This window comes from Pseudomonas sp. AGC41 (genome assembly GCF_057334555.1).
Window position 1 is genome coordinate 34,373 of sequence record NZ_JBHFJB010000022.1, and the last position, 55,535, is coordinate 89,907.

The following is a 55,535-nucleotide window of genomic DNA, read 5'->3' on the forward strand; positions in this document are numbered from 1 at the left end:
TCGGCCGCCGGCGCACCGTTGGGCTGGTAGACCGCCACTGGCGCGCCGTTGAGGCCGTTCTTGAAGCGCTCGTAGCACTCGATGCCTTTTTCCGCCGTCCATTCGGTCTCGCACTCCTGCCAGACCAGCTTGACGCCGTTGATCCCGCCTTCTACCTCGTTGATGTAGCGCAGATAGTCGATCATTCCGGCCCACACCGGAATGCCGCTGGAGGCATAGGCGCCGACCCGGTAGGTGGCCAGGGGGAAGAACTGTTCGTTGGCCGCCTGGGCAACCGGTATCAGCGTTGCGCAGGCGCCGAGTGCCAGGCCGACGGCAGCGAGGCTGCGTTTTAAAGTTGCATGCATGTTTGTCTTCTCGATTGGGTCTTGTGCAGTGTTGGAAACCTCCTTTCCCTCGGTAGGGTCAAGGTTCGTTGGGTTGTGGGGCGCGCTCAGAACCGCAGCGGCCAGACCTTGATGCGTTCACGCAGGTCGCCAAGCAGGCGTGCCAGCCCTTCCGGCTCCTTGATCAGGAACCAGATGATCAGGCCACCGAAGAGCACCTTCTGCAGATTCTGCAGTTGCCCTGCGTCGACGTTGCCGTTGAACAGCCATAGGCCGGCATGGCTGAGCAGGATCGGCACGAGGCTGATGAAGGCCGCGCCGATGAAGCTGCCGGCAATGCTGCCCATGCCACCGATGATGATGATGAACAGAATCTGGAACGAACGATTGATGTCGAAGCTGCCTGCACTGGCCGTCCCCAGGTACGCGAACGCCCAGAGCGCCCCGGCGATTCCGAGGTAGAACGAACTGACGGCGAAGGCCATGCGCTTGTCACGCTCCACGGCGATCCCGATGACAGCGGCAGCGGTGTCCATGTCCCGGATGGCCATCCAGTTGCGCCCAATCTGGCTGCGCACCAGGTTGACCGCCACCCAGGTCAACAGCACCACGCAACTGAGGGTCAACAGGTAGCGCCCGACCGGGGTGCCGAGGTTATGGCCGAACAGCTCCAGGCGTGGCGCGCTGATGGTGCCGGACGAGGCGTAGTTGTAAAACCAGGGAAACTTGGCAAACACCCACTCCAGGAAAAACTGCGCGGCCAGCGTGGTGACCATCAGGTAGAAGCCCTTGATCCGGGAGCTGGGGATGCCAAACAGCAGCCCGACCAACCCGGCAATCACCCCACCGCCAAGCAGCGCCAGTGGCAACGGCAGCCCGGGCACGCGCAGCAGCAGGCCGTATGTGGCGAACGCGCCCACGGCCATGAAGCCGGCGGCACCGACCGACGTCTGGCCGGTGTAGCCGGTCAACAGGTTCAACCCCACGCCTGCCAGCGAGAGCACCAGGAAGGGAATCAGGATCGCGTTGAGCCAATAGTCATTACCCAGCCACGGCAACCCGATAAAAGCCACCAGTAGCAGCAACAAGAGGCCCGGCCGCCAACGCCGGCGCACCAGGGTCAGGGGGGCGTCGTCGAAGTTGGCAGTGAGGCGCGCAACAGTAGCGGTCATGGCGTCATACCCGTTCAATAATCCGGTCGCCGAACAGGCCGGACGGACGGATGTAGAGGAAGATCAAGGCGAGGAAATAGGCGAACCAGGGCGTGATGCCTCCGCCGATCAGCGGACCGATATAAGCCTCGGCAAGATTCTCCGCCGCACCGACGATCAGCCCGCCGACGATGGCCCCGCCGATCGAGGTGAAGCCGCCGATGATCAGCACCGGCAGCGCCTTGAGCACCACCAGCGAAAGCGAGAACTGCACGCCCTGCCGCGCGCCCCAGAGCAACCCGGCGACCAGGCCTACCACCCCGGCCACGGCCCAGACAATCTGCCAGATGCGATTGAGGTTGATGCCCAGCGACAACGCCGCACGGGTATCATCGGCCACGGCGCGCAGGGCGATCCCGATGCGGGTCTGGTTGAACAGCAAGGCCAGCACCGCCACCGTCAGTCCGGACACTGCGGCGGCCATCAAGTCGAACTGGCTGACCATGATCTCCCCCACGAACAGCGGGACGTCCTCGATGCCCAGGTCCAGCGCGCGCACCTGGGCGCCCATCAGTCCTTGGGCCAGGCCCTCGATGATGAACGACAGGCCGAGGGTGGCCATGAACAGGGTGATCTGCGATCGGTTGACCAACGGCCGCAGCACCAGGCGCTCGATCAACAATGCGCCGACGATCATCACCAGCACCGTCAGGACCAACGCGAGGGCAAAAGACAGGCCCTGCTCACGCAAGCTGACGAAGGTCAGCGCGGCGAACAGCAGCATCGCGCCCTGAGCAAAATTGAACACGCCGCTGGCCTTGTAGATCAGCACGAAACCGATGGCCACCAGCGAATACAGGGTGCCGGCCAGGAGACCGCCAACCAGGGTTTCCAGAAAGAAGTTCATGAGTGCGAGGCCCCCAGGTAAGCGGCGATCACATCGGGGTTGGCCTGCACCTGCGCGGGCGTGCCGTCACCGACCTTGCGTCCGTAGTCCAGCACCACCACATGGCTGGACAGCCCCATGACCACCGGAATGTCGTGTTCGATGAGAATCACCGTGGTGCCAAGGTCACGATTGATATCGACGATGAAGCGGCTCATCTCCTGTTTTTCTTCAGCGTTCATGCCAGCCATCGGTTCGTCGAGCAACAGCAGAGTTGGCTGCGCGATCAGTGCCCGGCCCAGCTCAACGCGTTTCTGCAAACCGTAGGCGAGGCTGCCTACCGCGACGTCACGCCAGGCCTGCAGTTCGAGAAACTCCAGCACCTGCTCGGCCCGCTCGGCGAACGCCCGCGCCTCGCGCCGGGCTCGCGGCAAGCCCAAGGCCTGCTCGAGAAAAAACGTACGCTGCAAGCGCGACAGGCCAGTAAGCAGGTTGTCCACCACGCTCATTTTCTTGAACAGCGCGTTGTTCTGGAACGTCCGGCCGATACCAAGCCGCGCCGCTTTCAGTGGATGCGGACGGCGCAACGGTTCGGCAGCGAAGAACACCTGGCCGGCATCGGCCCGGTAGACCCCGTTGAGGATGTTCAGCAGCGAACTCTTGCCCGCACCGTTCGGCCCGATCAACGCGCAGATCTCGCCAAGCCTGACGCTGAACGAGAGGTCGGAAATCGCTTTCACGCCCCTGAACGACAGCGACACATTACGCACCTCCAACAGCGCATTCATGCTGCTCGCTCCAGATATTCCTGCAACCAGGCCTGGCGCGCCGAGCCTTGCAACAAGGCGTCTGCGGGCGCGCTTGGCACCTCGATCCGGCGCAGCCGCTGGAACCCGAGCAGGCGCCGCACCCGCGCCTTGAGCCAGCGGCGCAGGCCACGTCGCGGATCATCCAGGGTCCATTCGCAGAGGCGTCGCCGCCAACTGCCCGCAATCGGCAGCCGGGCTTCGATTTCCGCCGCCAGCGATTCGACTCGCGCAGCGGACAACAGCAAGGCCGTCGGGGCAATCTCGCGGCGATCGCGGCTGGCTGACTCGCGCGCTTCCGGAAAGGCCAGGCCTTCGCCGCCCTCCAGCCAGCGACGGAACAGATGAGTCAGCCCATCACGCCATTCAGTGCCTTCATCGATCCATACCACCGCGTCCTTGGCGACCTGGGCCCAGCCCTGGCGCTGCGCTGCCGGCGCCTCGGTGACGAACAGCACCGACAGTGATTGCACCTGCCACAGGCCACGACGCGTCGCACTGGCCTGGGCCGAATACAGCCGCAGCGGCCACTCTTCATCCAGTCCGCACTGCAGCCAGTGCGAGACGCTTTCGCGGCGCTGGACAAAGGCGAACGCCGGGCGGATCAGACGTAACTGGCGTTGCAGATCCTCGCCCTGACTGTCGCGGTCGACGACCACGCTGTGTCCACCCAACTGGCGCGCCGCCAACGTCAGGATCAGCAGGCTCGGCTCGAAGGCACCGCTCAGTGCCAACCGCGCGCCTGGAACGAAGCCTTGCTGGCGCAAGCCATCGCAAACCCGCTCGACCTCACGTTGCACATCGATCCACCGCCAGGCCTTCCAGGCGCCGAGGCGTCGATGACGCAAGGCGATCTGCGTCGGACGCTCCCTGGCCCAGCGCTGCAACGCCACGAGGGCGCTGTCCGTCACGCTTTCGGGCAATGGAGCATTGAGTTCGAAAACACTCATGCGCTCACTCCTCAACCAGGTCTGGCTCAGCGACACGAGCGCGCTGGGCCAGGCGATTCAAGTCCCGATAACCAGCGCCCGGGTGGCTGGCGGGCAGGCGCGGGCCGTCGCCGAACAGCTTCTCGCGCAGGGTGCCAGGGCTATAGTCAGTCTTGTACACGCCGCGTTGTTGGAGTTCGGGCACCAGCAGTTCGACCACGTCGCGAAAGGTCTCATGGGCCAGGGCGTAGGCCAGGTTGAAGCCGTCCACATCGGTTTCCTCGACCCAGGCCTGCAACTCGTCGGCGACGGTTTGCGCGCCGCCGACGATCAACGGACCAAAGCCGCCGATGCCGACCCAATCGGCCAGTTCCTGGACTGTCCATTGTTTGTCGGGGTCGGCGGTCGAGAAGGTTTCCACGGCCGATTGAATGGCGTTGGTATGGATGTGCTTGAGCACCTGGTCGGGTCGGTACTGGCTGAAATCGATGCCAGTCCAGCCGGAAACCAACGCCAGCGCGCCCTCATAGCTGCTGTAGGATTTCAGCTCCCGCCACTTGGCCTGTGCCTTGGCATCGGTCTCGTCGACGATCACCGTTTGCAGGTTGAAGATCAGCACCTTGCGCGGATCACGCCCGGCCTCGGCGGCACGTCGACGGATATCGGCCACGGTCTTCTTCAGGATTACCTTCGACGGCGCCGCGACGAATACACATTCCGCATGGCCGGCGGCGAAATCCTTGCCACGGCTCGATGCCCCCGCCTGGTAGAGTACCGGCGTGCGCTGCGGCGACGGCTCGCAAAGGTGGATACCCGGGACCTGGAAGTGCTTGCCCTGGTGACGGATCTCATGGACTTTGCCCGGGTCGCTGAAGATGCCGCGCTCACGGTCGCGCACCACCGCGCCCTCCTCCCAACTGCCTTCGAACAGTTTGTAGAGCACCTCAAGGTATTCGTCGGCGTAGTCGTAGCGTGCATCGTGATCACTCAGCGCCTTCTGGCCGAGGTTACGCGCACCGCTGTCGAGGTAAGATGTGACGATGTTCCAACCGATGCGCCCCTTGGTCAGGTGATCCAATGTCGACAGGCGGCGGGCAAAGGGATAGGGATGCTCGAAGGTCAACGAGGCGGTCAGACCGAAACCCAGGTGGTCGGTCACCAATGCCATCGGCGTGATCAGCGCCAGCGGATCATTGACCGGGACTTGGGTCGCCTGGCGGATCGCGGCGTCACCATTGCCGCCGAGCACATCGTAGATACCGATCACATCGGCAATGAAGATGCCGTCGAACTTGCCGCGCTCCAGCAATTTGGCCAGGTCGGTCCAGTAATCCAGGTCTTTATACTGCCAGGCACGATCCAGGGGATGTCGCCAGAGCCCTGGAGACTGGTGGCCGACGCAGTTCATCTCGAAGGCATTGAAACGAATTTCACGTGGCATGGGAACTCCTGCTCGATGGGTTCAGCACCCCATCCGGGCGCTTTCTCGTTGCTGTCTCAACATGATTCATGCCAGTTGGAAAATCCCTTTATTTACAGTGAGTTACTCACGAAACCGCGCAATCAGGGTGACTGCCTCCCAACACCGGTGTTGATCAATTGTTCGATAACAAACAGTACGAACGTTCGCTCGGGACCGTTTGCCAACACCCAGCCGACGGCTTGGTCCGGAACCGGCCATCGCTCATCAATGTTCAATGGCTGAAGGCTTGGTTGAAGGACGTGTCGATAACGCCAGCAGTGGCCAGCGGAGCCGGCAGCGCCTTGACCTTGAACAGGAAGTCCGCCGTTCTCTGCAGGTCGGCGGCGGACTGCTGGTCCACCGGACCGACGCTCATGTGGGCCTGGCGCAACCAATGGCGCGAGACGTCCTGGTCAAGATTGGCCTTCTTTGCCCAGAGGTCGGCGTATTGGTCGGTGTGGTTGTCGACCCAGGCGCGGGCTTGTTTCACGCGGCCGAGGAAGTCGGCGATGGCTTCACGCTTGCTGTCGATGGCCGGCGTCGAGGCGGCAATGGCGCTGAGGCCGGGCATGAGGTCCTTCGCTGTCAGGATCGGCCGGGCGCCGGAGAAGAGGATCTGTTGCGAGATGTAGGGCTCCCACACCGGAAAGGCATCGATGCTGCCCTGGGGCAAGGCAGCGGCTGCATCAATGGGCATCAGCTTGATGAAGTCGACGTGGTCTTCCGGCAAGCCGGCCCGTTCCAGGGCGCGCAGTGTCAGTTGCTGACTCCAGGCTCCGGGCCAATAGGCGACCTTCTTGCCCTTGAGGTCGGCGATGGTCTTGACCGGCGAGTCCTTGGGCACGAGCAGCGCGATGGTGTCAGGGTTCTGCCGCGAGACGCCGATCAACTTCACCGGTGCCTGTTTGGCGGCCAGGAACAGAAAGCCCGAATCGCCGAGGAAACCCAGGTCCAGGTCACCGGTACTCAGCGCCTCGGCCAGTGGGGCGGCCGCTTGGAAGTGCTTCCAGTCGACGCGATAGGGGGCGCCTTCCAGCACACCCGAAGCCTCCACCGAAGCCCGCACGTTGTAATAGTTCTGGTCGCCAACATGCAGTACCAATGGCTCGGCGGCCTGGGCCAACGGTGCGGCAAATAACGTGCTGAGCAGTAGACGTTGCAAGAATTGGCGGGGCTTCATGAAAAGACTCCTGAATGAATTTCTTAGAACTTAACGCTCTTGTAATTCAACTCAGAAATTCTTTTAAGGCATAAGCTCATAAGTCACTTGCGACCGCTGTCTGCAGTCCAACAGTGCCGCAGCAGACTGTTGACTGGGCAACATCGCCCTCCAAACGTCCACCCCCTCGCGCCCCCGCCAGCCGCCCTTTCTCCGGCTGTGGCACAGAGCCTGCAATATTCCATTCCAGCGGGATTTCCTCCTGCTTGCCGATCTTTCGGAAATAAGAATATTGCCTTCTTGCCGCCTTGTCTGGAGCCGCTCGATGAAACCCGCCCTCCGCTTCTCCCTGGCCCGCGCCAGATACCTGTTCAGCGCCTGCGCTCTGGTGCTGGGCCTGCCGTCCATGACCCTGGCCGCAGAAAGTCCACCGGCTGAAGTGCATCTGGACTACGCCTATTACTCGCCGGTGAGCCTGGTGCTCAAGCATTTCGGCTATCTGGAAAAGGCCCTGCCCCAGACCAAGGTGAGCTGGGTTTTGAGCCAGGGCAGCAACCGCTCCCTGGAATACCTCAACAGCGGCGGCGTCGACTTCGCTTCGTCCGCCAGCCTCGCCGCCGTGCTGAGCCGGGCAAACGGCAGCCCGATCAAGTCGGTCTACGTCTACAGCCGCGCCGAATGGACCGCCCTGGTGGTGCGCAAGGATTCGCCGTACCAGACAATCGCCGACCTCAAGGGCAAAAAAATCGCCGCCACCAAAGGCACCGATCCCTACCTGTTCACCTTGCGCAGTCTTCAACAGGCCGGGCTGGACAAAGACGACGTAGAACTCGTCCACCTGCAGCACCCGGACGGGCGCACCGCCCTGGAAAAAGGTGACGTCGACGCCTGGGCCGGCCTCGACCCGCACATGGCCGCCAGTGAAGTCCAGGCCGGATCGCGCCTGCTCTATCGCAACCCCGACTTCAACAGCTACGGGGTGGTCAGCGTCACCGAAAAGTATGCAAAGGAGCATCCGCAGACCATCAACACCGTGCTCGCTGCCTACGAACAGGCCCGTGAGTGGGCGGTAGGCCATCCGCAAGAGCTGGCCAAATTGCTGGCCGACGAATCGGGGCTGCCGCTGGAAGTGGCCAGGTTGCAGCTGTCACGCACTGACCTGGGCAACCCACAACTGAGCGCCAAGGACGTGCTGGCCTCGAAGGCCGCCGCGCCGATTCTGGTTTCCGAGGAACTGGTGCGTCGCGGGGTGAATGTGGACCAGGTCATCGAGCAACTGCTCGACACCGGCCGCCAGCAGGCCGTGGCCCTTAAATAACCATTGCCCAGGCGACAACCGATCCGCGCCTGGCGCGGATTCGGCGTTGCCGGAGAACCGCCATGAGCAGTAACAGCAAAGACCTTTCCAGCCCGCGCCTGGCCTTGCCCACAACAAGCAAGGCGCCCTTGTTCAATGCCGACTGGCGACTGCGTCTCAAGGGGCTGGCCCTGCCGGTGCTGATCATCGTATTCCTGGAGATCATCGTGCGCAGCGGTTGGCTGCCCTCCTACCAGATGCCAGCCCCCAGCGAGATCGCCCTGACCCTCGGCGACCTCGCCGAAGGGGCGCTGTGGAAACACATCAGCGCCAGCCTGTTGCGGGTATTGCTGGGCTTCGCCATCGGCGCCGGCCTGGCCTTGGTATTCGCCGCCTGGGTTGGCTTGAGCCGGGAAGCCGAAGCCTATCTGGAACCGACCTTCGCCGGCCTGCGCTCGATTCCCAGCCTGGCCTGGGTGCCGTTGCTCCTGCTGTGGCTGGGCATCGACGAAACCTCGAAAGTGGTGCTGATCGCCATCGGCGCGTTTTTTCCCGTCTACCTCAATGGCGTGGCAGCGATTCGCAACATCGACCGCAAGCTGGTGGAAGTCGGCCATATGTATGGTTTCAACCGCCGCCGCCTGGTGCGGCGGATTCTCCTGCCGGCCGCCCTGCCCGGCCTGTTCACCGGGTTGCGCAGCGGCATGAGCCTGGCCTGGATGTTCCTGGTGGCCGCTGAACTGATTGCCGCCACCAAAGGCTTGGGCTATCTGCTCAGCGATGGACGCGAAACCTCACGGCCGGACATCGTCCTGGCGGCCATCATCGCGCTCGCCGTGCTCGGCAAGCTCAGCGACGGCATCCTAGCCGGCCTGGAAAAACGCTTCCTGGCCTGGCGCGACACCTTCACTGGCACCGAGGACTGAGCCATGACCCAAGCCCTGCTGGATATCCACGTCGAGCGCAAGACCTTCGCCGCCACCACCGTGCTCAATAATATCCACCTGCAGCTGCAGCCCCGGGAAACCGTGAGCCTGCTGGGCCCCAGCGGCTGTGGCAAAAGCACCTTGCTGCGCATCGTCGCCGGCCTGGAAAAAGACTTCGAAGGGCAACTGCTCAGCCACACCGAACAGCTCGCCTTTGTGTTTCAGGAAGCACGGCTGATGCCGTGGCTGACGGTGCAACAGAACATCGGCTTCAGTGATGACGATGATTACGACCAGGCCTGGGTCGCGCAGTTGATCGACGAAGTTGGCCTCAACGGTTTTGCCGACGCCTTGCCCAAGGCGTTGTCCGGCGGCATGGCGCAACGCGTGGCGATTGCCCGCGGCCTGTACTCGCGACCGCGGGTGCTGTTGCTGGACGAACCCTTCAGTGCCGTGGACGCCTTTACCCGGATGAAACTGCAGGACCTCTTGCTGCAACTGGCCGAGCGGCACGCCATCGCCCTGTTGTTGGTGACCCACGATGTCGACGAGGCGTTGTACCTGAGTGACCGGGTCTTGGTGATGGACAACCGCCCCAGCAGCATTCGCCAGGAGCTGACGGTGCAACTGGACCATCCGCGGGATCGACGCGACCCGTTGCTGGCCCAGCTCAAGGCGCTGGCCCTGACTGAATTGCAGCGTGCACAGGTGATTTGACAGCGGCTTCATTAATAACTTTAAAGAATTAATAAATAAACAATCAGTATTTATGGTTATAACCATAACCACGTACTCTCAGTTCATTCCGCCATTGGTCATGACAGCGAAGGCCCTATGAAACCGACTTGCAACGTTATCGACTTCGTCCAGTTCCGCAAACGCAAGCAGGCCCAGGCACTGGCGCGGGCCATGTGGGAAATGTACGCACGTAACGCCGGTTACCAGGCGTTCCAGTGGGTCCAAGCCTCCCAGCCGACCAGGACCTATCACGCGTGAGCGCCCAGGAACCCTCGCGTTTTCTGGCGAGCGCCGAAGAACCAGAAGTGGATTTGAATCAGTTGGAGGCGCTGGACGAAGATCCGATCAGCGAGCGGGTTGCGCAGAACCTGCAACGCCTGCGCAGCAAGCGGCATCTGTCCCTGGATGCCCTCGCTCGCCAATGCGGGGTGAGCCGGGCCATGCTCGCGCAGATCGAATCCGGGCGCAGCGTGCCCTCGATCAAGGTGCTGTGCAAAATTGCCAAGGGTCTGAAAGTCTCGGTGGCGGCGTTCCTCGAGCACCGGGCTTTCGAAGGGGTCGCAGTGCTGTCGGCCAGCCAGAGCAAACGCCTGGTCAGCGCCAATGGCGCCTTCGTCAGCCGTTCCCTGTTCCCTTTCGATGTCGCACGTCAGTCGGAATTCTACGAGCTGCGCCTGAGCCCGCTGGGAGAAGAACAATCCGAAGGTCACGGCCCCGGTGTCCAGGAAAACCTGGTGGTGTCCCAAGGCGTATTGGAGATCAGCGTCAACGAGGAGCGCTACCTGCTCTCCACCGGCGACTCGATCCTGTTCTATGCCGACCAGCCACACCGTTATCGCAACCCGGCAGACAGCGAAGCGGTGGCCTACCTGGTGGTCACCTACCCGGAACGCCTGGACTGAAAAAAACAGCCGAACAAAAGCCCGGCCGCGTCTCACTTGAAGCTGGCACGATCCATCGTGGCAAGGGAGCAAGCTCTCTCGCCACATGAAATCAGCAGGTGCAGCACATCATCGGCATGCCATTGCAGCTCATCATCATCGGCATACCGCAGTCGTTCATCATTTTCATCATCAACGCGCAGCAGTTTTTCATCATGTCCATGTTCATGCCGGCCATCGGCATGATTTTGCACATCATGCAATCAGCCATCACCGTACATTCCATCACGCACTTCATCGATGGCATCGGCATACCCATCATCGGCACAGGCATCATCATGCTTGCCATCGGCATGGCCATGCTCGCCTGGGACATGCACATCATGCTCATGTTGCCGCAATGCATCATCATCGGCATGCCGCAGTTCATCATCATCTGCATCATGTCGGCACTGTTCTTGAACATGGCCATGTCCATGCCGGCGGCGGGCATCATTTTGCACATCATGCCGTCATCCATCATTTCGCAGGTCATGGTCGCCATCATCATCGGCATGCCCATCATCGGCATCATCGGCATGTTGGCGTTCATCGGCATTTGCATCTGCATGGCATTCATCATGGTGTGTTCCTTTCGAGTATCGAGAGTTGGACGAAGCTGATGGGGCGGATTCTAAGGCTTGAGCCGAACACGACAAGATGACTATCCAACAGCGGGAATGCATGCTCGAACAGAGCTGACGGGGCGAAAAGCGTCAGCTTTGCGGCTGTTACGTCGATTGCGCTTTCATAGCGGAAATAACGTGGGCCATAGCGCCGCTTTGATGGTCGCGGATATGCGAACCGGACCTATATAAATAACTGTAAGAAATAATCGGTCTAGATTGGCAGGCCACGGTTCGCATTTTCATGAGTAGAAGGAACCCGCACCCGCAACGCAATCAGCAACGCAGCCAGCAGCATCAGCACAGCCGCCGCGACGAATACGCCGGCGCTGCCACCGAGGCTGAACATCGCACCGCCACCGGCAGCGCCCGTTGCGATGGCCGACTGCACGGACGCCACCACCATGCCTCCGGCGCTTTCCGCCTGATCAGGCACCGCGCTGGCGACCCAGTTCGACCACGCCACCGGCACACCGCCAAAGGCCAGGCCCCAGATCGCCAGCAGCACCGCCTGCCCCGGCACCGAAGCCGGCAACAGTACCAGCGCCAGTGCAGCAAAACCCACCAGCGCCGGCATCAACACCAGGGTGGCCAGCGGATGGCGCTCAAGCAGCCACCCGGCCAGGAGCGTGCCGGCGAAATTCGCCACACCGAAACCCAGCAGCATCAGCGACAGCCCTTGCGGGCCGATGCCGGTAGTCCCTTCGAGAAATGGGCGGATATAAGTGAACATCGCGAAATGCCCGCTGTGCACCAGCACGCAAGCGAACATGCCCATGGCGATGCCCGGGCGTCGCAACACCTCCAGTACGCTGCGCAGGCGTGCCGGCCTGCGTGGCGCAAGGCGCGGCAGCGTGAACGACTGGAAAGCCAGCGTCACCACACCTACCGCCGCCGCGGCAAAGAATGCGCTGCGCCAGCCATACAGCCCGCCCAGGTAGCTACCCAGCGGGACCGCAACCACCGTTCCGATGGCGATGCCGCTGAAAATGATCGACAGCGCTCGGGGCAACGAAGCCGCCGGTACCAGGCGCATCGCCACCGCTGCCGCCATGCTCCAGAACCCGCCAAGGGCGATGCCCAGCAAGATCCGCATCAGCAACAACACCGCGAGGCTGGAGGACACGGCGACCAGCAGATTGGATGCGATCATCAACATGGAAAACCCCAGCAGCACCCAGCGGCGATCGATGCCGCGGGTCAGGCCTGGCACCAGCAGGCCAGCGAACAACGCAACCACTGCGGTCACCGTGACCGCCTGGCCAGCCAGCGCTTCGGACACGCCCAGGTCGCTCGCCATCGGCGTCAACAGGCTGGCCGGAAGGTACTCGGCGGTCAGCAATCCGAACACGCCCATTGCCAACGAGAACACGGCCATCCATGCGGGGGTTGTCGGCTCCACATCCGGCCCGACGCCGGAACGGCTGCCGGGTACGGCATTACATACACACTCAGTCATTGCACGGATCTCCGAATTTCATTGCGACCCGCAGTCTAGGCGCGCGAAACCGGATGATCTATGATCGAAAACCTCAACTTTTTGATCAAAACACCTGAACCATGCACACCGATCAGTTTGCCCTCTCCTCGGATCTCATCAACGAGCTGTTGCGCGGCATGCGCCTGCGCGGCGTCGAGTACCGGCGTATCCAGGCCGGTCCAGCCTTCGGCCTGGGCTTCGCTGCCAAACCCGGACACGCCTGGTTCCATTTCCTGGCGGTCGGCAATGCACTGCTGCGGATGGAGGACGGAACCATCTATGCGCTGTCGGCCGGCAATGCCGTGTTCATTTCCCATGGGGCGGCCCACCAACTACTGTCCCATGTGGACGCGCCGGTTCAGGACATCGATCGCCTGGACCGCGCTCCCCTCGGCGATGCCGTCAGCGCGGTGGATACCGGAAACGATGCCAGCCCCACGCCGACGACCATTCTGTTCAGCGGCTGCATGGAGTTCGAACTGGGCAGCCTCCATGGCCTGGGCAGGCTGATGCCGGGCCTGATGCTGATTGATGCGGGCGGACAGCGTTACCCCGGACTGATGCCTATCCTGACCACCATGGAACGCGAAGCCAGCGCCGCACGTGTCGGTTTCGCCGGCATCCTCGCGCGATTGGCCGACGTGGTGGCGGCCATGGTCGTGCGCGGTTGGGTGGAGTGCGCGTGCGGTAATGCCTCTGGCCTGGTCGCCGCATTGCGCGATCCACGCCTGGCCAATGCCCTTCTCGCGCTTCATCAACAACCGGGCCGCGACTGGACCGTTGCGCAGCTGGCGGAGCAATGCAATACCTCACGCTCGGTCTTCGCCGACCGTTTCCAGGCGACGATCGGCATGGCCCCGCTGCGCTACGTCACCGAACTGCGGATGCGGCTCGCGAGCCAGTGGCTGACGCTCGAAAGGCTGCCAATCGAAGAAGTGGCGCAGCGCCTGGGCTACACCTCTCAGGCCGCTTTCAGCCGCGCTTTCAAGCGCGTCACGGGCAAGACGCCTGGGTTGAGTCGCCAGTCGAGGCAGTCGGCTCTCCAGCCTTGACAGGCGGATAGGACGACGTATTTGATTTTTCACGTCGGCAGTAACGAAAGTGATATGCAGGGCAAACGCGTAGTTGTCATTGGCACGGGCATCGTGGGCGTATCAGTTGGCGAGGAAAGGCGCGAATGTGCTGGTGATCGAGGCTGGAGATATAGCATCAGGAGTAACCGCAAGCGCATTCGCCTGGATCAATACCTCGTGCCGCTCAAGAAGGCGCACTCGACCCAGTGGCAGCTACGCATGCGTTGGTCGCCGGGGCACAGAACTATGGGACGAAGATTCTCACTCATACGCGAGCTCTGGGTTTTGTGACCCAGAGCGCGAAGCTAACTGGAGTTGAAACAACGAAGGGCGTCTTCAATGCTGATATTGTCGTGTCGGCGGCAGGGACAGGCAAAGTAAAAGACCGCTCCGGCTCGATCGCTGCCGGTCGTGTATGACCGCTATCGACCCGAAGCGCACATTGCCTGTAGCTGAAGTTGACCAACCATGAATCCGTATTGCAGCATGGAACTGACGTGTAGCAGCGCTGTGCGGCCACTCTGTAAGCGCTATCTTCGCACCTAACCGGAAGAAGCTCATGATCATGGTGTTTCCGAAGATCGAACTCAAGGAACTGTCGGTGAAAGCGGAAGCAGACGGTTTAACGCTGAGTGATCTTGTCCCCATTTGCGAAAGGTTCGCCGTTGCACCGCATGATGTGCTGAACGAGCTGTCCGTCGCGGTTGCGGAAGGCTATCTACAAGGATCTCTGCTCTATGATTTTTGCAACGGCATTATGAACGGGATCATAAATACCGTGGTTGAAGTAGGCATGACTAACGACATGCCTCAGCCCGCTTTCTCGCTTTACCAAGCATTCGATCAAGGTGAATGGTTCCGCAGTAACGACCCACCAGAAACTGACCCCAGTGAGAAATACACGAAGCCGGTGGTCGAGGAAATAATGCGTACCCTTAGAGACTAGCTTTCACTGATCGAGAGGTTTTCAGCTCTTCGGCTGAAGGTAGTGGATCGAACGCCGCTTTTGGCCGGTTGGTGCCCTTCGCAACCGGTAACTTTCGGCCAGAAGTAGACGTATGGCTGCTCTTTAAGCAAAGCTTAAGGACCGAAATATCAGCCCGCTATTCGGCAGTCCCAAGCCCCGGGATGACTAGGGCACCCAATATAATCAAGGAGAGATGGATGCACCTCAATCAAAAGCCGAGCCAATGTATCTTGCTGGCCGGCGTGTTGGTCATTAGCGGTTGCACTTCGTTTTTGCAGGGCAAGCAGTATGTCGTTCCCGCCCCCGGTGAACCCTCCGCAACGGTTCGCCTCAAGGCTGGTAATGGTGCGAGACTGGATGCCATGACGTTCAGCGACAATGGATGCTATGCGGGTTACACCATCCTGCCCTCTAACGGCGACCATATCGAATCTCGGGTCGCCGTGAATAAGGAGCTGATCCTGACCTATGGGCGGGTGGCAGGAGGCAGCGTTTGCCAGATACCGTTCTCTTTCACTCCACAGAACGGCGCCACGTATACCTTGGTCCAAGGCTCTTGGAGCAAGCCCAGGACAGGCATTCTTCCTATCTTCAATCGCGACGAATATTTTTGCGGCGTAGGCGTTGTCAAGAAAGTCGGCGACCAGGAAAGCGTCGAACCCATTCAACAGCTGCAAATCAAGACTGGGTTCGCATGCCTGAAGTTCGTTAAAGAATAGGGACACCGCACGGCATCCGTTGCGAGTTGGATACCATTACGGGCGGATAGCGCCCTCCCGGGCAACGACACCGATTACCGACCACTGTTCTGCAGCGAACGCGGTGAAAAGCGCTGAAAAGGGAGACAGATTTGTTGGCTGGAAATAAATCTGCCCCTTTTTAAGGCTGCTTGCCAATCTCATCGGCCAGAATGTCATGCTTCCTGCGTCAACCGAACCTTTGCCCCCAAGCATCGTCCGAGCTTAAGCGTTTAAGCTAACTGCTCGCCACGAGGTTTCCGTTTGAAAGCTGCCATCGTCAAAAATTACCGTCTGATCGTCAAGACCATGGGCTACGTGGGCTGGGCTTTGTTCTGGTTGTTGCTCTGGGACATCGCCGTCACGGTGGACTTCATGCTGTTTCTCAACGCCAAGTTGAACCTGCCGCTGATGCCGCTGACCTTGCTTGGCTCGGCGTTGGTGGTGTTGATCAGTTTCCGCAACAGCAGTGCTTACAACCGCTGGTGGGAAGCACGGACGCTGTGGGGGACGATGATCAACAGTTCACGCAGCTTCGCCCGTCAGGTGCTAACGCTGCTGGACGACCCCGGCAGCGAGGTGAATCCGGTCAAGTCGACCCTGTTGCGTCGCCACGTCGCTTATGTGAATTGCCTCGCCGCGCATCTGCAAGGCCAGCCTTGTCCCGAGGAGGTGCGGGCGTTTATTCCGGACGAAGAGTTTGCCCGCAGCGGCACGACCAATAACTTTGCCAACGATATCCTCACCGGCTCGGCGACGTTGCTCGCGCGCGAATACAAGGCCGGACACTTGGACAGTATTCGCCTGGCGCGTCTTGAGTCGACGCTGGTGGACCTGTCCAACAGTCAGGGCGGCATGGAGCGGATCGCGAATACGCCGCTGCCCTACCCTTATGTGTATTTTCCACGGCTGTTTATTTCGCTGTTCTGCCTGATTGTGCCGGTTGGACTGGTGGAATCCCTGGGCTGGTTCACGCCGCTGGCTTCGACCGTGGTTGGGTTCATGCTGCTGGCCATCGAGCGCATCGGCACCGATCTGCAAAGCCCGTTTCGCCACAGCGAACATCAGATTCAGATGGAGGCGCTGTGCGAAACCATCGAAAAGAACCTGCAGTCGATGCAGCGCGACTCCTTGGGTGATGTGCGCAGGATTGAAGAGAACGCTTGAGATAAAGCAATCAATCGAGCCTACCGAATCAACCCTTGCTGTGCCTGGCCTCCAGCTTGTTGAACGTTACCCGGCCGCCTTCGGACTTGTAGCCGGTGTTATCCAAGGTGTATACGCCAGCCTTGAAATATAGCTGTTTGCCTTGCCAGCTTTTGCTGAGCTGCCTGCCCCACCGATATCCTTGGGAAATAACATTCAGGTAGCCCGCCGAGCTCAAACGAACCTCGTAGGTGAACCGCTTGTTCAACTCGACATCCTCGACGATCACCACCTTGGTGTCCGTACTGCCCGGCTTGAGGCGATAGTTGGCAATCACGCTGCCGGTCTTCCGAGCCTTGTCATAGACATACTCCACCTTGAGCAGCGGGCCCTTGCCCTGATAGGTATGAATCTGCCCGATCACCACCCTGCCTTCCGACGGCACCTGGTTGACGGACAGGCTGGCCGTCATCCGGTGATCCGCTTCGGGGTACGTCCAATTGCGCAGCTCACCGTTCTTGTATGTCTCGCGAAGTTCGCTACGTGGAAACTCGGATCTGGACGTAGTCCCGCCCGTCACCGGCGCCCAGAAAAACAACGTATTGCCGGAGCGGAAATACGCATCCGAGTAACCGTCCACCAGGCGTGGCGTCTCGATGACTCGGGCAGGCGTGCCGACCGGTATGGTCAGGTTCCAAGTGCTTAGATCGATCATGGCATGGGCTCCCTGATGGGTCGTGGCTCAATTTATAGTGAAAAGGGGACAGATTTATTTTTCGCAATAAACCTGTCCCCCGTTTTATTTTCTTTTCTATCTTGACGCGCGAATCTACTTCAACGCAGTTACCACGGCATCGAAGAATACCATCGGGTCGATCGGCTCTTTGTCCACCGGCTTGGGCTGGGCCCCGAAGGTGACAATCACGACGTTATTGGCAGGGTTGACGTAGATGTTCTGGCCCTGGATACCGACCGCCGAATAGGCGCCGTCTTTCACCGACGGCTCGGTCCACGCCGTCCACCACATGTAACCGTAGTCCAGGGACTTGCCGCCTTTGAGGGTGGTCGGCAGCGTCGCTTCCTTGACCCAGCCTTCGGGCAGAATCGACGTGCCATTGATCTTGCCACCGTTCATGAAAAACAGCCCGAAGCGTCCATAATCCCGCAGCGTGGCGCTGATACCACTGCCGCCGATTTCCACCCCGTCAGGCGAATCGAGCCACCACCGGGCATCACTCTCCATACCGAACGGCTGCCAGATCTTCTCCGATAGATAATCGGCCAGCGGCATCTTCACAGCGCCACGGACGATCTCGCCGAGTACCTGCGTTTCGCCAGTGCTGTAAGTGTTGGCAGTGCCGGGCTCGGCCGCTCGTGGCAAACTTGCCATCAAGGTCATGGCCGAACGCGGCTTCTGCGATATCTGCGCTTTGAGTAGCGCGCGACGATCGGACGCCGGATCGGTGTAGGTCTCGTTCCACTTAACGCCCGAAGACATCATCAGCACGTTGCGTACGGTCACGCCTTCGTAGGCGCTGCCTTTGAGCTCGGGAACGTAGTCCACCACTTGTGCATCAAGGCCCTTGATAAGGCCGTCCTTGATCGCTGCAGCCGCCAGCGTGGAGGTGATGGACTTGGCTATCGACATCGACATCCATCGGGTTTTCTCGGTGTTGCCACGCTGGTAGGTCTCGAACACGATCTTGCCGTCCTTGAGCACCAGCATCGCGGTAATGCTGTCCAATGCGACGAAGTCATACAGGTCGTACTTTTTGTCGCCAACAGTGAAGCGAACGTTGGGCAACTGTTTGTCTGATTTCGGCAGCGCATACGGGTGAGCGCCGGCTTTGATCCTATGGGTAGGAAACAGCCGGTCGATATTACGGTAGGTACTGACCGCCAGATCGGAAAGCATGGCGCCGTCATAGATCTGCTCCACGGTGCCAATTGGTTCCTGGGCGTGGGGATAGTCTTCAGCCCATGCGCCCGAGGTGATACCCGCAGCAAGCAGACCGAGCGAGAGCAGCAGCGAACGACCAGGCGCAGCCGCAGCAAAAATAGCGGATGAGTGCATAACCTATCCTTATTTTGTTTTGCTATTCACGCACGTTAAAACATGCGCCCGCTTGAACGATAGCCTACTCATTGAAATCACGCCCGAGTTGCAGGACGATGCTGCTCCCCTTTAAAGCGGTCCCTTTTTTTACAACCTCAGCCCTGCGATTCTTAGGCGACTGGCGTTGCCGACGAAGCGACAGCCGCCACTCCAGGGCCCTCTTCCAGCCTTTTTTGAAGCACCTTTTCGTCCAACTGCCCACACCACTTGGCAACCACGATCGTGGCCACGCCATTCCCGATCAGATTGGTCAACGCCCGCGCTTCGGACATGAAACGGTCTATCCCCAGAATCAAGGCCAGCGCCGCCACCGGCACATGGCCCACTGACGACAGCGTGGCCGCCAAGACAATGAAGCCACTGCCCGTTACACCCGCCGCGCCCTTTGAAGTGATCAGCAAGACCAGCAACAACGTGATCTGGTGCGTAATGTCCATGGGCGTATCGGTGGCTTGGGCCAGGAAGACCGCCGCCATGGTGAGGTAGATGGAAGTGCCATCGAGGTTGAAGGAATAACCGGTCGGGATGACCAGGCCCACGACGGATTTCTGCGCACCGAGCTTTTGCATCTTGACGATCATGAGTGGCAACGCGGTCTCGGACGACGAGGTACCCAGGACGATCAGAAGCTCCTCGCGGATGTATTTGATGAACTTGAAAATGCTGAACCCGTGCAGGCGCGCGATCGTACCCAGTATCCCCAGTACGAAGACCACGCAGGTGAAGTAAAAACACAGCATCAGGTAGCCCAACTGGACTAAAGAACCGACACCGTACTTACCGATAGTGAAAGCCATCGCACCCAGCGCACCAATGGGTGCGACTTTCATGACCACGCCCATGATCCTGAACAGGACCTGGGAGATGCTCTCAATGAACTCGAACACTCGCCGACCATAATCACCGATGCGATGCAGCGCGTAGCCAAACAGTACAGAGAAAAACAGCACCTGCAGGATCTCCCCCTCAGCAAACGCGCCAACTATCGTGTTGGGGATAATGTGCAGGAGGAACTGAATGGAGCTCTGTTCTTTGCCTGCAGCGGCATACGCAGCAATCCCCGACGCATCGAGCGTGGACGGATCGATATGCATACCGGCGCCTGGCTGCACGGCGTTGACCACAGCCAGCCCGATCAACAGGGCAATTGTCGAAACAATCTCGAAGTATAAAAGCGCATAGCCACCGGTCTTCCCCACCGCTTTCATGTTTTGCATGCCTGCGATGCCGGTGACTACGGTACAAAAGATGATGGGCGCAATGATCATTTTGATCAGCTTGATAAAACCATCGCCGAGCGGTTTTAACGTGGTACCGGTTTCCGGATAGAAGTGGCCAATCAGGATGCCGATTGCGATCGCGAACAGGACTTGGAGATACAGAATCTTGTAGAACGGTTTGCGGATTTGGGTTTCAGCAGACATGGCGGAACCTCGTTTGGGACGCGTGCGAGGTCCTCGGACCACAGCACCCGTTACATACACCTTCCTTTGATGGAAGAATTTGTTTTGAAGTAAGAGCAGGAATAACTGAACTTACAGGCCGCGTGTGTTCGCGGCAGGTTGAAGGTGCTGTCCGGTGGAGACGCCACTGTAAGCGCCCGCCTCTATCGGGACTGATTCAGAGAATGACGGGAATGAGCACCACCACGTTTATCTGCCGCCCAGACTTTTAATATCCTCAACCAGGCTATTCAGGGTCGGGCGCATGATTAACGGATCAGGCGCACCTTCCGGCGCATCAAGCCCTATTCTGTTGTGCCAAAAGGTTGGCAAGCCAACTTTCTGCGTGCCAAACAGATCGTAAGCAGAGCCCGCCACGAATAGGGCGTGAGCGGGCTCCACCCGCGCTATTTGCAGGGCGAGCCTGTAAGGTTCCGCATCGGGTTTGTAGAAGCCGGCCTGTTCAGAAGTGACAACTACGTCAAATGGCACTTCCAGAAGATCCGCTGCGATGCGCCCCAACCGCTCCGAACAGTTGGTCACCACCCCGAGTTTGTAGTGCGGCGCCAACTCGGTGAGCACGCGTTTGGCCTCAGGCCAAGGTTGTAACTGCGTCCAGCGTGCCTCCAGATTCTGCGCGGCCTCCTTGCCCAGTCCGACACTGATCGCAGCCTCTTCGACTAACGTTTCATAAGGCCGGTAAGCACCACAGCCGTATGTCGCCTTCAAATAAGCCATACGCCAGGTGCGGCCCATTTCATCGGAACCTGCCACGCTATTCCATAGCGTCCACGAGTCCAGCAGAGCGGTGAGCAAATCGAACAGGACGAGTTTCACAGGTGTTTGCTGAAGATTGTTTTCAATCGAATTCATAACGACTGCCCTTCTTGAAAAGTATTTAAACTTCAGCCACTGCTGAAATTTCCACCAAAGCCCCGTGATGCAGTGGACCACACGGAATGATCACTCTTGCGGGACGGTGCGGCCCCATCAGCGTTGAATACGCAAGATTCACGGTCGGCCAGTCAGCAACATCAACGATGTATATTTGCACGCTGACCAAGTGACTAAGCGAAGCCCCCGCTGCCTGAAGCACCGCTTGTACATTTGCCATTGCCTGAATAGCCTGGGCTTCTACGCCATCGGGGAACTCTTGTGCATCAGGTGGAAACGGCAACTGGCCGGAGATGAAAAGAAGTTTTCCTGCCATGACCCCATGTGAGTAATGCCCACCGGGTACAGGCAACTTCTCTGCTGCGATCAACTTCATTGGCCCCTCCTTGATCGGTCAAAGTTGTGAGTTCAGCTGAATGAGTTACCAACCCGCGATGCGTGGCCAGTACCCCACACTGCGCCCCTCGCTGAAAACGTGATAGCCCGCGTGCTGTGCTGAGGTGGCACAGGCGTGGTTCGGCAGGATCCGCAGCAGCGTGCCCAAGGGCAGCAAGCTTGATGCTGCAAGCTTCCCGGTCCGCGATGAAATAATCCCGTGCTCCTGATTGGTGGCGCTGACGATCAGGTCGCCAATGGGCTGGCCAGCGGCGTCACAGACGATGCCATAGCCCTGATCGACCGCTTGTCTGGCGGTGCCACGATCACGGGAAAGTGCCATCCATCCCGCATCCGTAATGATCCAGCCTTTTTCAATCTGATGACCGATTACAGTCGTCAGAACCGAGACGGCGATATCCTGCACCTGACAAACGCCCAAGCCCGCCATGACCAGGTCGAAGAAGGCGAACACACCCGCACGTACTTCAGTCACCCCGGATAGATCCTCAGTAAAAAGTGCCGTGGGTGTCGAGCCGACACTGATGATCGACAGGTCGAAGCCTGCACTCGTCAGCATTTGGCTGGCAGCGATAATCGCCGCGCGTTCATGCCGGGCGCTGGCTTCGATTTCAGCGATTGACTGACTGTCGTAAGACTTGCCGGCGTGTGTCATCAGGCCGCTGACCCTGACACCACTGACGCTGAGCAACTGCGCGATTTCCACCAGCAGCGGTGACTGCGGGCCAAGACCGGAACGGTGACCGTCGCAATCGATTTCCAGCAGAACATCAAAAACATGACCCGACGTTTCGGCGAATTCGGCCAGTAACCTGGCGGTGTCCAGATTGTCGAGTACCAACTTGAGCTGTGCGCCTTTACCGATCAATGCAGCGGCATGGGCGAATTTGTTAGGCGCAATGCCAACGCCATACAAGATGTCGGTGAACCCGGCCTCGAAAAAGAAATCGGCCTCCCGCAAGGTTGAAACAGTGATCGGGCCGCGCCCGCCGGCAAACAATCGCTCGGTGACTTCCAACGATTTATTGGTCTTCACGTGTGGCCGTAAGACCACGTTGAATGCTGCCAGCTTTTGGCGCATCCGCTGGATGTTCGCATCGAGTTGATCGCGCTCCAGCAATAAGGCGGGGGTTTCGATATGAGTGAATGCTGACATGTCTGGTCTCCTGGAATAGCGCTATTCTAAGCCTCCAGTTTCAGATTAAAATTTAAACCTCCTAATTCTAATATTCAGTGATTCTTAATGAACGAGACACTTGATCTCCGCTTTCTCCTGGTCATCCGGGAAAGCGAGAGCTTGTTGGCCGCGTCACGCAAGCTGGGTCTGACGCCTTCGGCGGTGACTCAACGCCTTCAGCAAATGGAGAGAAAGCTGTCGATTCGATTGCTGGATCGGTCAGCCCGGCAGCTGCGCTTTACCGATGAGGGCGAGTTCTTGTGCCAGCGTGGGGCCGAGCTGGTCGAGCAGTTCGATTCCTTATTGGCTGATTTGCAAGAGCGGCGCAGTGGCTTCGTCGGCAAACTGAAAATCAACGCACCGTTCGGATTTGGGCGATTGCACGTGGCACCCGCGGTGGCTGCTTTCCAGCGCCTGCATCCAGATGTAGAGATAGCATTGAGTCTGTCGGAACAGCCTATGGTCGAAGCGACTGACCGCTTTGATGTCGTTATCCATATCGGCGAACTGCGCACCTCCAACCTGGTGGGCCATCCCATTGCCCCCAACCGTCGCTACGTATGCGCCTCACCGGACTTTATTGAACAGCACGGGCTGCCGGAACATCCCGACCAGCTCGCTACCTTGCCCTGCATCGCACTGCGGGAAAACAACGAAGACGTCACGCTCTGGCATTTCACACGCGCGCGTAAAACACACAACGTGCGAATCCGCCCAGCGCTGAGCTGCAACGATGGAAGTGTTATTCGGCAATGGGCTTGCGAAGGGAACGGCATCATCATGCGTTCTGAATGGGACGTTGCCGATGCGCTGGCGGAGGGGACGTTGATACGACTACTGCCGGGTTGGAAACTGCCAGAGGCCAATATTGTTGCGCTGACGCATCAACGCGAAGGGCTGCCCGCAAGAACGCTCAAATTTTTGCGTTTCCTCCAGGATCATTTCCGACCGCAACCACTCTGGCGACAATAGATTTTTGATTGTTTCCCCCAGGGAGATGCCTAGCGTTTACCCAGCGCAGCCTCAAGGGGAATATCAAGAATAAAGGCCGCGCCCTGCCCGGCCCCGTCGCTGTGCACGCTCAAGCTGCCACCCATTTCCTGCGCGGCGAGCGCGCAGCTGTGCAGGCCGAAACCGTGGCCGTCCTTGCGAGTGGTGAAGCCATGGGAAAAGATCCGCGCGAGGTGCTCTGGCGCAATCCCGTTGCCGTTGTCGGCCACCGTGATACGCAATACTGATCCGTCGACAAGGGACGCGCAGAACGTGATGCAGGGGCTGCGATCGCTCACGCCATCCAGCGCCTGCCTGGCGTTGCGGATCAGGTTCACCAGAATCAGCAGCACCCGGTGCCGGTCCAGCGACAGCAGGGGCAAGTCGGCGATGTTCTTGACCACCGTCACCTCCTTGCGTGCCAGTGATCCGGCACTCATGCGCAAGGCATCATCGATCAGCTCCGGGACCGGTACTGTCTCGACGACACTGACAGCAACGGCATAGGATTGCTGCGCAGCGACGATGGTTTTGATGTGGTCGATGCCCTTGATGAGTTGCCCGAGCTCTTCGATGATGCCCTGCTGTTCTTCCGTCACCACTTGCGCCAGCTTGAGCAGGTAATCGGGCAGCATCCTTCCCTTGTTGTCCGTGGTCAGAAAATCGCTCAGGTCGTGGACGTGTTCGTTCATCAGCCGCGCCACCTTGCCCAGCCCCTGGGCCTTGGAGGTGCGCATCTGGCTGCTGACCAGTTCTGCCGATACGTTCACGCTGTTGAGGACATTACCGACGTTGTGCAGCACAGTCGTGGCGATTTCGGCCATGCCTGCCTGGCGGGATTTTGCCTGCAGTTCGCTTTGCACCTGGCTCATGCGCAGCGCCGCACGTACCCGAGCCTTGAGTTCCAGCGGCGAGAAGGGTTTGGCGATATAGTCGTCGGCGCCACTTTCCAGCCCGGAGATGCAGGCCTCGCTACCGCCGCGGGCGGTCACCAGGATTACTGGTAAATGGGCGAAACCGGCGCTGGCTTTGATTCTGGCGGTCAGACCGAAACCGTCGAGCCTGGGCATCATCACATCCGAGACGATCACATCGATGGGTCGAAGCTGCAGGAGTGCCCAGGCCTCCTCTCCATCCGTTGCGGTGACAACGATGTAATCATTGTGCAAAAGCTCGCTGAGATAACTGAGCATTTCCGGGCTATCGTCCACCACCAGCACCCTGGATCGCAGGGCATGCTCCGGATGCGGCTCGCCGTCTGCGCCTTGCGTCGAAGCGAGGTCGTTGCGACTGCCCTGGCGGCCGTCGTCAAAACGCAGGTGGCGCTGCTCCAGCGTACTGGTTGTGCCCGCTGATGATCGCTCAAGCATATGGCTGGCTTCGGTCGGCAGGGTGTTCTGCTCAGCCCCCAGCGGAAGCCGGACAACGAAGCACGAACCCCTTCCAGGTTCGCTGTTGACGGCAACTTCGCCGCCCATCAGTTCGGCCAGGTCCTTGACCAGGGCCAGACCAATGCCGGTGCCGCTGTAATGACGTGTGGCGGAGTTGTCGATCTGGGAAAAACGCTGGAACAGCAGCGGCAGTTTGTCCGGCGCAATGCCAATTCCCGAGTCCTGCACCGCGAGCTCGAATCGCTCGCCATCGATCAGCGTCACTGCCAAATGCACGGTGCCGCCGGCGGGCGTGAACTTGATGGCATTGCTCACCAGGTTGAGGAGGATTTTCTCGAAGTGCCGGGGGTCCAGGAACACCGTGCCAAGCGCGGGATCGATGCTGCAAGTCAAGGTGCAACCTTTGCCCTCGGCGACCATGGCGGCGTCCTCGGCCAGCACCCCCACCGCCGTGTTCAAATCAACTGGCGAGGGACACAACTCGAACTTGCCAGCTTCGGCCTTGGAAAAATCGAGGATGTCGTTCACCCGGTTCATCAAGCGCAATGCGTTGCGTTGGGCGCGTTCGACCTGCACCCGCCAGTCGGCCGGCGGGGTGGTCGCCGCCGAGAGCTGCTCCAGGGGGGCGAGGATGAGCGTCAGAGGGGTGCGCAGTTCATGGCTGACCGTGGCGACAAAATCGCTCTTTGCCTGGTTGGCCGTCTCGGCCTGGTTGCGCGCCTGAATGAGTTCGACGGCCTGCGCCTCCAGTATGTCGGTCTGTTGGTGCAACGTGTCGGTCCGTTCGGCGACCATTCGCTCCAGAGAGGCCTGGACCTGCTGTCGCTCGGCCTCGGCCTCGGCCTCCAGCACCCGGATGCGCAGGGCATTCTCCTGGAACACCCGTACAGCGCGGGTCATGATTCCAATCTCGTCACCGCGTGCGGCGCTGGCGATCTCGGCGTTCAGGTCGCCGGCCGCAAGCCGGCGCATGACCGAGGCCAGGGCCACAATGGGCTGCGCGACAAATCGTGACGTGCTCCAGGCGATGGCACCGGCCAGCAGGACGGCGACGGTGCCCGCCACTATCGTCGCAAGCATGCCGCGATCGTTGTGGACCAAGGCGTCGGAGCGCGCTTCCCCCGCAAAGCGCGCAACCAACAGGCCGGCGCTCCGTGCCTCGTTGCGAACCTCGTCGCGCGCCGCGCTCAAGGCATTGCTCGCCTGATGGAACCTGGCGAAGGCCGCCCGGTAGCCGGCAATCTGATCGCTGACCGTCAGGGGCGTCGCCTGGGCTTGCAGCCTTACGGACGAAGGCAGAACCCGAGCGAGACGGGAGAGCTCGTCGAGAATCAGGCCAACAGAGCGGGCGGTCTCGGCCGACGGTGACAGGCGAAACGACAAGGTCTGGGCTTCCAGCGTGGCGACACGCTCGGCGAAACGCTTGGATAACGCAGCTGCGTTGTGCAGCAACCCGGTCGCTGCCTGAATGTCGCTGGCGTCGTGGCCGACGAGCCCATCCGCGTCAGCCAGCATCGCCTCGAGCCGCGTGGCCGCATCCCCGACGGCGGCCAGATGCCGCAAAGCTTCGTCTCCCCGAAGCCTGGGGGCCTCACCAAGGTGCCCCACCGCCGCGCTGGCAGCGGCGACCGTCGCCGCCAGTTGGTCCAGAATCTCCGTTTCCTGCGGTGCTCCCATCACCTCGCGCAGTTGTTCGACCACCGGCAGGAGCGCCGCGCAGGCGTTGCGCGCCGCGGTGGCAGCCACCGCATCCCCGGTCACCAACACCTTGGCCACATGGGCGGTGATGATCCGTTCGCCATTGCGCAGGACGTCCAGGATGCGGTGCGCGCTTTCGATGTCGGCTACCCGCGCCTCGTGCTCGGCGGTGCGGGAATCAAGTCCCTTCAGCCCATCGGCGATGCCCTGTTCGACGAGGATCGTCGCCTCGCGCATCCGCCCGTAGTGGGCGGTCATGTTCTCCGTTTCGCCATCCATGGTCAGGGTCGCCGCGCGCAAGGCGGTGATCGCCGCGGCGAGCCGCTCCAGGCTGCCCTTGAGCGATTGCGCCTCGGCCGCCGGAATGGCGCTGAGGCCGGCGATCGCCGTCGCCACCATCCCTTCGGCCTGGGACAGGCTTTCGGGGTCGCGGGTGGCGATGAAGTTTTCCACACGCCCGGTGGCGCCGTTGACCGAGGCCAGGATCTCCGCCGAATGGCTGGCGGAATCCACCGCGCGGACCATGCCTCGCAAGCCGTAGAGGTTCACTAGCGACACCGCCAGCATCAGGAATACCAGCGCGGCGACCGCCAGCCCGATCCTGACGGCAATGGGCCTGTCGGTGACGGGCTTGAATGTCACCATGGCGCTGCGCCTCCCCACTCCCCGGCCGCCACTACTGTTGCGTAACCTCCGGCACAGGCGTCGCCGGCGGCGCCGTATTGTTGTTGGCCGCGTCGATCATCGCAGCCACGGAGGCCTGGCTGTAAAAAGGATTGGCGGCACCGCCCACCGGCATGGTTGCGAGCCAGGCGTCCAGGTCTTTCGCATCGATACGCACCAGCGGCACTTCGACGAACTTCGGCACCTGCTTGCCCGCCAGAATCTGCTGCGCCACCCAGAAACCTACCTGCGAAACGCTGGGGGAGGCAGAAACAGAGACGGTCTCGTAGCCATTGGCATCGCGTTCCTGTTTCCACAGGGCGAGTTCGTCCTGACGATTGCCCATCACGATGATCGGCAAAGGCCGTCCCGCCGCCTTGAACGCCATGGCCGCGCCATAACCGTCGCCTCCTTGAGTCGCCACGGCATCGATGCTCGGCAGCGACGGTAGCGCCAGCGCCACCTCTTTGCGGGCGACGGAAGCCGTCCAGTTCCCGTACACGGTCTTGGCGAATTTCAGGCCTGGATAGTCGCTGGCGGCCTTGCGAATGCCGTCGCTGATGTTTTTATCGGTGGCATCGCCGGCAATGCCGCGGATCTCCAGCAGCGTTCCGTTCCCCTTGAGGCGCTCGGCGATGTAATCCATCTCCACGCGGCCCATGGCGGACCAGTTGTAGTCCACGGTATAGACGCAACTTTCGCTGACCAGGCTGGCCATGACCACCACCACGATGCCGGCATTGCAGGCATCGCGGATCACCCCGTTCAGCGCCGTGTCGGAGGCGGCCAGGACGACGATAGCGTTGACGCCATTGACGATCATGTCCTGGATATGGGCCGCTTGTTCCGACGCCGAGTTGTTGGCGCTGACCACCGGAGCCTCGCGGATCAACCCATCCTTCTGCGCCTGGAGCGCGATCTCCTGCCAGTTGCGCACCATCACCTTGCGAAAATCACTGCCCGCGTAGGAATTGCTGAAGGCGATGCTATGGCTTGCGGTAGAGCTGTCGGCCGCTTGGGCTGGATGGGCGGCAAGCATCGCCAGCCCGGTCACGCAGCCGGCGAAGCGCCAAAGGGTTTTATGGATCGAGGGCCATTTCAATACTGGAACCGGGCATGAAGTATCAGACACGTACAGACTCCTTTCCTTGGCGAGCGACTGAAACCAGCGCATTGACGGTAGTGGCAATGAGCATAGTCCCAACGTGCCCGCTTCGCGCGGCCATGGAGGTTTTCAGCCGGCCGAGCGTCCCAATCGCGCCACCTTCACACCGTCGCAGCCGCAACCCCTCGGGCACGCCAGGCAAAAGCCAGCACCATCAGCAGTCCCAGGCCCGCCATTGTCGCGCCGGCCAGGGAAATCGCCGGGTAACCCAACCCCGCGTTGATCACCGCGCCGCCCAGCGCCGCACCAATGGCGTTGCCGAAATTGAAGGCGCCGATATTCACCGCCGAGGCCAGATTGGGCGCATCCTTGGCGGCTTCCATCACGCGCATCTGCAATGGCGGCACCAAGGCAAAACTGGCGATCCCCCAGATCAGGATGGCAACCGCAGCCGGCAGCGGCCAGCGCATCAGTACGGTGAACGCCAGCAGGACGAGGATCAGCACGCTCAGGGAAACGATCAGGGTCCGGTCGATCGAGCGATCCGCGGCCTTGCCGCCCCACATATTTCCCAGCGTCAGCCCCACGCCGAACAGCACCAACATCGCCGTGATAAAGGCACTGGAGGCATGGGTCTCGCTGCTCAGGATCGGAGCGATGTAAGTGAAGACGGTGAACATTGCGCCTGAGCCGACTACCGTCAGGGCCAACGCTCCGAGCACCGGGCCACGGCCCAGCACCCGAATTTCCGCCAGCACACCGCTGCTTTGCGGCGCCGGCAGGTTGGGCAGCGCGAACCACAACGCGGCCATAGCCACTACGCCCAATCCGGTAATTCCCCAGAACGCGGTGCGCCAGCCAAACAAATCGCCAAACCAGGCCGCCAACGGCACACCGCCGATGGTCGCTAGAGTCAGGCCCATGAACATGGCGGCGACCGCCCCGGCACGTTTTTCCGGGGCGACCACGCTCGCGGCGACGATGGAGCCGACGCCAAAAAACGCGCCGTGGTTCAGTGAGGTCACGACCCTGGCGACCATCAGGCTGTAGTAATCGGTCGCCAGCGCTGACATGAGGTTACCCAAGGTGAAAATCGCCATGAGTCCGATCAGCAGATAGCGTCGGGGAATCCTGCCGGTGGTCAAGGTCATCAGCGGCGCGCCGAGCAGCACGCCCAGGGCGTAGGCACTGACCAACAGACCCGCGGCGGGAATGGAAACGCCGAGATCCGCGGCAATGCCCGGCAACATGCCCATGGGGGCAAACTCGGTAACGCCGATGCCAAAGGCACCAATGGCGAGTGCGACAAGTGGTGGATTGATACGCATTGGAAGTCTCCTCATCTGTGCCGCAAATGCTACGATTCAACCTTCCAAGGCGGTAGACAGCATTTCTGGCAAAGACCTTTGCCTAGGGAGCACAAATGGACTTCAACGGCAGATCAGGTGAAATGGCCATATTCGCCACGGTGGCGCAGGAAGGCAGCTTGTCAGCCGCGGCGCGCGTATTGGGGCTGACACCCTCGGCGGTCAGTCGGATCATTGCGCGTACCGAACTACGCCTGGGCACTCGGCTGCTGTTGCGCACCACCCGATCGATCACCTTCACCGCCGAAGGCGAGGCTTACCTGCGCGCAGCCCGGCGGATCCTCGCCGACATGGCCGAGGTCGAAGAAGCCATCGCCGACCAGGGCGTGCCCAAGGGCCGTTTGCGGGTCAGTGCCGCCCTTGGCCACGGGCGACAGACCATCGTTCCGCTGGTGGCCGCATTCAGCGCCCGCTACCCGAACATTGTCGTCGACCTCACCCTTGGCGATGAAGTAGTCGACATTCTCGGCGGCCAGGCCGATGTGGCGGTGCGGTTTGGCCATCTGCCCGACAGCCCGCTGACCGCCCGCAGGATCGGCGACACCGGCCAGGTGGTGGTGGCTTCGCCCGAGTATCTGCAACGCCATGGCACACCTCAGGAACCGGAAGACCTGCTGCGGCACAACTGTCTGCGCTTCAACTTCCGTCGCGCCGAACCTAACTGGCCGTTCACCCGCGGCGGCAAAGCGTTTTCCCTGAAGGTCAGCGGCAACATCGAATGCAGCAGTGGTGAGGCGCTGGCACAGTTCGCACGGTTAGGCGCAGGCATCGCCCGTATCGGCGAGTTCAGCGTGGCCGAGGACCTGCAACGCGGCGATCTGGTAGCGCTGCTGGATGCCTGGAACCCCGGAGACCGGGAGCCGATCCATGCCGTCTTCGTGGGGGGCGCGGCAATGCCGGCGCGGGTACGGGTGTTTGTGGACTTTCTGCTGGAGCAGCATCGGATGTGAGGGCGAGCTGTATCCCACGCATGAACGGATTCGGTCCCTGCGCAGAAAATACCGACAGCGCTGAATGCGTTGACAATCCAGCTGCTAAGCTCAGTTTCGCTCCAGACCAAAAGCCATAACAACTCAAACAAAGGTAAGGCAGCATGAGCACGGTACAGCCTCCGGCCACGTCAAAGTCCGCGAAATGGCGCTTCAAGGCAGGCATCGCCATTCTTTGCCTGATGCTCACGTTATGGTTGCTGGTGCCGTTGGCAGCGGCTGCGGATGTGCCCCGCTCCACCATCGCGGCGATCACCGGCGCGCTGTTCATCATCAACAAGGTGCTGTTGCTGCTGGTCATCGCGGTGATGGGCAAGGCGGGTTTTCAAGAGCTCAAGCAGAAGGTGTTCGGTTATGTGTCGGGCCTTGTGCCCAGTGCCGAGCAGGAGGTCAGCGTCACCCGCCACCGTATTGGCCTGGTGATGTTCTGCCTGCCGTTGCTGTGCTCTTTTCTTGAACCTTATATCGATGCCTTCGCGCCCGGCTTTCGCCCCAACAGCTGGGCATTGCAACTGCTTGGCGATGTCCTGTTGATCGGCAGCTTCTTCGTCCTGGGTGGCAATTTCTGGGAGAAAATGCGCGCGTTGTTTATCCGCACCGCACGGGTCAATACCGCTGCCGACGCGGTCTGATCCGATGCCAGGGTCGCCGCCCCCGGCGCTCTGTCAGCTGTTTTTTTGAATGGCCATGACTTGCAGGTGCCGATATGCCCGATTCGCCCAGTTCCGTCGAGCCTGAGTTACAAACCGAACCGCTTCCTGAAAAGCCTGCGCCAGCCAATCCGCTACGGCGCATTGCCCTGGGCGTTGCAGTGTCGATCGCCGTGCTGTTCACCCTCTCGATTTTCATGGAGCGCCGCACGCCCTCGACATCGCAAGCCGTGGTGCAAGCCTATGTGGTGGAAATGGCTGCCGAGGTGGGTGGCCGTGTGACAGAAATAACGGTGCTCGACAATGCCCGGGTGAAGACCGGCCAGGTGCTGTTTCGTATCGACCCGCAACCCTACAGACTTGTCGTCAGCGAGGCTGAGGCACGGCTGGAGGAAGCCGGCCAGGCAGTGGGTGCCAGCACCGCCTCGGTGGATGCCGCCCAGGCGCAGCTGGTGTCGGCGCGAGCGCAGCGCGACAACATTCGCGAGCAAGCCCGACGGGTGAACCAACTGGTGGAGCGTGGCGTGTTCGCCGCCGCCCGCCAGGATGAAGCGAAAGCCTCGCTGGGCTCCGCCGAGGCGGCCGTGAGCAAGGCCCAGGCCGACCTGGAGCGGGCGCGCCAGCAACTGGGGCCCAAAGGCAACGACAACCCGCAATTCAAGCAAGCCCTGGCCGCGCTGGAAAAAGCCCGGCTCGATCTGGTGCGTACCGAAGTCATCGCACCCGCCGACGGCGTGATCACCCATCTCCAGCTCGCCGTCGGTCAGGTCGTCAGCGCCGGCCAACCGGCACTGACCTTCATCGACAGGGGCACGGTATGGGTGTCTGCCGCGTTCAAGGAAAACAGCCTGGAACATGTGCAGGCCGACGATCCGGCGGAACTGGTGTTCGATGTATTGCCCGGCCGTGTGTTCAAAGGTCGCGTTGAAAGCGTCGGCTGGGGTGTCGCGCAACAGGGCAGCAGCAACTCGGCCCTGCCCTCGGTGCGCAACCAGAGTGGTTGGGTGCGCGACCCGCAGCGCTTTCCGGTACGCCTGATAGTGGAGGAACCGCACCCGATCGGCCCGCGTTACGGCTCGCAGGTGAGCGTGGTGATCTATACCGATGACAACCCCATGACTAACGCGCTGGGGGCTTTCATGACACGGCTGGGCGCCTGGCTGAACTATGTCAATTGACGGGCAGGCGGAGCTTGAGCTGCTGCGGATCAAACGCCAGGGACTGCGTGTCGCCCTGGCAGTGACCGTGGGCTTGGGCGCGGGCCTGGTCCTTGGCAACATCCTGCCGTTTCTCGCGCCCTTGTTCGCCGTCCAGTTCCTCTTGGCCAGCCGCCGCGCGCCAGCGCTGTCTCAAGGGTTGATAACGTTGCTGGTAAGTATGCTCACCGGCGCGCTGCTGGTGGGTGTGACGGGTATGTTCGGTGAGCGGCCATGGATATTGCTGCCGCTGCTTTGGCTGTTTTATCTCGCCTGTTTTACCGCGCAAGGCCGGCAACCTGGCGGTGCGGGACCAGCGCTGATGCTGGTGATCGCCATCGTGGTGCCGATGCTCGATATCGCGCAGAGCGATCTGGGCGAATCCATTGTGCTGGTACTGGTCAAGGCGATCGGCCTGGGTTTGCTGCTGACCTGGGGCGCCCATGCGCTGCTGCCCGACCCTGCCGGTGAACATGCCAGGCAGGCCGCCGCCCAGCCACACGAGCAGACGCTGGTGATTCGCCAGGCCATGGCCAGCGCGACGATTCTGCTGGCCATGGTTGCGCTGTGCCTGAGCGACCCGCGGCTGGCCACGGCGATCGTCGTACCGATCACGGTGGCCTCGTTGCTTAGCCAGTTTTCCCTGGGCATGAGCAGCCGCACCGCCCTTGGCCTGGTACTGGTCAACCTGCTAGGCGGGATGGCGGCGTCCGTGGCCTTCACGCTGTTTGAATTGCGCCCGACCCTGTGGCTGGTGGCGCTGATCCTGTTGCTGGTCAGCCTGCTGTTTGCCGGCAAAGCCGCCGTCGGCAACGCCACCGGGAAGATATTCGGCGGCGGGCTGATCACCTTCGTTATTCTGTTCGGCCTCGGTGTATCGCCACTGCCAACAGAGACGCCCCAGCTGTTTTCCAGCCGAATCGCCTACATGCTGTTTGCGGTTGTCTACGCCATTGGCCTGGCCGCGCTGCTGTGGCCAAGAGCGCGCGTATCGGAGCGTCGTCCGCCATCGGTGTAGGTGATCCGCTCCTGCACAAGGCGCGTCTGCTTGCGGTGCGGCCGTTGTCTAGTCTGGTTTAACAACTGCCGGCACAGCCATTCGGGCAAAGACATACAGCAGCATTCCCACCAGGATAAGTGCCCCGCCTCGCAGCCACGTACCCAGGTCTTGCTGACTCAACAATACCAGGCAAGACAGGATCGCCAGCCAGGGTACCCAAGTGGGAACCTGAAAATGTTCCTCTGCAACCTTGTCCTTGCGTAGCACCAGCACGGCCATGTTGGTGCTGAGGAACACAAACAGTAAAAGCAGCACCACGGTTTGCGCCAAGGTCGCCAACGTTCCTGTCAGCGTCAGTGCGATGGCTACGAGCGTCGTTGCAATAATCGCCGCCCACGGTGTGCGCCTGTGCGGCAGGACCCGTCCCAGGACATCTGGCAACAGCCCCAGGTTTGCCATCCCGTAAGTGAGTCGACTGGCCATGATCATGGTCAACAGCGCTCCGTTGGCCACCGCGATGAGCGCGATAAAGGCGAACAGGCGCGGCGAAATGTCGAGCCCGGAAGTCCGAACCACTTCGAGTAATGGGGCCGATGTGGCGAGCAGTTTCTCCGTTGGCAACACTGAGGACGCGGCGACCCCAACGGCCATGTAAACCACTCCTGCGGTAATCAGCGCCGCGAACAAGGCCCGTGGGTATACCTTGCGGACATCCTTGATCTCTTCCGCGAGATTGGCGGACGTCTCAAAACCCACGAATGAATAGAACGCGAGCAACGCCGCGCCCAACACCGCCAGCATTGGACTGATCCCAGGCTTGAATTCCAGCGCCCTTGCCAGTTCAGCTTCGCCAGAACTGAAAAAGTAACCCGCAGCAACGATGACCAACATCAGCCCGGACAGCTCGATCACGGTCATCAGCAGATTCGCCCCCAGAGATTCCTTGATCCCTCGCGCATTCAAGAGGGCAATGACCAGCAGGAAGATCAGCGCGGCAACGTGGGGTGATACCTCGATGAATGCGCCAAGATAGTCCCCCGCGAAGGCCAGCGAGAGACCAGCAGCGCTGGTCACCGCCGCGGCGAGCATGCAAAAACCGACCAGGAACGATATCAGCGGTGACTTGAAAGCCTTTTCGGCGAACACCGACGCCGCGCCCGCGTGAGGATATTTCGAGACCAGTTCGGCGTACGATCCTGCCGTCAACATGGCGAAAAACAACGCAATCAACAACGGCACCCAGATCGCCCCGCCTACCTCTCCGGCGATGGTACCCGCCAGCGCATAAACGCCGGCGCCGAGTACATCGCCAAGGATGAACAGAAACAGCATCGGCCCCGTGATGGCGCGGCGCAATGAGGGCTTGGGTTGTGACGGGTTTATTGTCATTAAAGGCTCTGCCAGGGGGATATTTTTCGCAAGAATCATCCGAGCGTCATGCCCTCGCATAACCTCTGAGCAGTGGAAAAATTCGCCGGGTAAAAGTTCACTAAATTGCCAGCTCCGCACACACGCCACCGCTGGACAGGTTGTAAAGGCGTAACGTGCAGCCAATCTTGTTTGTCACCATCTGCACGATGGCCAATCCCAGGCCCGCGCCATTGGCATTGCCGCGACTGTAAAACCGCTCGAACAGCCTTGCGATTTCCCCTTCATCGATCCCCGGGCCGGCGTCTTCAACCCTCAAGCAGACCCTGCCCGCCTCGTCCTTGCGCACCACTACAGCCACCTCGCTCCCTGGTGGAGAAAAGTTGAGGGCATTGGTCACCAGGTTCTGCAGGACAATGGCCAGTGCTACCGGCTCGCTTTGCACCCAACACGCTTCATCACACTCCAATACCAATTCCACGTTCTTTTCCATGGCCAGCGGCGTGAGTTCGGCCAATTCTTCACGGACCAGTTCGGCGAGTTGCACGCGCTGATACACGGGGTTGTTCAGCTGCGGTTCGATGCGGGCCATGGTCAAGAGCTGGCTGGCGATGCGAGTGGCGCGATCGACCCCGTTGACCAGGAAATGCAGCGCCTCGCGCCGCTGCTCTTCGGTCCCCGCGTTTTGCGCGTTCTGGGCATGGATGCGCAGGATCGCCAAGGGTGTACGCAGCTCGTGAGCGGCGTCGGCGATGAAGCGGCGCTCGCGTTCCAATAGACCATCGACCTGGTCCAGCAGGCGATTCAGCGCGGTTTGCATGGGCTCAAGGTCGCTGGGCAGAGGCTTGAGATGCAACGGCTGCAAAGTCTCGGTGGTGCGCCCACGGATAGAAAGGGCCATGGCCCGCAAGGGGCTGAGGCCCCAGCCGATGACCAGCCAGATCAGCAGCGCCAGCAGCGGCACTCCAATCAGGCTGGGCCAGAGCGTATGACGCACGATGCGCTGGATCAGGTCCTGGCGGATGTCGTCGCGCTCGCCGACCCAGATCAGCAGGTCCTGTTCAGGGTCGGCGAGGAGAAAGGCGCACCAGTCGTTGCCGTTATCGACAATGTCGTGGGAGCCCAGGGTGGCCAGCGACGCATCGAGAACCGGTGCGCCGGCGGAGCGCACCAGTAGCTGGCCATCCCTGCGCCACACCTGGAAGGTCAAGCGGGTTTCATAAGGATGGGCAACGCCGTTTTCACCGACGCGACTCATGGCCTGGTCGAAGGCCTGGTAGAGGCGGTCCCAGTCAGCTTCGCCGGGGTCGCGTTGGCGCAGCACGCCTTGCAGCAGCCGCGCGCTTTGGGCCAGTTGGGCGTCGTAGACTTCTTCTATTTCCTGGTGGCTATCGCGCAGCACCAGCCAGCTGATCACGGCGTCACCCAACAGGATCAGGGCCAATACAGGAACGAGGATGCGCGCCCGCACGGAGGTCATGGTTTGCGCGCCAATACGTAGCCAACGCCGCGCACGGTGCGGATCAGCTCGCTGGATAACTTTTTCCGCAGGTTGTGGATCAACACTTCCAATGTGTTGCTCTCGACCCGGTCCTGCCAGCCGTACAGCGCGCGGGACAGGCGCTCGCGGGTCACCACTTTGCCGGGACGCACCATCAGTTGGTGAAGCAGTTGGTATTCCATGGGGGTGACGATGACGTCCGCATCCTGGTAGCGCACCTGCTGAGTGGCCGGGTCGAGGCTGACGCCGGCGTGTTCAAGCATCGGTTGCGCCCGCCCCTGGCTGCGGCGCAGCAAGGCGCGCACGCGGGCCTTGAGTTCTTCGACGTCGAAGGGTTTCACCAGATAGTCGTCGGCGCCAGCGTCGAGCCCGGCGATGCGTTCGGCGGTGCCGTCGCGGGCGGTGAGGACCAGCACCGGTAAATCGTGCTGCTCGGCGCGCAGTTGATGCAACAGGTCGAGGCCGTCGAGGCGTGGCAGGCCGAGGTCGAGCAGCAACAGGTCAAAGCTTTCGCTGCGCACGGCGTGCAGGGCCGCGACGCCATCCTGCAGCCAGTCCAGCGTATAGCCTTCGGCACCCAGGGCTACGCGAATTCCCTGGCCAAGGGCACGGTCATCTTCGACAAGGAGCAGGCGCATGGCAAAGTCTCTATAGGAATCGGCGGCATCATGCCGAGTTCTGGCCGGGGGTATTTCAGCAAAATGTTACGACTCGTTGCCAACTAAGGTTGGCCTAAGGTTGGTTTTGCACTGTGCAATCTCCCACATCCGCTGAGAGCTTTTCCATGCGCAAAATTCTCCTGTTGTCCCTGATTATCGCCAGCCCCCTGGCTGTCGCCGGTCCGCAATGCACCACCGCGGAGCGTTCGCAATGGCAAGACCAAAAAGCCTTCCAGGACAAGCTCAAGGCCGAAGGCTACGAGATCAGCAAGTTCAAGGTGACCGATGGCAACTGCTACGAGATCTACGGCTTCGACAAGGACAAGCGCAAGGTCGAAATCTACCATGACCCGGTTACCGGCAAAGCCGTGAAGACCGAGATCAAAGGCTGATGCCAGGCGAATCCTTACGCCTGTGGGACCCGCTGGTGAGACTGTTTCATCTGTCTATCGCCGGGGTCTTTGTCGCCAACTACTTCTTCAACGAAGCAGGCGACGACTGGCACGTCTGGCTGGGCTATTACGCCATGGCCTGGCTGCTGGTACGAACGGTTTGGGGATTTGTCGGGCCACGCAGCGCACGTTGGGCGGACTTCTGGCCTACGCCAGAACGTCTGGGTGCCCACGTGCGCTCGCTGCTCAACGGCCGGCCACAACACCGCCTGGGCCATTCGCCGATTGGCGCGCTGGTGATGCTGTCGATGTTGCTGGCGTTGCTGACTATCGGCATCAGCGGCTTTCTGATGCAGGAAGTCGATGCCCTCTGGGGCGCCGATTGGCCGCTGCAACTGCACGAAACCGCCGCCAACACGCTGCTCGGTCTTGTGTGTGTGCATGTGCTGGCAGCCGTTTTTGAGAGTATCCAGGTCCGCGACAACCTGCCGTTGTCCATGCTCACCGGTCGCAGGAAGCGCCTGCCGGACGAACGTGTGCAGTAAACGTCGGCAACAGGTCTGTGCCTGAGGGTATGCCATCCAGATGTTGAGCACGCTGAGGCTTCTTGCGTATCTGCCCGCGGCTTGCGGAAAACCGTTTTCACTTCTCAACGATCTCGCCACGCATCGGTGCCAGTCGTGCGATCAGCCGATTTTGCACGGGCACCGGAACACGCTGTTCTTCCATCGCCGCAATCAGGTCTTCAACCAAGGCATTGAAGTCACTGCGGCTGATGTTCTGCCCCTTGTGACTCTCGGCCATGCTGTCACCGGTGTAGACGCACGGGCCGCCCGTTTCAACGCAAAACTGCTCGATCAATTTGTCGCGCAGCCGCTCGATATCAATCTTGCGAAAGCGCTCTACGATACGTTCATCACGGGCGATATTCAGCAGCATGCCCTCGACGATCCGGGTGATCCCCGCCTGCGCACCGAGGTCTTGATAGAGCAAATCGTCCTTGGGCAAAGGGTGTGCGCAGGCACCCAACAAGCCGATCAGCATCAACAGGACAATGCGCATCAAAAACTCCCCTGTACCGAAAGATATGTGCCGTTCTGGCGGTCGAGCGTCGCGATTTCGCCCAGCCGCGCGTAGGCCAGCACCACTGACAGATGTTTATTGGGAAAGTAACCGACGAACAGGTCAGCCCAGTCACTTTCCCCGGCAAAGGACAGGTTGTCCGGTTTCTGCCGATACTCGACGCCTAATGCCCAGCGCGGACTGAGTAGCACCGCCAGGGAGCCCTCCTTCAGCACGCTATGGGTATCGCGACGGTCACCGCCGAACCCGAGCAACCCCAGTTCATTGGCGCGGCTGTAGCGCAGGCTGCCATTGAGCAGCAGGTTGTAGCCAAACGCCCCGCCAATGAACAACCGGCTGGCAGCCAGATAGCCTTCGGTGTCGCTGTCCCGCCTGGCGCCGACCAGGCTCGGGATCAGGAAATTGTTCTGGTGTTTGTACGCCAGACCAAGGGAGACCTGCGGCAAATCGTCGTAAATCACGTCACCGAACAAACGCACCTTCATGGCGAAAATGTCTTGGCCGAGGTTATCGTCGGGCAGGTTCAGCTTGTTCACCAGCGAACCCAGGTCGAAACGCTGCCGGGCGAAGGACAGCTCGACCCGGTTGTCATAGGCCACGGCTAACCCTGCGACATCCAGCCGATAATCCGGCAGATTGACCGAGGTCGCGAACGCAGTCGCACCCCACTCGTTTTTTTCGCCGTACCCGGTGAGCACCGCCCAAGGCGTGATTCCGCCGCCAGCGGCGCCCTCCAGGCTGCTGGCGCCACCGGTCGCGATCAAACGCCCGCCGTCGGCTGAAACGGATTGAAGGGCCAGGCCTAAGCAACAGCCGATCGATAGCAACAAACGTGGAGTCATGATGTTCAATGAACCAGCGCCGTATGGAAATTCAAAGGCAACGCCACCCAGGCCTCGAATGCCGCGGCGGTGAGCGGTCGGCTGATCAGGTAACCCTGCGCGGTATCGCAATGCCAACGCTCGAGTAACCTCAGGCTGTGTTCATATTCAACACCTTCGGCAACGACCTTGAGCCCCAGGTTATGACTCATTTCGATGGTCGAGCGGACGATTACGGCGTCTTCGCTGGTGTCGTTAAGATCGCGAACGAACGATTGGTCGATTTTCAACTCTTGCACCGGCAGCCGCTTGAGGTGCGCCAAGGAGGAATAGCCCGTGCCAAAGTCATCCACTGACAGGCTGATGCCGCAATCACGTAACAGGTGGAGGTTCTTCAAGGCCCGCTCGGGCTCGCGCATGACAGCGCTTTCGGTGACTTCAAACACCAACTGCTCGGCTGGCAACCGATGCGTGCGCAGCAATGCCACGACCCGAACAGGCAGGTCATCGCTGATCAGGTCCTCGGCGGAGATGTTCAATGACAGCTGCAAGCACAGGCCCCGCTCATTCCACTGCGAAAGCTGACGCATGCCCTCGTTGATCACCCAGTGGGTCAGCGCCTGAATACTTCCCGTCCGTTCTGCCAACGGAATGAATTCGGCAGGAGAAATCGAGCCCAGTTGTGGATGTTGCCAGCGCAACAGGGCCTCAGCCTGGCGGACATGATTCTTCAGAATGTCCATCTTGGGCTGGTAATGCAGGAGCAGCTCACCATTGTTTGCCGCGTGGCGCAGGTCACGAATCAGGGTGATCTGGCGGCGGTGAGCCAGATCACGCCCGTGCTGATAAATCTGCAGATGACCCGGCATCTGCGCCGCGTCTTTCATGGCAATCGAGGCGCGCTCCAGCAGGGTCTGCGCGCTTTGCCCATCCGCCGGGAAAGCCGCTATTCCAAGCCGGCAGTCCAGCGCCAGATCGTGACCGTTGATGTGCTGAGGCTTGAGCAATAATTGCTGCAGTTTGTCCGCCACGGCCACTGCCGCGTCACTGTCCACCCCATCGAGCAGAACCAGGAACTCCTCGGCGATCAGATGCGCCACGGTGTCGCCAGCGTGCAACAGGGCTTGGGTTCGCCGACCGGTTTGACGGAGCAACTGGTCAACCGTCTCGGGGTCGGCCGTTTCGTTGATGGCGCGCAGGTTATGGATGCCCATGCATATCAATGTCATTGGCCGATTGGCGGCAATCGCGCTGCCAAGGCGCTCCATGGCCAGTGCGCGGTTGGGCAAGCCGGTCACGGGGTCATGGAGGGCATTGTGAGCCAGCTGCTGCTCCCGCTCAGCGATGCCGCTTTGCATGGAATTGACAGCTTTGGCCAACAACCCGAGTTCATCCTCTCGCTCCAGAACCACGGGGGTCTGGTAATCGCCTTGGCCGATGCGCTCAGCCGCGAGGGCCAATGACTTGACCGGACGCGACACGCCTCGTGCCAATAGCAAAGCGCCGACCAACGAGGCAATCAGCGCGACCAGGGTAATCGCCAGGATCTTCTCATCCAGCGGAGCAAAGGCTTGCATGGCCGCGTCCAGTGGACTCTGCAAGAGTGCAATGACTTGTCCATCGTACTCATTCGAACCGTCAGCCAGCATCAGCAACTGACTGAGGAAATTGCGATCCAGGTGCTCCGTCAACATCGCTCTGTTGCGGTTGGACGAGTTGAGCATCAGGCTGGAGACAGGCTCGTGCAGAACGTCTGGTTGCGTACTGACAAGCTCACCAGAGCGTTGTTGATCAACGGCAAGAAACGAAACCTCAAGGTTGGTGAGTGAGCGCAACTCACTGGCAAAGGCCTTATCCATGCTGAAACCCATCACCACCCTGGCAACGGGCAAAGGCGCGAGCACAGGCGTTTCAACAAGCAGATGCGGTTTACCCTGCAGCGGCACGATCACCATGGCCTGGCGCTCACGTTGTGCCAGGCGCAGCGCGCCGTCGTATTGAAACAAAGAACCCTGGGGCATGTTGTCGAGGGTACTGGCGAGTACCTCACCGTCCATGCTCAGCAGGATCATGTCACTGGCATTGATGCGCTTGCCATGGTTGACCAGCACTGAGCGGATGGTTGCAGCGTCCCGGCTGGCCACCGCTTCGCGAAAACCGAAATCGGCCGCCAATAACTGCACGCCATCGGCCAAGCGTCGGCCCTGCACCTCCAGCAGCCGCTCGAAGACGCGTGTCCCGACGTCCAATTGTGCCTCGGACTGGCTACGCACCGCAGAACGGGTCGCCGCATTCACGCTGAAATACAACACGCTGATCACCCCGAGCGACAACAGGATCATCACCGCTGCGACTTGCGCCTGGAAACTATTGCGCAGTTTCACGAGCCGCTCGCTTGAATGTATCGCCGAAGGCACTCGAAGTCGGAGCGGATGCAGCCTGCTCAGGTAACGGCTCCAACGCCAGCGTGTAGTTCTGCTTGAGGCCGGTCGCAGGTAGCTTCACAGAACCAGCATCGATCGGTTGCATGCCCTTGAGCCGGGGATGCCAAAGCGTCACGCGGTATTCGCCGACTGGCAAATCGTTCAGCACCACATTGCCTTGGGCATCGCTGACGGCAAAACGCGGATCGTCGGTGACAAAGACGTAGCCGAGCATCCGGTCATGGATGTTGCAGCCCAATACCACCACCCCCGGCTTATCGAACAGCACCGGCTCGGAGGGTGTGCCCTCGTATAAACGCAACTCGAAGCGTTTGGCCGGCGAAAACGAGTAGACCTGGTGGCGGATGTTGTCGCTGTTGGGGAATTTGATCGGGGTGCCGGTGTGCACCGCCAGTACGTGGGGCGCAAACTGCTGGCTGCGCTGATCCATATTCGCGGCGGGAAGCGCCAAAGGCGCACCGATCGGGCCTTGCAGCGTGACCACCGCGTCGGGCAGCCGCTGGCCCGTGCCTTCGTGCACCACGACATCAAGCTTGGCCACACCCGCCCACCCGACAGGGCATGCGAACAGTAACAGCAGTGCGAAAAGCGGGTTATTCCTGGACATGCCCATTCCATTGAAAACGAGGGTGAATCGTCCTGATGACGAGACTCCTGATGGCGGCATCGGCAGTCACGCACTGATCGCCCATTTACCTAGGTATCGACCGCGTCGCAAAAACCTGAACAGGCATACCCGCCATGACCAACTGGCGGCCTTGTGAGGCCCGCTGAATCGGCCACTGATATTTTTTCCGCCAAGTGCATCCAGTCCGCTTTCCAGAGGGTAGTACATGCAAATGCAATGAACCGCTGCGCTGCTCAAATCCTTACCGTTGGCGCGTCGACGAGGCTGCCCTGCCTTGAATTTATTTCACCCGCGACTAGTGTCAAGCAAACGCAACAGACGCCGATAAGCTGGAAACGCAAGTCATCTCTCAAGGGACTGAAAATGTTTAATAGCCATCTCAAACAAGAATTACAAGAAGCAAACAAACGATTAGCCATGCATGAGCAGTTACTCACTGGCTTGAATGATGAGACGCTGGCTTTCACCGTCAATGAAAATTTTGAAATCGTAGACGCCAACTCAAAGTTTCTCAGCGTGTTGGGATATGACAGCACTTCAATCAAACGCCCTTTAAGCGAAATCGTTCCGAGCTATGTAGTGAACCTTCCTTGCTACCACAATCTACGCGAGGCAGTGGGCAAAGGCCATTCTGTAAGCGACAACTATCGTTATCTCCACGTTGATGGCAGCCTGGTTTGGTTATGGGGACTTTGGCAGCCCGTAAAAGATAATTCCGGGCACCTCCTGAGCATCAGGTTTTTTGGCAGGGACATCACCGCATCAATGAACCTGGCCCGAGAAAACGAAGCCCTTATAAAGGCGCTTTCCCGCTCCACTGCAATCATCGAATTCGACCCTAACGGCATCATACTCACCGCGAATCCGCCCTTCCTCCAGACGGTGGGTTACACCCTTGAGCAAATCAAAGGCAAGCACCACCGCTTATTTTGCGAGCATCAGGAGGCGTCTTCGCCTGAATACGCCGCCTTTTGGGACACATTGAACAGAGGGGAGTTTGTCGCCGGGCGATTCAAGAGGATTGATAGTCATGGACGCACCATTTGGCTCGAAGCTTCCTATAATCCGGTCTACGACGCTCAGGACAAGCTATACAAATTCGTTAAATTCGCCACCGTTATTACTGATCAGGTCGACAGGGAATCTGAGGTTAACGAAGCAGCGAGTATTGCCTATGACATATCGCAGAATACTGACTCTAAAGCCCAGGAAGGCGCATTGGTTGTTCAGCAGGCGGTGAATATAATGCGCCAGATATCTGTCGAAATGCAGTCTGTGTCACTGAGCATGGAAGATCTCGGAAAGCAATCACACCTGATCAGCTCAATAGTCCAGACGATAGGTAGCATCGCCCAACAGACCAATCTCCTGGCCCTTAATGCTGCCATTGAAGCTGCCAGGGCTGGTGAGCAAGGACGCGGATTTGCAGTGGTGGCAGATGAGGTGCGGCAATTGGCAGGCCGCACCAGTGCCGCTACTGAAGAAATCGTCAGCGTCGTAAGCAAGAACCAGGACCTGGTCAATAAAGCCGTACAGGACATGGCGGGTAGCAAGCATCAAGCAGAGCAAGGTTTAGTACTTGCCAACCAGGCAGGCTCGGTTATCGTCGAAATCCAGGAAGGAGCAAAGCAGGTTTTAAGCGCTGTTGAACGTTTTGCTAGCCAATTGAAATAAGGACCTAACGGCCAGTGTCGGTGGCGCCAGTCACATCACACCGAAGTCCTCTGCAGCCAAGAGCTTTTTTACCTCTGCGATGATGGCGCCTATCTCGAATGGCTTTGGCACGACTGCGTCAAACAAGTCCGACCTTTGCATTCCTATGTGCGCCTGGGCACCGCTCATCAGGATGATTGGCAAATGATTGACGGACGCAAGCCTTCGCACAGCGGTGGCGAACTCCAAGCCATCCATGACGGGCATCATGAAGTCAGTAATGATCAGCGCCGGACGCTCCCTTTCGAGAACTTCGAGTCCCTTCCGACCGTTGCTGGCTTTTACGACCATGAAGCCTTCATCCTCCAGCGCGAAGCTGAGAATGTCAGCGATCAGATACTCGTCGTCGACGACCAGGATGGTGGTCATGTTAATTTTTCAACCTGCTCAAAGACTTATGAAATCGAACCAGGCAAGGACTCAGTTGCAACTGAAGGTTCATTCCTCGAAGCCTTTTTCAGGAAAACATCTTGATCACGAATCACCACCTCGAATCGCGAGGGGTCATAGGAGCTATCTCGTACTTTAAGAATGGAAAGTGTCCTACTTAGTTCAGCGCGATTCTCAAAGAAACGCATCAGCATCAGGTTATCGACGATGCTTGACAGGTCGGAGTTAGGTGCGCTGACCTCAGAACCGAACAGGTCGCGCATTTCCCAGGATGCAAATACCGTAACGCCCCTGGAGCGCAGCTCATTCATCAGCGCACTGTAGAAGTCGGTAATCCGTCCCGGATTTGTCGAAACGCGTGTCATCCCGCTCAGGCTGTCGATGAACAGGCGTTTGATACCCTTCTCCTTGACGATGCTCAGCAATCTTGAGCCGAGTCCATCCAGCAGCCCTTCGGTGGTGGGCTGCCAGACAATGCTCAACGCGCCGCTCTCTTCCATGGCTTCGATGTCGATGCCCAATGAGGAGCCTTTCAGGCGCAGCCGCTGTGGGCTTTCATAGAATCCGAAATGCAAACCTGGAGCATCTGGTCTGGACTTGGCGAGGAATTTCAGACCCAGCGTGGTTTTGCCGATCCCGGAAGGCCCTATGACCAGAGACACACTGGAGCTGTGTAGCCCTCCGCCCAATATTTCGTCCAGCGAATCGATACCACTGGCGATGCGCGTCATGTCTGCACTGTCGGAAGAGGATGGGCGGCTGTACAGGCTCTCCAGACGCGGATAGACAACCAAGCCGTTATCAGTGATTTCACATTCGTGAAGACCGGTCAATGCGCTGCTGCCTCGCGTCTTGCGCAGTTGTATACGCCGCACGGAACGGGTGCCGAACAGCTCCTCGCCCATTTCGATAACACCATCGACCATCGTGTGCTCTGGGCTACCATCGTCAAGCCGCGAGCTGGTGAGGAACAGCACGGTACAGCCGGCGAACGCTGCATGGCCTTGCAGTTCCAGAATGAATTTCTTGGTGTCGATAGGCGAATCGGCTTTGGAGCGCGCATTGAGCAATCCGTCGACGACCATGACGGTAGCCTTCTGCCGACTGATCTCACGCCGAAGCAGTTTTACCACCTCATCCAGACCTTCGTTTTCCAACGTATCGAAGGCGCTGACGAACTGGATTTCAGCGCCAACTTTCGATGAGTCGAAAAAGCTCAGGGTAGAGAGGAACTGAAAGAGACGGTCATGCGACTCGGCCAGCAGTGTGGCAACTAAAACACGGCCTCCATTACGCACGTGATGGAATCCAAGCTGGTTGGCGAGGATGGTCTTGCCCGAGCCTGGACGGCCTTGGATTATGTATGAAGCACCCGCGACCAGCCCTCCGTTAAGCAGAGCGTCGAGCCCTTCGATTCCGCTTTGAAGGCGTTTTAGCTTTTCCACAGTGTGACCCTGATCTAAAAAAACAGGCTTTTAAGCCGGATGAATGAAATGCTAACGCCAATTCGAATTCGAGGCCATTCAGGTTAAGTAGAAAGTTGACGTGGAAGATCGTTCGCTTTGGGTTGTAAGTAATCATCCAAGGCGGGTGCCTAGGGACCACCCAAGGTCGGCGTAGGGTCGCTCGGAACAAGCCGCCGGGATCGGAAACACTTTGCGCATCAGCTGGCGGCGAGCCGCCGATAGATCGCGTGCGCGCCCCAGGACAGCAGCATTGCCGGGATCGAAAGTAAAATGCAGTACAAAACGCCAACCGCCAGCAGCGGCCCCGTTTCAGATGTCATCATCACACAGGGAATCTGCCCGAACATCACGATCGGGCCAGCCAGCCACCTGCGCTTTGGCAACAGCAGACCAAGGGTCAATGTCAGCGCCAGGGACGCAGGATATAGGACAGCCCAATAACATTGGGCGTCCCATGGCTCATTGACTCCGGCCGACCATGACGCCGCCAGCCAAAAACTCACACTGACGACGCAAGCAACGATCGTCGCCAACCACATGTTTTTCAATGACGTCCTCTCTTTCCGTTGCCCTGCATCAGATCCTCACCCGGCTCGCACATCGGCACGCCATGGAAAGGCTGCTACACGATATCACCATCATCCTGAGCAGGCGGACGCGCGGGCGCTGAGGACGATGTCTGGGCCTGCGCACCTGCGAGCGGCTGCATCGGTATGCTTTGACCTTGGGCGGCCTGGCTTTGCGAAGGGGCCGTGGCGCGTTGCCGCAGGGCACCAATGCTTTTGTTCCAGGCCGATTGAGAGGTGGTGCCGATGGCGCTGGCAACGCTGATGACTCCATCTCCTGTCGCTTGAGCTGCACTTTTGGTGTGGTTGGTGGCTGAAACAGCCGTCTCTTTGGCGAGCCTGGCGCCGGCGAGCGAGGTCTTGAGTGCAAGCTCACCGCCCTTGACCGCCACTCTGCCAGCTGCATCTGCGCCCTTTTCTACTGCTTTTGGTACATGGGCATCGACAGCAGCGGTGGCTTTTTTCGGCACCGATCCTCCTAGCGAGGCGCCAGCTGCCCACAGCCCGAAAGCCAGGGTACCCAGTACGTTTTTTACACCCTCCGAGGCTGCGGTGGCCGCCATTTTTCCCAGCTCGTTAGACTTCGCCAAGTTGGCTGTGGCGGCTGTGGCCGCGCCCATTGCAGAAAAGCCGCCAATCAGCAGACCATTTCCTGCAACACTGACCGGGTCGAGTATCTCTTTCAAGGCATCGCCGCTGATGACCGCATTCAGCGCCGTAGCCGCGCCTTCACCAAGCCGCGCGGAAACCATCTTGACCAAGGCCGAGGCATCGAGATCCTTTAGCGTTTCGAAGTCATCCAGCCATTCGGTATCTTGATCGATAGGCTTGTGAGGCTGCCCTGGCGCTACAGCATCTCGACGACCGTAGAGCATTGCAGGATCAGCTAAATGGTTAGTGCGATCGCGGCTAACGTTGTAGTGCTCAATGGCGATACCCACGATGATAGCCGTGACCGGTCGCAGAGCCGGTTGCAGGATTGCATCCAGGTTCTCTCTGCCAGCAGCCGTCATCGCAAGCGTTGACGCGTACATTGCAGTATTACGTACTGCAAATCCGGTAAGCCACTTATTGGCTTCGTCGAAAGCATTACGCAAGGGACCTTTGTCCAACGCCAGTAACTTCTCCGCCACCGATGCTTGAAGCGACGGGTGCAGCGTATCGCTCTCGGGTTTAAGGTAGTAACCAGGTTTGAAACCAGCGATCGTCTTGTTGCCGGCAGCATCCGCCATACCGGCATACAAGCATGACATAGCGTTCTCTATAGCCGCTTGGCGTACTGTATTGGCATGCGTGCCCGATACCTGAAGGATCGACGGCTGGAAATTACCTGCCTCGGTAAGTACCGCAAAGGGCGTCCCCCCCATCCCTGACTTTATTGACGCAAACAACCTGTCGGCTCTGGCCGCGTTCTTTTCCGCCTTCTCCATGTCATGGACGTTATATCCCCCCGCCTCTAACCGTTGAGCACGGTCATCGCGAATGGCATTCAGCTCCGCGTTGCGGGCGCTTGAAGCAGGGGCAGCTGGTTCAGCGGAGCCAGCCTCTTTCTCAAGGTGAGCCTCGAAATGGTTTTGAAGCCGCGTGCGCATCGCTGCCCCTGTAGAGCTGAGGCTAGGAGATTGAGAGACCTGCGGTGTTGCTTCCTGCTGTATCTCATCAGGTACGCGAGTCAGCTCGCGGCTTGCACCTACATTAATCGTATCCATGGCATTTCCTCTTGGTATCGGCAGGTAGAAGAATGCGAATGACTCCGGTATGAGCGGTGACATCCTTACACCTGAGTGACCGTGCCGGAAAAAGCGTTCCAAAGGATCTGATAAAAATCTGGACCACGGCTTCGTTATGCGCCAGCACATCCCAGTAGCGGTCCATGATGCAGGCGGCTTAATCGAGGAAATTAACCGACTATAAGAAATCGCCTTTTGGCGCTCCCAGCTCCTCTACGCTGATTTCACGCATGCGGAATTTCTGCACCTTGCCGCTGACGGTCATCGGAAAATCGTCAACGAACTTGAAATGGCGTGGCGTCTTGAAGTGGGCGATCCGGCCTTTGCAGTAATCGCGCAGCTCGTCGGCATTTGCCTGGTGCCCCTCATGCAACCTGACCCAAGCGACGATTTCTTCTCCATAAACTGGGTCCGGAACGCCGATCACCTGTACGTCCGCCACTGAAGGATGAGTGAAGAAAAACTCCTCGATTTCACGCGGGTAGACGTTCTCTCCACCACGAATGATCATGTCTTTATTGCGCCCGATGATTCTCAGATAACCCTCGTCATCCATGATTGCCAAGTCGCCGGTGTGCATCCAGCGTGCCTCATCGATGGCTTCTGCAGTCGCTTGCGGGTTGTTCCAATAGCCCAACATCACGCTGTAGCCTCGGGTACACAGTTCGCCGATCTGACCGCGCGGAACGATTCGGTTTTGCTCATCGACGACCTTGCTTTCCAGATGCGGTTGGGTGCGGCCGACACGGGTGACGCGGTGCTCAATATCGTCGTCCGGGCCGGTCTGGGTGGAGACCGGACTGGTTTCGGTCATGCCGTAGGCGATCTGCATCTCCTTGAGGTGCAGGTCGTCGATCACCCGCTTCATGACTTCGATCGGGCAGGTGGAGCCGGCCATGATGCCCGTTCGTAGATGGCTCAAATCCAATGATTGACGCTCCGGGTGCTCGAGCATCGCAATGAACATCGTTGGCACGCCATACATGCCGGTCGCTTTCTCCTGTGCGGCGGCCCGCAGGGTCTCCAGGGGATCGAAGGCTGCACTGGGGTAGATCATTGTCGTTCCGTGGGTGACACAACCCAGATTGCCCATGACCATGCCGAAGCAGTGATACAGCGGCACAGGTATCACTAACCTGTCGCGCTCGCTGAGCTTCAGGCTTTCACCGACCATAAAACCATTGTTCAGGATGTTGTAGTGACTGAGGGTGGCACCTTTGGGAAATCCAGTGGTACCTGAGGTGTACTGGATGTTGACCGGGTCGTCGAACTGCAGTTGCTCACCGCATTGCCGCAACTGCTCCGCAGACACTTGTTCAGCCAGGTCCAGCAGTCCCGTCCATAACAACATACCGCCAACCGGCTTGTCGCCGAGGCTGATCACGCCACGCAACTCAGGCAACCGACGGCTTTCAAGTGCGCCCATCGCGCAGCGTTCAAGTTCGGGCAGCAGATCGTGAAGCATCGCGTGATAGTTGGAAGTCTTGAACGAGTCGGCGCATATCAGCCAGCGACACCCCGATTGCTTGAGCGTGTACTCAAGCTCGGTCAAACGGTAGGCCGGGTTGATGTTCACCAACACCGCGCCCACCTTGGCAGTGGCGAACTGGGCGATGCACCATTGCGCGCAGTTCGGCGACCAGATACCCACCCGTTCACCGGTCTTGAGCCCTAATGCGAGCAACCCTCGCGCGCAACTGTCCACCTCCTCGGCCAACTGTGCCCAGGTGTAGCGCAGCCCTTGGTGCCGTACGACCAAAGCTTCGCGATCGGTGAACCGTTCCACCGCTCGGTCGAACGCCGTGCCAATGGTCATCGCCAACAAGGGTGTGGTTTGCGGTCCACTGGTGTAACTGGGAACACTCATATCGATACTCTCTGTACGATCCAGGGGTGGGCCAGGGGTTACCCCGCTGGCGCCCTTGTTGAATGGTTGCCGTGTTTGCTTTATCGGGTGAATATTTGCGCCGTGGTAATCGCCATGTCCCCGCCGGGCAACTTGATGTTGCCGATCTGCTTCAAACTGTCGGCATCAAACACCGCTACGTCGTTGAAGGTACCCGCCAGGTAAATCTTGCTGCCGGCCTTGTTGAATGAAATGCAGTAATAGGAATGATCCAGCGTAGCGGCCTGAAGCAGTTTTTTCTGCTTGATGTCGTACTTGGCCAGCCGGTTGAGCACGCCGAACATCAGGTTCGGGTCTTTGGGCGAGCGCATGCCACTGAAGTAAATTTCGGTCAGGGGGCCGAAGTCGGTGGTTTCGGTCTTGCCGGTTTTCAGGTCGATGCTGAACAGCCCATAGAGGTATTCGGCGGTGGCCGGGTCCTGCTTCTTGTCCTTGAATTTCGCAGCGGTGTAGAGCAGCGAAAAATCATGACGGTAGGTCTGCTGGTTCCACACATAAAGCACGTCCGGCGCGCTGTAGTTTTCACGCTTCCAATGGCGACTGGGAATCAGCACGTCGAACCTGCCGGTGTTCACGTTGACCTTGTAGACATCCGCTCCCGCCACGTACAACGTGCCGTCGTCACCGCTTTGCATGATGGTCAGCTGCCGCGGTGCCGGGAAACTGCGAACGGGTTTGGCGTCCATGCCGGCATCGGTGGCGTACACATCGAGTCGAGGTTGCTGCACCTCGTAACGATCATTGAGCATCAACGTCGGGTTGGCGATGGCGAACAGTTCCTTGCCGTCATGGCTGAGGGTAAAGGCGAACATCGACTTCGCTTTCTCCCCTGGTTTCTGGGTAATACTGGCGTGGAAGACCTGCTTGCAGTTGTCCAGTTCAACGCCGTAGATATCCGCGTAATGGTTGTTCAGCACGTAGGCGATCTTGCGATCCGGCGACAGTTGCACGGTTCCGGGACCGAAAGCGTCCGGCATCTTGCAGCTCTTGAACAGGCTGTCGTTGGCCAGGTCGATCACGTGCAGGTTGTTCGGGTAATTGGTGGTTACCATGTACTCGTGACCGCTTTGCAGCGCAGTGTTTTCATCGGCCAGAATATTGGGCGAAATCGCGCTCAGGACACCGAACGCGGCCAAGCCGCAGGCTTTGATGCATTGCATGCTGGAATCCTTTTTCATGTCCGATCACTTGTCTTTCGGAAAGACAGTCCCGAGGTTGCGCCAGTTGTCGTTGGACGCCTGGGCATCGTTGTTCCAGTCCGGGTAGGTGCTCATCATGTCCGGCACCTGGGCCGGCCACCAGCACGGGTCGGAGCAGCCATACAGATCGGCTTCCATCGGCTGGCACAACGACGACACGCCGCCAAACGCGTCGATTTCCCAACCTGGGTCAGTGGTCGAAGCGCAGCCGGCGACGGAACTCATCGCCACCACTTCTTCGATACGATTTTCGGCCGCGGCCTGATCGAGCTTCTGGGCTTTGTTGTTGATTGCCTTGAGATGTTTCATATCAGTGAGCCTTGCGCGGGGTGATGTAGCTGCTGATAAACGCAGGGTTGTGAGCCATGATCCGGGTGTAGACCTCAATGCCGAAGTCGACCCAGTCACGCATCAGTTCGCAGTAGTGATAGGTCGGATGGGTCGGGTCGCCGTATCGGGCGTAGCTTTCGTGGTAGCAGCCGCCAGAGCAGAGATTGCGGATCTGGCAGTCTTCGCAACCGGTGTTGGTACGGTCCAGGCGCTGGGACAGGAAGTCGTTCAACTCGACCTGTTTCACCCCGCTGTGAACGTTGCCGAACGTCGGCAGGCTCGAACCGGTAAAGCGATGGCACAGGTTCAATTCGCCCTTGTGATCCACCGCCAGCATCTTCAGGCCCGCACCGCAAGGCAGCGCCTTTTTGTGGCCTTCATGGATGTCGGTGATCAACTGGTGCAGGTTGGAAAAACCGATATTGCGGTGTTCCAACGCTGCTTCCAGATAACGCCGCCCGAGCTTCTTCATGTTGGCGAAGACTTCGATCAGCTCGTCGCTGGACAGGTTGAAGCTGCTGATATCACCGGACGTCACCGGAGCAAAACCGACCTCGGCAAACCCCAGTTCGTTGAACAGGTGGTCCCAGATCGTTTCGACGTCGGTGACGCCCGTGGTCAAGGTTACCCGCGCCCCCACTGGACGGCTGTTGTAACGCGACAACAGCATCTCGGCCTTGCGCCGCACCACGTCATACGTGCCCTGCCCGCCCACGGTGATGCGGTTGCGGTCGTGCACGGTTTTCGGTCCGTCGATACTCACTGACAGTCCGAAGCGGTGGGCATTCAGATAGTCGACGGTTTCTTCGGTGAGCAGCGTGGCGTTGGTGGTCATGACGAACTCGACGAACTTGCCCGCCTCGGCAAAACGCTTTTCACAATAATCGACCATATACTCGATCAGCTTGCGATTGCTCAGCGGCTCACCGCCGAAGAAGACCACGGTGAAACGCTCTTCATCCGCAGATTCGCGCAGCAGCATCTCGACCGAAGCGACCGCTGTTTCGACGTCCATCTTCTTGCCGGCCGAGGGCTTGTCGAGGTCCTCTTTGTAGCAATAGGTGCAGCTCAGATTGCAGCCGGTGTTGACGTTGAGCACCACGGTATTGATCGCCGTGCGCTCGACCCGTTTGGTAGCGATGTCCGGCGTCAGTGGCGAACCGTCGCTGACCAGTTCCAGAGAGATCAACTCACGCAGGGTTTCGGTGATTTCTTCGCCGTTGAAGCGTGCGGCCAAGCGCTGGATCAGGTCGTCCGAGGAACAGCCAGGACCGCGCAAGGTATCGATGATGGTGCCCGTCAGCTCATCGCTGGCGAACAGCGAGCTGCTGGGAATATGAAACAACATGCGGTCGGCGTCGACATGCACTTCGTGCAGATTGCGTTCGACCAGATTCAAGATAGCGCCCATTGCAAACCTCCTGTACAAGCCCGATTCACGCAGCCTGCGGTCATTCCGAAAAGTGTCTGGAACCGCTAAGAACAGCCAATTTATGGAATGGGTGGATTGTTCCAGCGCTGCACGGTGACGATCATGTGGCCTTCGCCGGTCAGGGATTTCCCTGCGTCGTCGACGGCGGCGATCACCTTGAGGTTGCCGGCATTGTTGGTGGACATCTTGCGCTGCGGGTTCGGCCCGGCATCGCCTGGGGTAAACACGCCAGTATCGGCCTGCATGGTGCCGGCAAACTTGACGTCTTCATCCTCTTTGGCGCGGTCATCGAAGGCCTCAACTGTCCATTGCGCCGGGAACACGCCGATGCGATAGGGCTTACCGTCAGCGCCCTTGCCCCAGGCTTCAGCATCGAAACGGCCCTGGACTTTCGGCGTCGAACCACCGCCCTCGCCGATCCGCGCGACCGAGAATTCGGGCACGACTTTGACTTCAGCAATCTTGCTGTAGACCGACAGTGTCGGGCCTTTCAGCGTGCCGACCGTGACGTTGCGCAGGCCCGGTTGCGCATTGGCAGCCGCCTTGAGCTTGAGCCGTAGGCGCTCGGGCGTTTGCTCCAGCACTTGGACCACCTCCACGTCTTTGCCAAAGTTCGGTTTGCCAGTGAGACCGCTGCCGATCAGGGTGACTTCGGTTTCACTGCCCGCCTTCAGATAACCTGGCTGCACCGCCAGCAAACGATTGGAACCCTGTTTCGCGGCGACGAAGTCCAGACCCCGTTCGTCGTGCTCGGCCTCGAACATCCGGCCCTGCATGGCGTCGCCCTGGGCGGCGAATACCTGCCGCATGGTCCCGCCATCGATGGCCACGTTGCCGCGCCATTCGTAACCGGTGTAGACAATCGCACTGCCGTCGCCGTTGAACGGGCTGCCGTCGGCGTACCGACCTTTGACGCTGACCTTGAATGTATCGCTGCCATCGGCGGTCACGCTCATGACGCCGGCCAGTTCGCCTTTACCCGGCAGGTGCCCGCTGAAGCTCCAGTCGCCGACCAGCGCCTCGGCTTTCGGCGCGCTGCCCTGCCATGCTTTCCAGGCCGGGTTGTCGAGCGGATAACGCTTGGCCAGCAGCGGCACCATCTCTTTGCGGGCCAGGTCGAACCAGTCGCGGTCGCGGGACAGGGCCTGGTATTCGAGGGACGGCCACTGGCCGAGGTGGAAGTTCACCAGGCGCTCCCATTCCTGGGCAGGTCGACGCTGCAGGGCAACCCGCGCACCGGAGTGACAGCGACCACACATCTGGCTGGTCTGGTCGTCGAATTTCTCGACGGTATTAAGCCGTCGCTCCAGCGCATAACGCACGCCGTCGGTTTCGCTCGGCGCCAGGCCCTGGGTGTCGGCCAGGTATTTGACCAGGCTGCGGCGGTCGTCATCGTTGATCTGCACACGGTGCATGATCTGCATCCGGGCGATGCTCATCAGCCAGCCTTCCGGGGTTTTGCGCTGGTGGCTAATACGGCTCAGGGCGTTATCGCCTTCGGGCGTGTGGCAGCCTTGGCAGGTTTCCTTGAGGATGGTCTGGGCATCGCGAGCTGCCAGGCTGTAAGGCGAATGCAGCGCCACACACGCCGCTGCGGTCAGCAGACTGACACTCAGGCCTGATCGGAGTTTTCTCTTCATCAACGTCGAACCTCGCACGGTGCTTTCTTATTTTTGTGGCTTATCGTTTTTATGGTTTCTGCCGTCGGCGACAACCCGCTGACGGAGGCAAGAGAAACGTCTGCGATAAGCAATACACGGAGCGTGCCAGCTTAACTAACCCCATCCAGATCAAATATTTACAGGAATATCCTGGCTTTTTTACGCATCTGACCGAAATGGTCTACGTCTTATATCGCGACAGCTGTAGCAGTCTGAGACAAGCATAGATGCCCCCCGGCTGGACACTTATAGCCAGCGAGGAAATTTCGCTATGAACGGGGTTTATTCGCCGTCTCATGCGTTGTCTCGATTTGCGACAGACCCGCGTCCCAACCTTCATCTTTGATCACTGGAGACTGCGTCAACAGGGCCCTATCCGTCCATTCCGGCACTTGGCACAGCCATTGCGAACCTTGGAGAAATCCACGTTTCTCACGCACAACAAGAGGTCTCATCATGCCCCTGCCTTATCTGCTCCCCGCCACCTCGGCCTTCGTCCAACGCGCCCCACGCATGCTCATCGGCGGCGACTGGGTCGAGGCC

Annotated in this window: 49 protein-coding genes and 6 pseudogenes; 19 read left to right on the top strand and 36 right to left on the bottom strand. The window is 59.7% G+C overall.

All coding sequences use genetic code 11. The annotated features are described in order from the left end of the window. From ACE04F_RS02920 to ACE04F_RS02950, 7 genes and pseudogenes are all read right to left on the bottom strand, one after another. Nucleotides 1-347, bottom strand: a pseudogene (locus tag ACE04F_RS02920) (ABC transporter substrate-binding protein); the annotation flags it as partial. Nucleotides 348-433: 86 nt separating this feature from the next. Next, nucleotides 434-1,498: a branched-chain amino acid ABC transporter permease gene (locus ACE04F_RS02925; RefSeq protein WP_486104718.1), complete on the bottom strand. Its 1,065-nt coding sequence runs from the start codon at nt 1,496-1,498 to the stop codon at nt 434-436. A 4-nt stretch (nt 1,499-1,502) separates the two neighbouring features. Beyond that, a complete protein-coding gene (locus ACE04F_RS02930; RefSeq protein WP_434652174.1) occupies nt 1,503-2,384 on the bottom strand; it encodes a branched-chain amino acid ABC transporter permease in 882 nt (293 codons plus the stop codon). Further along, a complete protein-coding gene (locus ACE04F_RS02935) occupies nt 2,381-3,151 on the bottom strand; it encodes an ABC transporter ATP-binding protein (RefSeq protein ID WP_434652175.1) in 771 nt (256 codons plus the stop codon). The genes ACE04F_RS02930 and ACE04F_RS02935 overlap by 4 nt, the downstream gene beginning before the upstream one ends. Further along, a complete protein-coding gene (locus ACE04F_RS02940) occupies nt 3,148-4,119 on the bottom strand; it encodes an AMP-binding protein (RefSeq protein ID WP_486104721.1) in 972 nt (323 codons plus the stop codon). The genes ACE04F_RS02935 and ACE04F_RS02940 overlap by 4 nt, the downstream gene beginning before the upstream one ends. A 4-nt stretch (nt 4,120-4,123) precedes the next feature. Then, entirely contained in the window at nt 4,124-5,539 is a 1,416-nt protein-coding gene (locus tag ACE04F_RS02945; RefSeq protein ID WP_486104723.1) for an LLM class flavin-dependent oxidoreductase, read from the bottom strand. A 253-nt stretch (nt 5,540-5,792) separates the two neighbouring features. Beyond that, nucleotides 5,793-6,740, bottom strand: a complete 948-nt coding sequence (locus tag ACE04F_RS02950) for an ABC transporter substrate-binding protein (RefSeq protein ID WP_486104725.1) — start codon at nt 6,738-6,740, stop codon at nt 5,793-5,795. 304 nt (nt 6,741-7,044) lie between these two features. Between ACE04F_RS02950 and ACE04F_RS02955 the strand changes: the two genes are divergently transcribed. From ACE04F_RS02955 to ACE04F_RS02975, 5 genes are all read left to right on the top strand, one after another. Next, a complete protein-coding gene (locus tag ACE04F_RS02955; protein ID WP_486104727.1) occupies nt 7,045-8,037 on the top strand; it encodes an aliphatic sulfonate ABC transporter substrate-binding protein in 993 nt (330 codons plus the stop codon). Nucleotides 8,038-8,099: 62 nt separating this feature from the next. Further along, nucleotides 8,100-8,942 (top strand): ABC transporter permease, encoded by an 843-nt coding sequence (locus tag ACE04F_RS02960; protein ID WP_486104729.1) that lies wholly within the window; start codon nt 8,100-8,102, stop codon nt 8,940-8,942. A gap of 3 nt (nt 8,943-8,945) precedes the next feature. After that, a complete protein-coding gene (locus ACE04F_RS02965; RefSeq protein ID WP_486104731.1) occupies nt 8,946-9,659 on the top strand; it encodes an ABC transporter ATP-binding protein in 714 nt (237 codons plus the stop codon). A gap of 117 nt (nt 9,660-9,776) precedes the next feature. Further along, nucleotides 9,777-9,938 (top strand): hypothetical protein, encoded by a 162-nt coding sequence (locus tag ACE04F_RS02970; RefSeq protein ID WP_434604390.1) that lies wholly within the window; start codon nt 9,777-9,779, stop codon nt 9,936-9,938. A 53-nt stretch (nt 9,939-9,991) separates the two neighbouring features. Continuing rightward, the gene (locus ACE04F_RS02975; RefSeq protein ID WP_434605107.1) at nt 9,992-10,582 is read left to right on the top strand and encodes a helix-turn-helix domain-containing protein; all 591 of its coding nucleotides are present in this window, start codon (nt 9,992-9,994) and stop codon (nt 10,580-10,582) included. 91 nt (nt 10,583-10,673) lie between these two features. Here ACE04F_RS02975 and ACE04F_RS02980 read toward each other — a convergent pair whose 3' ends face one another. Next, nucleotides 10,674-11,183 carry a hypothetical protein gene (locus ACE04F_RS02980; protein WP_486104734.1) on the bottom strand — a complete coding sequence of 170 codons (510 nt, stop codon included), beginning with the start codon at nt 11,181-11,183 and terminating at the stop codon, nt 10,674-10,676. A gap of 257 nt (nt 11,184-11,440) precedes the next feature. After that, nucleotides 11,441-12,685: an MFS transporter gene (locus ACE04F_RS02985; RefSeq protein ID WP_486104736.1), complete on the bottom strand. Its 1,245-nt coding sequence runs from the start codon at nt 12,683-12,685 to the stop codon at nt 11,441-11,443. Between the two features lie 101 nt (nt 12,686-12,786). Here ACE04F_RS02985 and ACE04F_RS02990 point away from each other — a divergent pair, with 101 nt between their 5' ends. The 5 genes and pseudogenes from ACE04F_RS02990 to ACE04F_RS03010 all read left to right on the top strand — a co-directional run bounded on the left by ACE04F_RS02990 (nt 12,787) and on the right by ACE04F_RS03010 (nt 16,650). After that, nucleotides 12,787-13,758, top strand: a complete 972-nt coding sequence (locus ACE04F_RS02990; RefSeq protein WP_486104738.1) for an AraC family transcriptional regulator — start codon at nt 12,787-12,789, stop codon at nt 13,756-13,758. A gap of 54 nt (nt 13,759-13,812) precedes the next feature. Then, nucleotides 13,813-14,162, top strand: a pseudogene (locus tag ACE04F_RS02995) (FAD-dependent oxidoreductase); the annotation flags it as partial. Between the two features lie 176 nt (nt 14,163-14,338). Further along, complete coding sequence (locus tag ACE04F_RS03000) at nt 14,339-14,725, top strand: hypothetical protein (RefSeq protein WP_486104740.1); 387 nt, start codon at nt 14,339-14,341, stop codon at nt 14,723-14,725. Between the two features lie 218 nt (nt 14,726-14,943). Then, nucleotides 14,944-15,465, top strand: coding sequence for a hypothetical protein (locus ACE04F_RS03005; protein WP_305495187.1), 522 nt, complete (start codon nt 14,944-14,946; stop codon nt 15,463-15,465). Nucleotides 15,466-15,747: 282 nt separating this feature from the next. Then, nucleotides 15,748-16,650 (top strand): bestrophin family protein, encoded by a 903-nt coding sequence (locus ACE04F_RS03010; protein WP_486104742.1) that lies wholly within the window; start codon nt 15,748-15,750, stop codon nt 16,648-16,650. A gap of 28 nt (nt 16,651-16,678) precedes the next feature. Here the strand turns inward: ACE04F_RS03010 and ACE04F_RS03015 are convergent, their stop codons facing one another. From ACE04F_RS03015 to ACE04F_RS03040, 6 genes are all read right to left on the bottom strand, one after another. After that, a complete protein-coding gene (locus ACE04F_RS03015; protein ID WP_486104744.1) occupies nt 16,679-17,344 on the bottom strand; it encodes a polysaccharide lyase family 7 protein in 666 nt (221 codons plus the stop codon). Between the two features lie 114 nt (nt 17,345-17,458). Next, nucleotides 17,459-18,703 carry a serine hydrolase domain-containing protein gene (locus ACE04F_RS03020; RefSeq protein WP_486104746.1) on the bottom strand — a complete coding sequence of 415 codons (1,245 nt, stop codon included), beginning with the start codon at nt 18,701-18,703 and terminating at the stop codon, nt 17,459-17,461. 152 nt (nt 18,704-18,855) lie between these two features. After that, nucleotides 18,856-20,169 (bottom strand): dicarboxylate/amino acid:cation symporter, encoded by a 1,314-nt coding sequence (locus ACE04F_RS03025; protein ID WP_486104748.1) that lies wholly within the window; start codon nt 20,167-20,169, stop codon nt 18,856-18,858. A gap of 228 nt (nt 20,170-20,397) precedes the next feature. Further along, nucleotides 20,398-21,060 (bottom strand): HAD family hydrolase, encoded by a 663-nt coding sequence (locus ACE04F_RS03030; protein ID WP_486104750.1) that lies wholly within the window; start codon nt 21,058-21,060, stop codon nt 20,398-20,400. 25 nt (nt 21,061-21,085) lie between these two features. After that, nucleotides 21,086-21,457 carry a RidA family protein gene (locus ACE04F_RS03035; protein WP_486104752.1) on the bottom strand — a complete coding sequence of 124 codons (372 nt, stop codon included), beginning with the start codon at nt 21,455-21,457 and terminating at the stop codon, nt 21,086-21,088. A 45-nt stretch (nt 21,458-21,502) separates the two neighbouring features. Then, complete coding sequence (locus tag ACE04F_RS03040; RefSeq protein WP_486104754.1) at nt 21,503-22,633, bottom strand: alanine racemase; 1,131 nt, start codon at nt 22,631-22,633, stop codon at nt 21,503-21,505. Nucleotides 22,634-22,720: 87 nt separating this feature from the next. Here ACE04F_RS03040 and ACE04F_RS03045 point away from each other — a divergent pair, with 87 nt between their 5' ends. Next, nucleotides 22,721-23,626: a LysR family transcriptional regulator gene (locus ACE04F_RS03045; protein WP_486104756.1), complete on the top strand. Its 906-nt coding sequence runs from the start codon at nt 22,721-22,723 to the stop codon at nt 23,624-23,626. Nucleotides 23,627-23,655: 29 nt separating this feature from the next. Here the strand turns inward: ACE04F_RS03045 and ACE04F_RS03050 are convergent, their stop codons facing one another. From ACE04F_RS03050 to ACE04F_RS03070, 5 genes and pseudogenes are all read right to left on the bottom strand, one after another. Next, complete coding sequence (locus tag ACE04F_RS03050; RefSeq protein ID WP_486104980.1) at nt 23,656-24,516, bottom strand: sensor histidine kinase; 861 nt, start codon at nt 24,514-24,516, stop codon at nt 23,656-23,658. After that, nucleotides 24,517-25,014 (bottom strand): annotated as a pseudogene (locus ACE04F_RS03055) (response regulator transcription factor); the annotation flags it as partial. A gap of 51 nt (nt 25,015-25,065) precedes the next feature. Continuing rightward, nucleotides 25,066-27,378 (bottom strand): annotated as a pseudogene (locus ACE04F_RS03060) (sensor histidine kinase); the annotation flags it as partial. Between the two features lie 31 nt (nt 27,379-27,409). Next, nucleotides 27,410-28,435, bottom strand: coding sequence for a substrate-binding domain-containing protein (locus ACE04F_RS03065; RefSeq protein WP_486104982.1), 1,026 nt, complete (start codon nt 28,433-28,435; stop codon nt 27,410-27,412). Nucleotides 28,436-28,662: 227 nt separating this feature from the next. After that, nucleotides 28,663-29,829 carry an MFS transporter gene (locus tag ACE04F_RS03070; RefSeq protein ID WP_486104757.1) on the bottom strand — a complete coding sequence of 389 codons (1,167 nt, stop codon included), beginning with the start codon at nt 29,827-29,829 and terminating at the stop codon, nt 28,663-28,665. A gap of 95 nt (nt 29,830-29,924) precedes the next feature. Between ACE04F_RS03070 and ACE04F_RS03075 the strand changes: the two genes are divergently transcribed. The 4 genes from ACE04F_RS03075 (at nt 29,925) to ACE04F_RS03090 (ending at nt 33,721) form a co-directional block, all read left to right on the top strand. After that, the gene (locus tag ACE04F_RS03075; RefSeq protein WP_486104759.1) at nt 29,925-30,818 is read left to right on the top strand and encodes a LysR substrate-binding domain-containing protein; all 894 of its coding nucleotides are present in this window, start codon (nt 29,925-29,927) and stop codon (nt 30,816-30,818) included. A gap of 143 nt (nt 30,819-30,961) precedes the next feature. Further along, on the top strand, nt 30,962-31,489 hold the full coding sequence (locus ACE04F_RS03080) for a transporter suffix domain-containing protein (RefSeq protein ID WP_486104761.1): 528 nt from the start codon (nt 30,962-30,964) through the stop codon (nt 31,487-31,489). A gap of 74 nt (nt 31,490-31,563) precedes the next feature. Continuing rightward, entirely contained in the window at nt 31,564-32,685 is a 1,122-nt protein-coding gene (locus ACE04F_RS03085; RefSeq protein WP_486104763.1) for an HlyD family secretion protein, read from the top strand. Next, nucleotides 32,675-33,721, top strand: a complete 1,047-nt coding sequence (locus ACE04F_RS03090) for a DUF2955 domain-containing protein (RefSeq protein ID WP_486104765.1) — start codon at nt 32,675-32,677, stop codon at nt 33,719-33,721. The genes ACE04F_RS03085 and ACE04F_RS03090 overlap by 11 nt, the downstream gene beginning before the upstream one ends. Before the next feature lie 48 nt (nt 33,722-33,769). Here ACE04F_RS03090 and ACE04F_RS03095 read toward each other — a convergent pair whose 3' ends face one another. The 3 genes from ACE04F_RS03095 to ACE04F_RS03105 all read right to left on the bottom strand — a co-directional run bounded on the left by ACE04F_RS03095 (nt 33,770) and on the right by ACE04F_RS03105 (nt 37,210). Further along, nucleotides 33,770-35,092: an APC family permease gene (locus ACE04F_RS03095; protein ID WP_486104984.1), complete on the bottom strand. Its 1,323-nt coding sequence runs from the start codon at nt 35,090-35,092 to the stop codon at nt 33,770-33,772. Between the two features lie 100 nt (nt 35,093-35,192). Beyond that, nucleotides 35,193-36,551 (bottom strand): ATP-binding protein, encoded by a 1,359-nt coding sequence (locus ACE04F_RS03100; RefSeq protein ID WP_486104767.1) that lies wholly within the window; start codon nt 36,549-36,551, stop codon nt 35,193-35,195. Continuing rightward, nucleotides 36,548-37,210 carry a response regulator gene (locus ACE04F_RS03105; protein WP_486104769.1) on the bottom strand — a complete coding sequence of 221 codons (663 nt, stop codon included), beginning with the start codon at nt 37,208-37,210 and terminating at the stop codon, nt 36,548-36,550. Before ACE04F_RS03105 ends, ACE04F_RS03100 begins: the two co-directional genes overlap by 4 nt. A gap of 146 nt (nt 37,211-37,356) precedes the next feature. Between ACE04F_RS03105 and ACE04F_RS03110 the strand changes: the two genes are divergently transcribed. Together ACE04F_RS03110 and ACE04F_RS03115 are read left to right on the top strand one after the other, a co-directional pair. After that, nucleotides 37,357-37,623: a PepSY domain-containing protein gene (locus tag ACE04F_RS03110; RefSeq protein WP_434624353.1), complete on the top strand. Its 267-nt coding sequence runs from the start codon at nt 37,357-37,359 to the stop codon at nt 37,621-37,623. Beyond that, nucleotides 37,623-38,168 (top strand): cytochrome b/b6 domain-containing protein, encoded by a 546-nt coding sequence (locus tag ACE04F_RS03115; protein ID WP_486104771.1) that lies wholly within the window; start codon nt 37,623-37,625, stop codon nt 38,166-38,168. The genes ACE04F_RS03110 and ACE04F_RS03115 overlap by 1 nt, the downstream gene beginning before the upstream one ends. A 97-nt stretch (nt 38,169-38,265) precedes the next feature. Here ACE04F_RS03115 and ACE04F_RS03120 read toward each other — a convergent pair whose 3' ends face one another. Genes ACE04F_RS03120 through ACE04F_RS03135 form a run of 4 tightly spaced genes read right to left on the bottom strand, consistent with a single transcriptional unit; the run spans nt 38,266 to nt 42,578 of the window. Further along, on the bottom strand, nt 38,266-38,685 hold the full coding sequence (locus ACE04F_RS03120) for a group I truncated hemoglobin (protein ID WP_486104773.1): 420 nt from the start codon (nt 38,683-38,685) through the stop codon (nt 38,266-38,268). Next, nucleotides 38,685-39,548 carry a DUF3034 family protein gene (locus ACE04F_RS03125; protein ID WP_486104775.1) on the bottom strand — a complete coding sequence of 288 codons (864 nt, stop codon included), beginning with the start codon at nt 39,546-39,548 and terminating at the stop codon, nt 38,685-38,687. The genes ACE04F_RS03120 and ACE04F_RS03125 overlap by 1 nt, the downstream gene beginning before the upstream one ends. A gap of 5 nt (nt 39,549-39,553) precedes the next feature. Further along, nucleotides 39,554-41,911 carry a putative bifunctional diguanylate cyclase/phosphodiesterase gene (locus tag ACE04F_RS03130; protein WP_486104777.1) on the bottom strand — a complete coding sequence of 786 codons (2,358 nt, stop codon included), beginning with the start codon at nt 41,909-41,911 and terminating at the stop codon, nt 39,554-39,556. After that, complete coding sequence (locus ACE04F_RS03135; protein ID WP_486104986.1) at nt 41,895-42,578, bottom strand: methylamine utilization protein; 684 nt, start codon at nt 42,576-42,578, stop codon at nt 41,895-41,897. Before ACE04F_RS03135 ends, ACE04F_RS03130 begins: the two co-directional genes overlap by 17 nt. Before the next feature lie 438 nt (nt 42,579-43,016). Here ACE04F_RS03135 and ACE04F_RS03140 point away from each other — a divergent pair. Then, nucleotides 43,017-43,733, top strand: a pseudogene (locus tag ACE04F_RS03140) (PAS domain-containing protein); the annotation flags it as partial. Between the two features lie 102 nt (nt 43,734-43,835). Then, nucleotides 43,836-44,273: pseudogene (locus ACE04F_RS03145) on the top strand (methyl-accepting chemotaxis protein); the annotation flags it as partial. Nucleotides 44,274-44,303: 30 nt separating this feature from the next. Here ACE04F_RS03145 and ACE04F_RS03150 read toward each other — a convergent pair. The 9 genes from ACE04F_RS03150 to peaA form a co-directional block, all read right to left on the bottom strand. After that, the gene (locus ACE04F_RS03150) at nt 44,304-44,681 is read right to left on the bottom strand and encodes a response regulator (RefSeq protein ID WP_486104779.1); all 378 of its coding nucleotides are present in this window, start codon (nt 44,679-44,681) and stop codon (nt 44,304-44,306) included. A gap of 26 nt (nt 44,682-44,707) precedes the next feature. Next, nucleotides 44,708-46,147, bottom strand: coding sequence for an ATPase domain-containing protein (locus ACE04F_RS03155; RefSeq protein ID WP_486104781.1), 1,440 nt, complete (start codon nt 46,145-46,147; stop codon nt 44,708-44,710). A 218-nt stretch (nt 46,148-46,365) separates the two neighbouring features. Continuing rightward, entirely contained in the window at nt 46,366-46,716 is a 351-nt protein-coding gene (locus ACE04F_RS03160; RefSeq protein WP_486104783.1) for a hypothetical protein, read from the bottom strand. A gap of 74 nt (nt 46,717-46,790) precedes the next feature. After that, a complete protein-coding gene (locus ACE04F_RS03165; RefSeq protein WP_486104785.1) occupies nt 46,791-48,443 on the bottom strand; it encodes a RopAA-2 in 1,653 nt (550 codons plus the stop codon). Between the two features lie 199 nt (nt 48,444-48,642). Beyond that, a complete protein-coding gene (locus ACE04F_RS03170; protein ID WP_486104787.1) occupies nt 48,643-50,331 on the bottom strand; it encodes an AMP-binding protein in 1,689 nt (562 codons plus the stop codon). 80 nt (nt 50,332-50,411) lie between these two features. Further along, nucleotides 50,412-51,530 carry a quinohemoprotein amine dehydrogenase subunit beta gene (peaD, locus tag ACE04F_RS03175; RefSeq protein ID WP_486104789.1) on the bottom strand — a complete coding sequence of 373 codons (1,119 nt, stop codon included), beginning with the start codon at nt 51,528-51,530 and terminating at the stop codon, nt 50,412-50,414. Nucleotides 51,531-51,554: 24 nt separating this feature from the next. Beyond that, nucleotides 51,555-51,878: a quinohemoprotein amine dehydrogenase subunit gamma gene (qhpC, locus tag ACE04F_RS03180; protein ID WP_486104791.1), complete on the bottom strand. Its 324-nt coding sequence runs from the start codon at nt 51,876-51,878 to the stop codon at nt 51,555-51,557. A 1-nt stretch (nt 51,879) separates the two neighbouring features. Further along, complete coding sequence (gene peaB, locus ACE04F_RS03185; RefSeq protein ID WP_486104793.1) at nt 51,880-53,310, bottom strand: quinohemoprotein amine dehydrogenase maturation protein; 1,431 nt, start codon at nt 53,308-53,310, stop codon at nt 51,880-51,882. Nucleotides 53,311-53,390: 80 nt separating this feature from the next. Beyond that, nucleotides 53,391-54,971, bottom strand: coding sequence for a quinohemoprotein amine dehydrogenase subunit alpha (gene peaA, locus ACE04F_RS03190; RefSeq protein WP_486104795.1), 1,581 nt, complete (start codon nt 54,969-54,971; stop codon nt 53,391-53,393). Nucleotides 54,972-55,535: the final 564 nt, after the last annotated feature.

Coding starts and splice junctions, on each gene's coding strand:
- ACE04F_RS03030 (WP_486104750.1), bottom strand. CDS start 21,060: ATGAATTCGATTGAAAACAATCTTCAGCAAACACCTGTGAAACTCGTC.
- qhpC (WP_486104791.1), bottom strand. CDS start 51,878: ATGAAACATCTCAAGGCAATCAACAACAAAGCCCAGAAGCTCGATCAG.
- ACE04F_RS03170 (WP_486104787.1), bottom strand. CDS start 50,331: ATGAGTGTTCCCAGTTACACCAGTGGACCGCAAACCACACCCTTGTTG.
- ACE04F_RS02950 (WP_486104725.1), bottom strand. CDS start 6,740: ATGAAGCCCCGCCAATTCTTGCAACGTCTACTGCTCAGCACGTTATTT.
- ACE04F_RS03015 (WP_486104744.1), bottom strand. CDS start 17,344: ATGATCGATCTAAGCACTTGGAACCTGACCATACCGGTCGGCACGCCT.
- ACE04F_RS02980 (WP_486104734.1), bottom strand. CDS start 11,183: ATGATGAATGCCATGCAGATGCAAATGCCGATGAACGCCAACATGCCG.
- ACE04F_RS03005 (WP_305495187.1), top strand. CDS start 14,944: ATGCACCTCAATCAAAAGCCGAGCCAATGTATCTTGCTGGCCGGCGTG.
- ACE04F_RS03000 (WP_486104740.1), top strand. CDS start 14,339: ATGATCATGGTGTTTCCGAAGATCGAACTCAAGGAACTGTCGGTGAAA.
- peaB (WP_486104793.1), bottom strand. CDS start 53,310: ATGGGCGCTATCTTGAATCTGGTCGAACGCAATCTGCACGAAGTGCAT.
- ACE04F_RS03045 (WP_486104756.1), top strand. CDS start 22,721: ATGAACGAGACACTTGATCTCCGCTTTCTCCTGGTCATCCGGGAAAGC.
- ACE04F_RS03080 (WP_486104761.1), top strand. CDS start 30,962: ATGAGCACGGTACAGCCTCCGGCCACGTCAAAGTCCGCGAAATGGCGC.
- ACE04F_RS02955 (WP_486104727.1), top strand. CDS start 7,045: ATGAAACCCGCCCTCCGCTTCTCCCTGGCCCGCGCCAGATACCTGTTC.
- ACE04F_RS03095 (WP_486104984.1), bottom strand. CDS start 35,092: ATGACAATAAACCCGTCACAACCCAAGCCCTCATTGCGCCGCGCCATC.
- ACE04F_RS03120 (WP_486104773.1), bottom strand. CDS start 38,685: ATGCGCATTGTCCTGTTGATGCTGATCGGCTTGTTGGGTGCCTGCGCA.
- ACE04F_RS03070 (WP_486104757.1), bottom strand. CDS start 29,829: ATGCGTATCAATCCACCACTTGTCGCACTCGCCATTGGTGCCTTTGGC.
- ACE04F_RS02985 (WP_486104736.1), bottom strand. CDS start 12,685: ATGACTGAGTGTGTATGTAATGCCGTACCCGGCAGCCGTTCCGGCGTC.
- ACE04F_RS02965 (WP_486104731.1), top strand. CDS start 8,946: ATGACCCAAGCCCTGCTGGATATCCACGTCGAGCGCAAGACCTTCGCC.
- ACE04F_RS02990 (WP_486104738.1), top strand. CDS start 12,787: ATGCACACCGATCAGTTTGCCCTCTCCTCGGATCTCATCAACGAGCTG.
- ACE04F_RS02970 (WP_434604390.1), top strand. CDS start 9,777: ATGAAACCGACTTGCAACGTTATCGACTTCGTCCAGTTCCGCAAACGC.
- ACE04F_RS03040 (WP_486104754.1), bottom strand. CDS start 22,633: ATGTCAGCATTCACTCATATCGAAACCCCCGCCTTATTGCTGGAGCGC.
- ACE04F_RS03115 (WP_486104771.1), top strand. CDS start 37,623: ATGCCAGGCGAATCCTTACGCCTGTGGGACCCGCTGGTGAGACTGTTT.
- ACE04F_RS02935 (WP_434652175.1), bottom strand. CDS start 3,151: ATGAATGCGCTGTTGGAGGTGCGTAATGTGTCGCTGTCGTTCAGGGGC.
- ACE04F_RS02940 (WP_486104721.1), bottom strand. CDS start 4,119: ATGAGTGTTTTCGAACTCAATGCTCCATTGCCCGAAAGCGTGACGGAC.
- ACE04F_RS03110 (WP_434624353.1), top strand. CDS start 37,357: ATGCGCAAAATTCTCCTGTTGTCCCTGATTATCGCCAGCCCCCTGGCT.
- ACE04F_RS03150 (WP_486104779.1), bottom strand. CDS start 44,681: ATGACCACCATCCTGGTCGTCGACGACGAGTATCTGATCGCTGACATT.
- peaD (WP_486104789.1), bottom strand. CDS start 51,530: ATGCAATGCATCAAAGCCTGCGGCTTGGCCGCGTTCGGTGTCCTGAGC.
- ACE04F_RS03165 (WP_486104785.1), bottom strand. CDS start 48,443: ATGGATACGATTAATGTAGGTGCAAGCCGCGAGCTGACTCGCGTACCT.
- ACE04F_RS02945 (WP_486104723.1), bottom strand. CDS start 5,539: ATGCCACGTGAAATTCGTTTCAATGCCTTCGAGATGAACTGCGTCGGC.
- ACE04F_RS03050 (WP_486104980.1), bottom strand. CDS start 24,516: ATGAGCCAGGTGCAAAGCGAACTGCAGGCAAAATCCCGCCAGGCAGGC.
- ACE04F_RS03105 (WP_486104769.1), bottom strand. CDS start 37,210: ATGCGCCTGCTCCTTGTCGAAGATGACCGTGCCCTTGGCCAGGGAATT.
- ACE04F_RS03135 (WP_486104986.1), bottom strand. CDS start 42,578: ATGTCCAGGAATAACCCGCTTTTCGCACTGCTGTTACTGTTCGCATGC.
- ACE04F_RS03065 (WP_486104982.1), bottom strand. CDS start 28,435: ATGCTTGCCGCCCATCCAGCCCAAGCGGCCGACAGCTCTACCGCAAGC.
- ACE04F_RS03100 (WP_486104767.1), bottom strand. CDS start 36,551: ATGACCTCCGTGCGGGCGCGCATCCTCGTTCCTGTATTGGCCCTGATC.
- ACE04F_RS03025 (WP_486104748.1), bottom strand. CDS start 20,169: ATGTCTGCTGAAACCCAAATCCGCAAACCGTTCTACAAGATTCTGTAT.
- ACE04F_RS03035 (WP_486104752.1), bottom strand. CDS start 21,457: ATGAAGTTGATCGCAGCAGAGAAGTTGCCTGTACCCGGTGGGCATTAC.
- ACE04F_RS03085 (WP_486104763.1), top strand. CDS start 31,564: ATGCCCGATTCGCCCAGTTCCGTCGAGCCTGAGTTACAAACCGAACCG.
- ACE04F_RS02930 (WP_434652174.1), bottom strand. CDS start 2,384: ATGAACTTCTTTCTGGAAACCCTGGTTGGCGGTCTCCTGGCCGGCACC.
- ACE04F_RS03075 (WP_486104759.1), top strand. CDS start 29,925: ATGGACTTCAACGGCAGATCAGGTGAAATGGCCATATTCGCCACGGTG.
- ACE04F_RS02960 (WP_486104729.1), top strand. CDS start 8,100: ATGAGCAGTAACAGCAAAGACCTTTCCAGCCCGCGCCTGGCCTTGCCC.
- ACE04F_RS02925 (WP_486104718.1), bottom strand. CDS start 1,498: ATGACCGCTACTGTTGCGCGCCTCACTGCCAACTTCGACGACGCCCCC.
- ACE04F_RS03020 (WP_486104746.1), bottom strand. CDS start 18,703: ATGCACTCATCCGCTATTTTTGCTGCGGCTGCGCCTGGTCGTTCGCTG.
- ACE04F_RS03090 (WP_486104765.1), top strand. CDS start 32,675: ATGTCAATTGACGGGCAGGCGGAGCTTGAGCTGCTGCGGATCAAACGC.
- ACE04F_RS03125 (WP_486104775.1), bottom strand. CDS start 39,548: ATGACTCCACGTTTGTTGCTATCGATCGGCTGTTGCTTAGGCCTGGCC.
- peaA (WP_486104795.1), bottom strand. CDS start 54,971: ATGAAGAGAAAACTCCGATCAGGCCTGAGTGTCAGTCTGCTGACCGCA.